General features: G+C 73.1%; 29 protein-coding genes and 2 pseudogenes. 15 read left to right on the top strand and 16 right to left on the bottom strand.

Annotation, left to right across the window (positions count from 1 at the left end; translation table 11 throughout):
* Both B082_RS36550 and B082_RS0124320 read right to left on the bottom strand, forming a co-directional pair.
* A pseudogene (locus B082_RS36550) lies at window positions 1-4097 on the bottom strand (non-ribosomal peptide synthetase); the annotation flags it as partial.
* Between the two features lie 225 nt (window positions 4098-4322).
* Complete coding sequence (locus tag B082_RS0124320) at window positions 4323-5657, bottom strand: helix-turn-helix domain-containing protein (protein WP_018554406.1); 1335 nt, start codon at window positions 5655-5657, stop codon at window positions 4323-4325.
* A 349-nt stretch (window positions 5658-6006) separates the two neighbouring features.
* Here B082_RS0124320 and B082_RS0124315 point away from each other — a divergent pair, with 349 nt between their 5' ends.
* Complete coding sequence (locus B082_RS0124315) at window positions 6007-6198, top strand: hypothetical protein (RefSeq protein WP_018554405.1); 192 nt, start codon at window positions 6007-6009, stop codon at window positions 6196-6198.
* Window positions 6199-6215: 17 nt separating this feature from the next.
* Here B082_RS0124315 and B082_RS0124310 read toward each other — a convergent pair whose 3' ends face one another.
* Window positions 6216-9326 (bottom strand): AfsR/SARP family transcriptional regulator, encoded by a 3111-nt coding sequence (locus tag B082_RS0124310; RefSeq protein WP_324608504.1) that lies wholly within the window; start codon window positions 9324-9326, stop codon window positions 6216-6218.
* Between the two features lie 195 nt (window positions 9327-9521).
* Here B082_RS0124310 and B082_RS0124305 point away from each other — a divergent pair, with 195 nt between their 5' ends.
* From B082_RS0124305 to B082_RS0124290, 4 genes are all read left to right on the top strand, one after another.
* Window positions 9522-9911, top strand: coding sequence for a nuclear transport factor 2 family protein (locus tag B082_RS0124305; RefSeq protein WP_018554403.1), 390 nt, complete (start codon window positions 9522-9524; stop codon window positions 9909-9911).
* A 60-nt stretch (window positions 9912-9971) separates the two neighbouring features.
* Complete coding sequence (locus B082_RS0124300) at window positions 9972-10451, top strand: hypothetical protein (RefSeq protein WP_018554402.1); 480 nt, start codon at window positions 9972-9974, stop codon at window positions 10449-10451.
* 758 nt (window positions 10452-11209) lie between these two features.
* Window positions 11210-11839 (top strand): toxin, encoded by a 630-nt coding sequence (locus B082_RS36545; RefSeq protein ID WP_158688898.1) that lies wholly within the window; start codon window positions 11210-11212, stop codon window positions 11837-11839.
* Between the two features lie 4 nt (window positions 11840-11843).
* Window positions 11844-13043, top strand: a complete 1200-nt coding sequence (locus tag B082_RS0124290; protein WP_018554400.1) for an MAB_1171c family putative transporter — start codon at window positions 11844-11846, stop codon at window positions 13041-13043.
* On the opposite strand, the gene B082_RS36540 is transcribed toward B082_RS0124290, so the two are convergent.
* The 3 genes from B082_RS36540 to B082_RS0124275 form a co-directional block, all read right to left on the bottom strand.
* The gene (locus B082_RS36540; RefSeq protein ID WP_063831067.1) at window positions 13016-13495 is read right to left on the bottom strand and encodes a hypothetical protein; all 480 of its coding nucleotides are present in this window, start codon (window positions 13493-13495) and stop codon (window positions 13016-13018) included. The genes B082_RS0124290 and B082_RS36540 overlap by 28 nt on opposite strands.
* Window positions 13496-13588: 93 nt before the next feature.
* Complete coding sequence (locus B082_RS0124280; RefSeq protein WP_018554398.1) at window positions 13589-14962, bottom strand: MATE family efflux transporter; 1374 nt, start codon at window positions 14960-14962, stop codon at window positions 13589-13591.
* Window positions 14946-15932 (bottom strand): zinc-binding dehydrogenase, encoded by a 987-nt coding sequence (locus tag B082_RS0124275; RefSeq protein WP_037710808.1) that lies wholly within the window; start codon window positions 15930-15932, stop codon window positions 14946-14948. Before B082_RS0124275 ends, B082_RS0124280 begins: the two co-directional genes overlap by 17 nt.
* 109 nt (window positions 15933-16041) lie before the next feature.
* Here B082_RS0124275 and B082_RS0124270 point away from each other — a divergent pair, with 109 nt between their 5' ends.
* Window positions 16042-16656 carry a PadR family transcriptional regulator gene (locus B082_RS0124270; RefSeq protein WP_018554396.1) on the top strand — a complete coding sequence of 205 codons (615 nt, stop codon included), beginning with the start codon at window positions 16042-16044 and terminating at the stop codon, window positions 16654-16656.
* A gap of 19 nt (window positions 16657-16675) precedes the next feature.
* Here the strand turns inward: B082_RS0124270 and B082_RS0124265 are convergent, their stop codons facing one another.
* The 8 genes from B082_RS0124265 to B082_RS0124230 all read right to left on the bottom strand — a co-directional run bounded on the left by B082_RS0124265 (window position 16676) and on the right by B082_RS0124230 (window position 24980).
* Window positions 16676-18067, bottom strand: a complete 1392-nt coding sequence (locus tag B082_RS0124265) for an amino acid permease (RefSeq protein ID WP_018554395.1) — start codon at window positions 18065-18067, stop codon at window positions 16676-16678.
* 22 nt (window positions 18068-18089) lie between these two features.
* A complete protein-coding gene (locus tag B082_RS0124260) occupies window positions 18090-19373 on the bottom strand; it encodes an ATP-grasp domain-containing protein (protein ID WP_018554394.1) in 1284 nt (427 codons plus the stop codon).
* Window positions 19374-19428: 55 nt separating this feature from the next.
* Window positions 19429-20124 carry a hypothetical protein gene (locus B082_RS0124255; protein WP_018554393.1) on the bottom strand — a complete coding sequence of 232 codons (696 nt, stop codon included), beginning with the start codon at window positions 20122-20124 and terminating at the stop codon, window positions 19429-19431.
* Window positions 20121-20399, bottom strand: coding sequence for a hypothetical protein (locus B082_RS0124250; RefSeq protein ID WP_018554392.1), 279 nt, complete (start codon window positions 20397-20399; stop codon window positions 20121-20123). The genes B082_RS0124255 and B082_RS0124250 overlap by 4 nt, the downstream gene beginning before the upstream one ends.
* Window positions 20396-22132 carry a carbamoyltransferase gene (locus B082_RS0124245; protein WP_018554391.1) on the bottom strand — a complete coding sequence of 579 codons (1737 nt, stop codon included), beginning with the start codon at window positions 22130-22132 and terminating at the stop codon, window positions 20396-20398. Before B082_RS0124245 ends, B082_RS0124250 begins: the two co-directional genes overlap by 4 nt.
* Before the next feature lie 30 nt (window positions 22133-22162).
* Window positions 22163-22903, bottom strand: a complete 741-nt coding sequence (locus B082_RS0124240) for an SDR family NAD(P)-dependent oxidoreductase (protein ID WP_026250148.1) — start codon at window positions 22901-22903, stop codon at window positions 22163-22165.
* Window positions 22900-24198 (bottom strand): aldehyde dehydrogenase family protein, encoded by a 1299-nt coding sequence (locus B082_RS0124235; protein ID WP_018554389.1) that lies wholly within the window; start codon window positions 24196-24198, stop codon window positions 22900-22902. Before B082_RS0124235 ends, B082_RS0124240 begins: the two co-directional genes overlap by 4 nt.
* A 116-nt stretch (window positions 24199-24314) precedes the next feature.
* Window positions 24315-24980, bottom strand: coding sequence for a cyclase family protein (locus B082_RS0124230; RefSeq protein WP_202454005.1), 666 nt, complete (start codon window positions 24978-24980; stop codon window positions 24315-24317).
* A 188-nt stretch (window positions 24981-25168) separates the two neighbouring features.
* Between B082_RS0124230 and aroF the strand changes: the two genes are divergently transcribed.
* The 9 genes from aroF (at window position 25169) to B082_RS0124185 (ending at window position 43340) form a co-directional block, all read left to right on the top strand.
* A complete protein-coding gene (gene aroF, locus B082_RS0124225) occupies window positions 25169-26224 on the top strand; it encodes a 3-deoxy-7-phosphoheptulonate synthase (RefSeq protein WP_018554387.1) in 1056 nt (351 codons plus the stop codon).
* A 22-nt stretch (window positions 26225-26246) separates the two neighbouring features.
* The gene (locus B082_RS0124220; protein WP_018554386.1) at window positions 26247-27344 is read left to right on the top strand and encodes a hypothetical protein; all 1098 of its coding nucleotides are present in this window, start codon (window positions 26247-26249) and stop codon (window positions 27342-27344) included.
* A gap of 1 nt (window position 27345) precedes the next feature.
* Window positions 27346-28839 carry an isochorismate synthase gene (locus B082_RS37505; RefSeq protein ID WP_018554385.1) on the top strand — a complete coding sequence of 498 codons (1494 nt, stop codon included), beginning with the start codon at window positions 27346-27348 and terminating at the stop codon, window positions 28837-28839.
* 30 nt (window positions 28840-28869) lie between these two features.
* On the top strand, window positions 28870-29928 hold the full coding sequence (locus B082_RS0124210; RefSeq protein WP_018554384.1) for a zinc-binding dehydrogenase: 1059 nt from the start codon (window positions 28870-28872) through the stop codon (window positions 29926-29928).
* A 213-nt stretch (window positions 29929-30141) separates the two neighbouring features.
* Complete coding sequence (locus tag B082_RS36530; protein ID WP_018554383.1) at window positions 30142-31002, top strand: DUF4132 domain-containing protein; 861 nt, start codon at window positions 30142-30144, stop codon at window positions 31000-31002.
* Window positions 30999-36161: a hypothetical protein gene (locus B082_RS0124200; RefSeq protein ID WP_018554382.1), complete on the top strand. Its 5163-nt coding sequence runs from the start codon at window positions 30999-31001 to the stop codon at window positions 36159-36161. Before B082_RS36530 ends, B082_RS0124200 begins: the two co-directional genes overlap by 4 nt.
* Window positions 36158-37381, top strand: coding sequence for an AAA family ATPase (locus B082_RS0124195; protein WP_018554381.1), 1224 nt, complete (start codon window positions 36158-36160; stop codon window positions 37379-37381). Before B082_RS0124200 ends, B082_RS0124195 begins: the two co-directional genes overlap by 4 nt.
* A 233-nt stretch (window positions 37382-37614) precedes the next feature.
* The gene (locus B082_RS0124190; RefSeq protein ID WP_051094679.1) at window positions 37615-41472 is read left to right on the top strand and encodes a vWA domain-containing protein; all 3858 of its coding nucleotides are present in this window, start codon (window positions 37615-37617) and stop codon (window positions 41470-41472) included.
* Entirely contained in the window at window positions 41469-43340 is a 1872-nt protein-coding gene (locus tag B082_RS0124185; RefSeq protein WP_018554379.1) for a hypothetical protein, read from the top strand. Before B082_RS0124190 ends, B082_RS0124185 begins: the two co-directional genes overlap by 4 nt.
* A 58-nt stretch (window positions 43341-43398) precedes the next feature.
* Here the strand turns inward: B082_RS0124185 and B082_RS36525 are convergent, their stop codons facing one another.
* Both B082_RS36525 and B082_RS38215 read right to left on the bottom strand, forming a co-directional pair.
* Window positions 43399-44526: a DUF2776 family protein gene (locus B082_RS36525; RefSeq protein WP_018554378.1), complete on the bottom strand. Its 1128-nt coding sequence runs from the start codon at window positions 44524-44526 to the stop codon at window positions 43399-43401.
* Window positions 44527-44860: 334 nt separating this feature from the next.
* Window positions 44861-45144 (bottom strand): annotated as a pseudogene (locus B082_RS38215) (transposase); the annotation flags it as partial.

Below are 45144 nucleotides of genomic sequence, written 5' to 3'. Positions count from 1 at the left end.
GTGCGCAGGACGAGGGTGTTGACGAAGAAGCCGACGAGGTCGCGGAGTGCTTCGTCGGTGCGGCCGGCGACGGGGGAGCCGATGGCCAGGTCCGTGCCGGCTCCGAGTCGGGTGAGGGCGGCGGCGAGCGCGGCGTGCACGACCATGAACGGGGTGCACCCCTCGGCGCGGGCCAGTGCGCCGATCTGCTCGAACAGGTCGTCACCCAGGGCGACATCGAGCGCACCGCCCCGGTGCGAGGCCCGCTCCGGACGGGGCCGGTCCGAGTTGAGCGCGTGCTCCTCCGGCAGCCCGTCCAGGGTCCGGTCCCAGAAGGCCAGTTCGTGCGACAGGACACTGTCCGCGTCGTCGGCCGAGCCCAACACACGCTCCTGCCACACCGCGTAGTCCGCGTACCGCACCGACAAGGGCTCCAGCACCTGGCCCTCGGCGCCCGCGAGCCGTGCCTCGTAGGCGCGGGCGAGGTCCGTGAAGTACGCGTTGCCGGAGTGGCCGTCCGTGGCGATGTGGTGCAGCACGAGCACCAGGTGGTGTGTCGCCTCGTCCAGCCGGAACAGCGTGACGCTGAGGGGGAGTTCGGTCCGGAGGTCGAAGACGTGGCGACCGGCCTCGGCCATCGCGCCGTCCAGCGCTTCCGGCGTCACCTCGCGGCGCTCGACCACCACCCGGGCTTGCGCCGCGGGGAGGATGAGCTGTCGCGGCTCGCCGTCCACCGTCTCGAACAGGGTGCGCAGGGGTGCATGCCGCTCGACCACGTCGTTGAGCGCCGCCTCCAGGGCATCGACGTCCAGCGCACCCTCCAGACGCACCGCCATCGGCACGTTGTAGGCGGTGCTGCCGCCCTCCATATCCGCCAGCAGCCACAGTCGGCGCTGGGCGAACGACACCGGGGCCGGTCCCTCGTCGGGCCCCTCGCCCGCGGTTGGCGGAGGCAGTGCGGGCAGGCCCTTCTCCGTGCCGACCTTCTCCGCGAGCCGCGCCACCGTCGGGTTCTGGAAGACGTCCCGGATCGTCAGCCGGACGCCCAGAGCCTGCGCTATCCGGTTGGTGAGGCGGGCGGCAAGGATGGAATGCCCGCCGTGGTGGAAGAAGTCGTCGTCGATCGACAGGTCCGTGGGCGAGCCGAGCGTGCTGGTGAAGAGGCCGGCCAGGGTCTCTTCCAGCAGGGTGCGCGGGGCACGACCGCCCGCCGAGACCGCGACCGGCTCGGGCAGCGACCGCTTGTCGGTCTTCCCGTTGGGCAGGAGGGGGAGCCGGTCGAGCGGGGTGAGGTAGGCGGGGACCAGGTGCTCGGGGAGGCGGTCCACGAGGTGGCGGCGCACATCCTCCATGGCGACGGCACCACTGCTGACCACATAGGCGGACAGTTGGTCGTGGTGCTTGGTGACGACGGCCTGCGTGATGCGGGGATGGCTGAGGAGGGCGGTTTCCACTTCGGCGGGTTCGATGCGGAAGCCGCGGATTTTGACTTGGCTGTCGGCTCGGCCTTCGTAGTGGAGGTGGCCGTTGTGGTCGAAGTGGGCGAGGTCTCCGGTGCGGTAGAGGCGGGTGCCTGTGGGGCCGTGGGGGTTGGGGATGAAGTGGGTGGCGGTGAGGTCGGGTCGGTTGAGGTAGCCGTGGGCGAGTCCGTCGCCGGCGATGTANAGCTCGCCGGTGGTGCCGGGNGGGCAGAGGNGGAGGGNGGTGTCGAGTACGTAGAGGGGCTTGTTGACNAGNGGNGAGCCGATGGGGATGACGGGGTGGGGTGCGTCGGAGGGTTCGATGGTGTGGGTGGTGGCGTAGATCATGGCNTCGGCGGGGCCGTATCCGTTGATGACCCTGATNCCNGGCCAGGTGTTCATGAGCTTGTGTACGTGGGCGGGNGANGCGGCCTCGCCGACGGTGTANGCGGTNNTGACCGATGCGAAGGTCTCGGGGTGCTCGTCGGTGAGGTAGTTGAAGAGGCTGGCCGACANNAGCAGNGTNGTNACCNNNTGCCNNNGCNNGAGNTCNGCGATNAGNGCNGGNTCNGGCTTCTGNCCNGGNTGNAGNACNNCNCNNCCGCCGTGCAGCAANGGNCCCCAGAANTCGAGGCTGAAGGCGTCCCAGGAGACGGGTGANGACTGGAGGAACACCTCGTCCGGGCTCGTCGGGAGGTAGGTCTGCCCGACGAGGGTGGATACGAGGGTGCGGTGCGAGGAGACGATGCCCTTGGGCCGGCCGGTGGACCCGGAGGTGAACATCACGCACGCGAGGTCGTCGCCCTGNATGGNGATCCCGAGGTTGTCGGGGGACTGGCCCGAGAACTCCTCGGGCCCTTGGACGCATACCTCCCACGGCCCCTCAAGGCGTTCCGCGAGTGCGGTGCGGGTGACGAGGTGGCTGATCGCGGCCTCGGTGGCGGCGGAGCGGAGGCGTTCGTCCGGGAAGTCGGGGTCCAGGAGNACGTGTCCGGCGCCGGTCTTCAGTACGGCGATGAGCGCGGTGGCGAAGGNGGCGTTGCGCTCCAGCAGAATCCCCGCGAGGTCGCCCCGNCCGAGGCCGCGTGAACGCAGGTGCCTGGCCCAGCGGTTGGCNGTCGCGTTCANNTCCNNGTACGTGANNCNNCGNTCNCCGTCGANNAGNGCGACNGCNTCCGGNNAGCGGGCCACCTGTGCCTCGAACCGGTCGACGAGCGAGACGTCGTCCCGGTCGGCCACGGCACCCGCCCACGGCCCGAGCAGCAGCTCCCGCTCGTCCGCCGACAGCACGTCCAACTCGGCGATCCTGCGATCGGCCGGCTCGCCCCGCTCCTCGGACGGGGCGAGGGCAGCCGTGAGGAAGCGGGCGAAGCGGTCCTGGTGGGCGGCCGTGGCTTCGGCGTCGACGCCCTCGACCGGGGTGTCGAAGTCGATCCGCAGACCCTCCGCCGCGCCCAGGTCGTACACCGCGACGTTGAGGTCGTCCACCGGGCCGTTGGTCACGTTGTGATTGATGCTGGGGCTGCCGCACACCGTCATGTCGGCGTTGAAGCCCATGATGTTGAGCACAGGACCGGTCAGCCTGCGGGTACCGGTGAGGGCGCCGGCGTCCCGCCGCAGGTCCTCGTAGCGCGTCAGCTGATGGCGCAGACCGTGCTTGACCTCGGCCGACACCGCCCGTACCAGCGTGTGCAGGGTCTCCCCGGCGCCCACCCGCAGCCGCAGCGGTACGACGTTCGAGGTCATGCCCGGCGTGCTGCGGGCGGCCTTCGTGGTCCGGCCCGTCACCGGCAGCGCGAGCATCAGCTCGTCCTGTGCCGTGACCCGGTGCACGTACACCGTGAACAGGGCGACCATCAGCACCGGCCACGACACCCGCTCCGAGCGTGCGACGGCACGCAGCCGGTCCGCGTCCGCCGCGGGCACCAGGACCGTGCGCCGGGAGAACGGCAGGACGCCCCGCGACGGAGCCGCCCGGCCGGTGCCCCGGATCAGGCTGTCCGGCGGCTGTGGGGCCCCGGCCAAGTGCTCGTGCCAGGCGGCCCGGTCGGCGGTGGCCTCCTCGGAGCTGCGCCAGGCGGCGTCCTCGGCGTGGAGGTCGGCCAGCCGGCCGAACGGCGTATCGCCCCACGGCTCCCCGGCGACCGCCTTCTCGTACAGCTCGACCAGCCGCTTCAGCAGCAACGAGAAGGTCACGCCGTCGGCCAGCAGGTGGTGGAAGGCGTAGAAGTAGAAGTACCGGTCCTCCGCCAGCTTGATCAGCTTGCAACGGACCGGGGACTCATGGGCCAGGTCGAAGGCGGTGCCCGCCGCCACGCCCACCAGGTCCCAGGCAGCGCGCTCCGGGTCGTCCTCGGCGCTCACATCGGTGAAGGAGAGGGTACGGGCGCCCGGCTCGCCGTCGATCACATGCCACACGGTCTCGCCGTCGTCCTCGATGCAGCGGGTGCGCATCACGTCCGCTTCCTCGACGAGGCGGCGCCAGGCGGCAGCCATCAGCTCCGGGTCGACCGGGCCGAGGATGTCCCGGCACTCGGCGATGTTGTACTTCCGGCCGGTGGGGTCCAGGGTGTGGGCCGTCCAGATGTCGCGCTGGGCCTCCGAGAGCGGCAACCGCAAGGCGGCCGGAGCGGGTGCGACGGTTGCGTCGGACGGCATGGGGTCTCCTGTGTGGGTCGCGGCGGGGATGGGCTGGTCCTGGAAGCGCGGAGCCGGGAACGGCGGGCAGTACGGGGGCCGGCGGGCCGGTCGGGAAGGGCCGGACCGGGCCGGCCTCGCCCTGACGTCCGTACCGGGCCGGCAGTGCCATACAACCGCCGGAGCCGGGTGCCGAGCGGCAGTTGTTCCGGCGGTAGGGCCAGCAGTTCGGCGCGGCTGCGGCAGTCAGACGGCAGCCGCGGCGCCGGCCGACGCGCGCACCACGCACAGGACGCGGAACCCCGAGCGCCCGCCGTCCGAACTGGACCGGACCACCCCGCTGACCAGGAGATCGCGGATCAGCCGGCCGCACTCCGGCAGCGTGCGCCCGGTCAGCCGGACGACGTCCTGGAGCAGGAACTCCCCGTCGCCCACCCGGCACAGGTCACCGACGAGCGTCCGGTACGCGGCGGGCAGCGCGGCGAGGGTGCGCCCGACGCGCTCCTGGAGGCGGGAGCCGTCCGGGCCCCCGGCGAGATGGTCGAGCAGCGGGGCCGGATCGGAGTCCACGATGTTGCGCAGGGTGGACAGGTCGCAGACGGTCAGCCAGGAGGCGGCCGCACCGAGCGCGGCCGGGTGGCCGTCGAGGCGGTGGCAGATCCAGACGACATCGGCGAGCGTCCGCTCGTCCGGCACGATGTCGGGGCGGACCCGGCGCAGCTGGCTGAGGAAGAACCGGACGGCCGCCGCGTCCGTGTGCCCGGCGGCCGGTGCGGGCGCGTGCAGCGGGGAGAGCAGGAAGAGGCGTTCCCCGGGCACGTTCCACGGCCGCTCCCCGGTGAGCAGCAGGCGCAGGCCCGGGAAGGCGCGCAGCAGACCGCTCAGCCGGCCGAAGTCGAGGACGCCGGTGTCGACGCCGTCGAGGACGAGCACGCTGCCCTGCCCGCCGATCGCCCCCAGGACATCCGCCAGTTCGGGCAGCAGATCCCCGGCGTCACCGTCACCGCGCAGGAACCGCGCGCACCCGTCGGCCAGCCTGGGGAGCAGGTCGTCCTCGGTCCGGAGGCAGCCGGCGGCGGCCCCGTCACCGGAGTGCCACAGCACGGGCAGCCCGGCTTCGTGCAGGCGGGCCGCCGCCTCCAGGGCGAGCCGGGTCTTGCCGACGCCGCTCAGCCCGACGACGGTGATCAGCCGCTCCGCGCCCGACCCCAGCTCCTCCACCACCACACCGGTCTCCGCCTCCCGGCCCACCAGCGGGTACAGCGGCACGGGCGGCGCCGCCCGCTCCACAGACAGGCGCCGGACGTCACCGCCCGCCCGCTGCCCCCGTCGCGCGGCCTCCTCCAGCGCGGTGCGCGACCGGGGGCCGAGCCTCAGCGCGTCGGCGATCAGCCGCACCGTGTCGGTTCTCGGCCGCTGCGCCTTTCCCTTCTCCAGGTCCCGGATGGCGCGCACGCTGATGGTGGACAGGTCCGCCAGCTCCCGCTGGGTCAGGCCGATCCGGAGGCGGTGACCGCGTATCAGGGAGCCGAGAGTGGCGGAGGTGGCGGGGGTGTGCTGCGGGGGGTGGCTGAGCGTCATGGAAGGACTCCTGCTCGTCGGGGATAGGCACCCCGGAAGCGGCTGCGGGCCGGGGCGCTGTGAGGGAGACGGCTGTCGTGCCTTGCTTCTGCCGGGCATCCTCCACACGCGGCCTATCCGGGGAGCATCGCGGGACCAACGCCGTCCGGGCCGGTCCGCCCCGCCCCGGGATAGCGGCGGGGCGCGTACGAGCGGCGGCGCACCGCCCGGACGGACGGGCGCGCGCCGCTGGTGATAGGGGCGGGGGTCCGTGATAGCGGGGGGATAAGGCCGGGACCGGTGCGGTGAATCCCGCCATTCCTAACGTGGTGTCCAGAAGGAAACGGAACACCGACGAGAGGACAGTCCGATGACGAAGAACACCACCGCCCGCAACGCCCTCCGCGCCGCCTTCGCCACCGCCGCGGTCGTGATCGTGACCGGAATCGGCGTCCAGGCCGGCTGGGCCGACGACGCGTCGGGCACCGGCACCCAGCCGGCCACGACCAGCACCCCCACCCCCGGCGCCACCGACTCCACCGACAACAACCCCTGGGACTGACGCCCCCGGCACTCGCCTCAGCCGGTGCCGAGCAGCCGCCGAGTCTCCGCCAGTTCACGCTTCATGCCCCGGTTCGCGAACACTTCGAGCGCGGGAGCCAGCAGTTCCCGGGAACGCCCCGGTTCATCCTGTAGCAGCCGGGCCAGATCCAGGCGGGCCAGCGCGCCACCGCCGAAATCCATGATCTGCTCCCGGGCCGCCACAGCACGGTCGAAGAAGTACCTGGCCCGGTCGGGCCGCCCCATCAGCGCGAAGGCATGGCCCAGATCGCGCAGCAGATGGCCCTCGCCGATCACATCGCCGGAGTCCCGGCACAGCTCAAGGACCTCCGTGAACGTCAGCACCGCGAGATCGAGTTCGTCCCGCTCCAGCAGCAGCTGACCCACCCTGCGCAGGGTCCGGGCCCTGCCCCCCAGGTAGCCGACCCCGTCGTATATCTCCAGCGCCTCGTCCAGCTGGACCTGCGCCGCGTCCGTCTCACCCCGGCGCATCCGTATGTGGGCGCTCTGCGTGAGCACGATCGCCCGCCCCACCACGTCACCGGCCCGGTCGAAGTCGGCCAGCGACCGTTCGTACAGATCCAGGGCCGTGTCGTCCTCACCGTTCGTCCGCGCGATGAGCGCCATGTCCCGGCGGCACAGCGCCTCGCCCTGCGGCTCGTCCAGCGCCTGGAAGACGTCGAGCGCCGAACTCAGCGCCTGACGCGCCATGTCGAACTCGTTGCGGCTCATGTACAGCGAGCCGAGCGAAGCACGCACGGCGGCGGTGCCCCGCAGATTGCCGGCCTTGCGCACCGCGGCCAGCGCCCGCACATGGGTCTGTTCCCACAGGTCGTAGTGGCCCCGCACCTCGAACAGGGTGACCAGGGTCGTCGCCAGATTCCAGCTGACGTCGTGCAGCCCCTCGTCGGCGGCGTGCTCCACCATCGCGCACAGGGCGGCCTGCTCCGCGTCGAACCAGGCCAGCGGGTCGGTGAGCAGCTCCTCGGTGCAGGACGGGGGCGGCGCCCAGCGCGGGGCGTCGCCGTGCAGCACGGTGAAGTCGCCGCCGTACACCTTGCGATGGGCCTCCTGAGCGAGATACATCCAGCCGCCCGCCATGCGCGTGAGCGCGTCCCGGCGTTCCTCCGGGGCGTCGTGCGCGGCCAGTTGCTCGCGGGCGTAGACGCGGATGATCTCGTGGAACTGGTACCGGTAGCCGCCGCTGCGCTCCACCCCGACGACATCCAGCATCTGCATGTCGACCAGCGGCTCCATCAGGTCCGACGGCACCGGCCGGTCGTCGTCCAGCAGAGCGCCGGCCAGCCAGCCGGGCAGCGTCGGCGTCCGCGACATGCTCAGCATCCGCAGCAGCCCACGATCCTCCGGCGCCAGACCGTTGTACGTGAGCGAGAGGCTGGCCCGCATCGTCATCTCGCCGTGCGCCAGCTCGTCCAGCCGGTGCCGCTCGTTGGCCAGCCTGTGCACCATCGACGCGAGCGTCCAGTGCGGGCGGGCGGCGAGCCGGGCGGCCACGATGCGCAGGGCCAGCGGCAGCCGCCCGACCGTACGGACCAGGGCCTCGGCAGCCGCCGCCTCACCCTCCACCCGTTCCTGCCCGACGATCCTGGACAGCAGTTTCAGCGCCCGCTCCTCGTCCAGGACGTCCAGCTCGACCCGGTGCGCGCCCGGGAGAGCGGTCAGCCTGGCCCGGCTGGTGACCAGGACGGCGCAGTCCCGGCTGCCCGGGAGCAGCGGCTGCACCTGGCTCTCGGTGGCGGCGTCGTCCAGGACCACCAGGAGGCGGCGCGAGGCGAGCCGGGTCCGGTACATCTCCGCCCGCTCGTCCAGCGAGTCCGGGATCAGCTGGCCCGGGATGCCCAGGGCCCGCAGGAAGCGGCCCAGCACTTCCAGGGTGGTGGCCGGGGTGCCGGTGCCGCGCAGGTCGCAGTAGAGCTGACCGTCGGGGAACCCCGTCTCGGCGAGCCGGTGCGCGATGTTCACGGCGAGTGTCGACTTGCCGGTGCCCGGCTTGCCGGTGATCACGGCGAGTCCGACCGCCTTGCGGTCCCGGCCGCTGGTCAACGCCTTCTCCAGTGCGGCGATCTGGGCCTCGTCCGCGACGAAGTCGGAGGTGGCAGCGGGGAGTTGCTGGGGCCGGGCATCGTGCGACGGCGCGTCGGACCGGCCGGGTGCGGTGTCCTGGCCGGCGGCGGGGGAGCGCTGCTCCGGGGCGGGGCCGCCGGTCTCGTCCCGGTCCGTGGCGTGCTCGGCGCCGGGCGCCACCCGCTCCTCGCCCCGCGCCCGCCCGGCCGCGGGGGCTGGGGCGGTCTCCGTCCTCTCCGCGCGGGGCCGGGGTGCCCGGACCGGCGGGGGCAGCTCACCGGCGAGGATGGCCGCTTCGAGCCCGCGCAACTCCCTGCCCGGCGCCAGCCCCAGTTCCTGGTCGAGGATCCGGCGCCCGGTGCGGAACACCTCCAGCGCCTCCGCCTGCCGCCCCGACCAGTACAGGGCGCACATCAGCTGGCCGCGCAGCCGTTCCCGCAACGGGTTCTCGTGGGTGAGGAGCTGGAGCTCACCCACGAGCCGGTCGTGCCGTCCTAGCTCCAGTTCCAACTGCATGCGCAGTTCGACGGCGCCCAGCCGCTCCTCGTCCAGCTGGCGGGCCTTGTTGGCGAGCGGGCCGCTCACCAGACCGGTCAGCGAGTCGCCCTGCCACAGGGCCACCGCCGATTTCAGCAGCGCCACCGCCTTCTCCGCCTCGCCCTCGTCACGCTGCCGCCGCGCCATCGCGACCAGACCGGTGAACAGCAGCGAGTCGACGTCCCCGGTGTCGACGTGGAGCACGTAACCCGGCGGCCGGGTCGAGATCGAGACCGTGCTGTCCGCACCGGCCAGCAGCTTCCGGAGCCGGGAGACACATATCTGCACCTGCGTGCGCGCGGTCTCCGGAGGGTTGTCCTCCCAGATGAGGTCCACCAGGTAGCTCGTGCCGACCACCCGGTTCGCCTCCAGCAGCAGGGCGGCCAGGATCACTTCCTGCCGCCCCGGCGGCACCCGCAGCGGCCCGTCCTTGCCCCGCACCTGGAGCGGACCCAGCAACTGGAAGGGGGGACGTGCCGTGTTGGGGGCGTCCTGGACCGTGTGCATCGTGCCCTCGGCCACCGAGACCCCCAGCTCGTAAGCGCGTTGATACTCCGGGATCAACTTGCCCAAAGTTTTCACAACCCCCATGTGTCTGTCCATCCTGCCTGCCCAGCGTGGTCGCTCAGCGAATAGCGCCGCGATAAGCGGGGGTTGGCGGGCTGCGGAAGAGTGCGTCGCGAAGGAGAAAGGAGGCGTCCCATGCACACCGACGCCTGGACGAGTACAGGCCCGAACACGGTGAGCGACCTGGTCACCGCCGCCGGCACCGACCACGTCCGCCTCGTCTACGACTACCTCGACGCGGGCGACCTCGACGCGTGCGGATCGCTGCTGCACGACCACGTCGAGCTGAAACTGCCGGGCGCCCCCACCGCCCGCGGCCGCACCGCGGTCCTGCGCGCCCACCGCGACCACAACGGCCCCCGCACCCGCCACGAGATCGACCGTGTCGTCGCCCACGACCGCAGCGTCGTCGCCGCCGGCCGCCGCATCACCCCGGGCGCCTGCCTGCGTTTCGTGGACCTCTTCCACATCGCCGAGGACGGCATGGTGAAGTCCTGCACGCGCTACTACCACACGGAGCCGTAACGGCCCGGTGCCGGACGGTGACGGACGGCGGGGTTCCCCCGGCGGGTAGCCTCCGGCGACATGAGCATTGAGATCGATGTGACGGTGGCCTACCCGGACAACGACGAGGTGGAGCGGGTGCTCGGGCTGGCCGAGGCGGTCGGCGAGCCCGTCACGGTGACATTCCGGTGGGAGGGGCACCGGCAGCCGGAACACGCGGTGCTGGTGCCCGCGGCCACGCTGGCGCGCTGGGAGCATTGGGCCCCCACCGCCTACCCGTCGAGAGACACCGGGGGCGAGAGCGAGGACCGGGACGCGGGGGAGCAGCCGGAACTGGCCCATCCCAGGGAGTTCGGCGCGTTCACCCTCTTCCGCCGTCGCGCTGGAGGGCGTACGGCGGTCGCCCGCAACGGCGTGGTGGTCGCCGAGTTGCTGTGCCCCGGAGAAGCGCGATGGCTCAAGGAGAAGGCACTCCATGTTCGCCAAGGCTTCATGGACCCGAAGCAGAAGGCGGCGTTCGAGGAGTTCCTCGCCCGGCAGCCATCCATCGGGGAACGGTGACCTGCTTGCCAAGGCACCGGGCGCCGTCCCGGCCCCGCGCATATTCGGCCACGGCGGGTGCGGCGGTTCCCTATCGCGGGGAAAGCGCCTTCTCCCCATACCATCCGTTGATTGTTCGGTTTTCATAGACTGTGGACCGGCAGTCGGCCGGTGGAGGTGAGCACAGGGGGCTATCGCGCCATTCTCCGGCGATTTCACGTTAAGCGGAGGGCGGGGCGGAACCAGCGGTTTCCGAAGTGCGGCATCGCTGTCACCGCAGTTCCCAGCGAAAAGGATCATTGGCGATTTTCGGCCAACCGGTTACATGGATCTGGTCGTTTGGGGCATCGTTTGAGGCGAGCTGGTTCGCATTGACTGCCGTGTGCGGCAGCTGCGGGCAACGTGACCGGGGCACATGCGTCGCGCCATAGAGGGGATGGCCATGAAGGAGCGAGCGCGAAAGGTGGCGCATGAGGTCTCGGCCTCATTGAGCACGCCTGGGCGGGTCGAAGGCTGTCGGTGCCCCGCGCCCCGGCCGGAGAGCTGTGCGGTCGTTCCCTTCGTGAACTCCCCCTGTCCCCGCCGCGCCTGACACCGCCCGACCTTCGCGCGCACTCCTCCTCCGGGGCCACCGGAGGAACACGTGCGCCCCCGGCCCGCCGTTCCGGGCCGGCGAGGGATGATCCCGCACCGAATCACTCAAGGAGCCGAGGCCGCCCCCCGGCCCGGAACACTCCGCGATCCGGGGTTGCCCCGTCCTCCGGGCGCACGTTCCACACGTGACCATTCGAGCGGAAGTTGACCGAGACTCAATGAACACGCCGGCGAAGAGCGAGTCCCCCGAACCTTCTGCCGTCCCCTCGAAACGCTACTTCAGAAAGCTCAGGCGGCAGTGCAGTGCCCGGCTGGCGGATTTGGACGTCCCCGACGGCGACCGGAACGTACTCACCCTGAGGGACCGGCTGTCCGAGAGGCGCGGCAGGCCCATCCACCTCGTACCGATGGCCATCCCACGGAATTCGGTGAACGGCATGTGGCTGGCAACCGGCGCCGCGGATTTTGTCATCTACGCCGCCTCCGCGAGCCGCTCGCACCAGGAACACATCATCGCTCACGAACTCGGCCACATCATGTGCGACCACCAGTCCTTGTCGAACACCGACGACGACATTCTCACCAAGCTCTTCCCGGACATATCGCCGGCAGTGGTCAGGCGGGTCCTGCAACGCAACAAGTACTCCGACAGGAACGAGCAGGAGGCGGAGATGATCGCCTCCCTGTATTGCGCCCGCATCGGCTCACAAGGAGAAAGCCCCGCCCCTCTCCCCACCCACGGCGACGTCATCGGCCGGCTCCGGATGGCGGTGTCCGGCGACTACCACCCCGAACGCGCCCCCATGGGGCTCTGAGCCGATGGACCTGCTGTTCCAATGGCTCTCCTGGGCGTGCGCCATCAGCAACCTGATCGCCTTCTGCTACAAAGCCCCCGCGTTGCGCAAGAACGCGCAACGGGCCGCCCTGGTCGCGCTGTGCACCTATTTCTTCTTCAACGGTCTCTCCTACTGGGTCGACCTGGAGGTATTCCGCGGACCGCTCATCGAGTTCTTCGGCTACCCCAACATCACGATCATCATCGTCCAGGTGTCGGTGATCGTCCTGACCGCGGCCCAGCAGATCTCCGTCGTCCACCTGACCCTGCCGCCCGAGCAGGCGAAGCGGGTGGCGAGACGGCAGGTGACCGGCTTCGCCGTCGCCCTCGCCGTGCTCATCGCCCTGTTCGTGGCGGTGCTCCCCGGCAAGGTGGCGTCGGCGCAGGAGACCGTGTACCTGAACATCCAGGACGCGGACTACGCCCTCTACATGTCCTACTACCTGGCCATCTGCGCGGTCGGGCGGTACCAGTCCGTCGTGTTCGCCGCCCGCTACGCCCGAGCCATCCAGGAGTTCTGGCTGCGTCTCGGCATGCGCCTGGTGGCCGGCGGCTCCGCGCTCATCCTGGTCTACTGCGCGGTCCGCTACTGGCAGATCCTCGCCGTACACACGCCCTTCGTGAGCACGGGCCCCTGGAAGTTCCTCTTCTGGCTCATCGCCGACACGGGCACCCTGCTCCAGGTGCTCGGCTGGACCATCCCCTCCTGGGGGCCCAGGCTCAGCCCGGCCTGGCTCGGGAACTACCGCGCCTACCGCGGGCTCGCGCCCCTGTGGCACGCCGTCACCCGGGCGGCTCCCGAAGTCACGCTGGAGCCGACCCGTCACCGCCTGCTCGACTGGATACCGCCCCGCGATCTCGAATTCCGCCTGTACCGGCGGGTGATCGAGATCCGGGACGGACAGCTGCTGCTCGCCGGCCTGGCCGATCCCATCGCCGTCCACCGGCTCGAACAGGCCCGGCGGTCGGAGCACGAGGCGATGTTCGAGGCCGCCGTGCTCAGATCCGCGGTGGCCGGGGCCGCCGGACGTACGGCGCACGACGGGTCGCAGTCGAGCCGCCGCACGTCCGACATCAGCCTGCCGCAGGAGATATCCCAGCTCACCCGGGTCTCCAGGGCCTACCGTCTGCTCGGCAGCGCACAGCGCCCGAGGACTCAGGGGCGGCGCGGCTTCTCCGGCTGATCCCGCGGGGCGTCGGTGTCGACCAGTCCTTCGAGCTTGCGCAACTGGTCGATCATGTTGGACACCGCCTGTCGGCTGGACTCGGAGAGCCCGGTCGAGCGCAGCGCGATGTTCTGCGCGTCGGAGTCCTTGAGGGCGTCGAGCAGGGCCAGTTGCTCGTCCACCTTCGCCGACTCCTCGTCGCTGAGGAAGTAGGCGGCGTTCACTCCGCAGTAGTGGGCGAGGGCTTCGAGATGACGCATCGTCGGGTTCGTCTTGCGGCCCGTGCGCAGCTGCCAGACGTAGGTCGCGCTGATCGTCTTCTCGCCGGCGGCGATGTTGATCGCCGTCGCCACCTCCTCGTTGGAGGGGGCCTTCTGGCCCGCGGGCGCCGTCATGCGCAGCAGGCGCTCCAGTTTCTCGGCAAGGCGCCCCCCTTGCTCTCCCGCGTTCTGCTCGGGCTCATCGCTCATGATCGGCCGGCCTCCCTCCCCATAAGATCTTTCTCAGTTGTCAACTCTTACCAGACCAGTAGATCCCTGCCCATAGATCAAGCCGGTCAAGATTCAACCATTCTCGGCGAAGTACCGCCGGAACAGCGCATAGGACATAGCGTACTGCGCCCCGGTCCCGACGATCATCGACAGCCAGACGCCCTCCACGCCGAGCACGGACCACGAGCTCAGGGCGAAGGCGAGTGGGATCTGCACCACCGCTCCCAGGAGGGTCACCCAGAACAGCGCCCGTGAACGCCCTCCACCTGTGAAGACTCCGCCGAGGCCCACCACCCCGGCCAGGAGCAGCAGATAGGGGAACAGGTACCAGAAAAGAACTCCACCGGAGTCCACGACTCCTGGAGCGTCACTGAAGAGACCCATGAGGAAACGTCCACCGACGGCGAGCAGGAACCCCGCCCCGGCACCGACGAGGGTGGCGAGCACGGCGCTCTGCCGCCCGATCATGGATTCGGCGGACTCGCCCGCTCCCCGGGTGCGGGCGGTGAGGATGCTGCCCGCCTGGCGCACGGCGTAGAAGGCCATGGTGACGAAGAACAGCACCTTGAACCCGATGCCGTACGCCGCCAGCGGGTCCTCGCCGAAGCGGGCCACGATGCCGACCAGGGTCATGCTGATCCCCATGCGCAGGACGAAGTCCCCGGAGGCCGGCAGGCCGATGTTGAGCAGCCGCCGCAGCGCGCCCCACAGCCGGAGGCCCGTCGGTTCCGCGTCGCCGACGTCCGTGAGCCGCCTGCGCCGCAGGATCGTCAGACTGACGCACAGGGCGATGGCGCGGCCCAGGAGCATGCCGAGCGCGGCACCCCGCACGCCCAGGTGCGGCAGCGGCCCGACTCCGTAGATCAGCAGGGGGTCGAGGACGAGGATGAGGGCGTTGGCCAGGATCGCCGTCCGCATGGGGGTTCTGGTGTCGCCGGTGCCCTTGAAGACGCCGTCCACGACGTTCTGCGCGAAGAAGACGGCGATCCCGGGGAACGAGATGGCGAAGAACTGCACGGTGAGCCGGAGGACGTCGCCCTCGCCGCCGACGAGCAGGCGCGCGATGGGCTCACGCAGGAGGAAGCCGCCCACGGCCACGACGGGGGTGATGACGAGCCACAGCACCCGCACCGCGCCCATGATCACGGGCACCTCGGCGCGCCGCTTCGCCCCGATCGCGTCGGCGATCATCACGGTCGCCCCGACGTTGGCCATGAGGATGACGCCGAGGAGCACGTTCTCCAGGGTGGTGGCGACGGCCACCGCGCCCACGGCGGCCTCGCCGAGCCGGGACACCCAGATCGTGTCGATGACTCCGGCCACCACGCCCGAGAGCAGTTCGAGGTAGACGGGGATGCCGAGGCCCAGCAGCGACCAGCGGGTCGCGGCGGGGGAGAGGACGGCCGACCGCGCGGACGCGGTCCGGATGTCAGGTGTGGTGGACAACTGCCACAACCTTTCCCGTGGCGCGGTTGGCTTCCATGTGACGGTGTGCCGCCACGAGTTCCTCCAGCGGGAAGACCCGGTCGATCCCGACCCGGCAGGCGCCCGACTCGATCCGGCGGACGATGCCGTCGAACGCGTCGCGCGCCCGGTCGCCGTGGTTGATCTCGCTGCTGGAGTAGGTGGTCAGGGTGGCGCCGGAGGGAATGTCCTCCAGCGGTTCGAACCCGGGGATGGTCCAGGTGTCCGAGAGGATGCCCGTGTTGCACACGCGGCCCCGGGGAGCCAGCGCCTTCAGTGAGTCGAGCACGGCCGTGCCTCCGACGAGGTCGACGATCCGGTCCGCGCCGTCGCTCCACACGGAGCGGACGGCGTCACCGATGCCGTTCCCGGTGTCGAGGAGCACGTGGTCGGCCCCGTGCTCCCGCAGCAGTGCCCGTTTGCCGGGGTCGCGGGTGGTGGCGGCGATCTCCACGCCGCCGCCCGCCGCCAGGGCGAGCGCCGCCATTCCCACGGAGGAGGTGGCGGCACGGATCACGAGGCGGTGTCCCGGCCGCAGATCCAGCGTGTCGAGGGTGCCCCACGCGGTCAGCCAGGACTCCGGGAGCGCCGCCAGGGTGGTCCAGGGCAGCTCGGTCTTCACGGGGATCAGCTGGGCCGTGGGGAGCAGGGCGAACTCGGCGTAGCTGCCGTCGAACCGCCTGCCCATGCCGCCCATGGCGGCGGCCACCACCGTGCCGGCCGGCAGCCGGGGGTCCGTCGAGCGCTCGACGGTGCCCACGCACTCGATGCCCAGGATCCGCGGGAGCCTGACATCCGGGGAGGCTCCGCGGCGGGTGAAGAGCTCGGAGCGGTTCAGCCCGAAGGCCCGCACGCGGACGAGGGTCCAGCCCTCGCGGGCTTCGGGCGTCGGGACGTCGCGCGGGCGCAGGGCCTCCGGCCCGCCCGGACGCTCCAGTCTCATCGCGCGCATGTCCACCTCGCCTTCCGCCGGGGCCGGCCATCGTTCCGTGCCGAGATGCTACCTCTAATAGAGTGGGTCGAGAAGAGATAGTCTGGAAACAGACGCTGACAGGAGGGCCGTGCTGACACTTTCCATCCTCGGGTTCCTGGCCGAACGGCCCATGCACGCCTACGAACTCCGGCAACACCTGTCCGACCTGATCGGGCACAACCGGCCGGTGAGCGACGGCGCGCTCTACCCCGCGCTCAACCGGCTCAGGCAGGCCGGACATCTGGAGCGGCAGGCCGAACCCGGCAGCGGGGCGCCGGTGCGCCAGGTCCTCCACATCACCGGGAGCGGCAGGGCGGAGCTGCTGCGCAGGCTCTCCGATCCCCGGAGCACCGAGATCACCGACGGCGGCTCGTTCTTCACCCTGCTGGCCTTTCTCAGCCGGCTGCCCGACCGTGAGCGGCAGCGGGCCGTGCTGCAACGGCGGCTGGACTTCCTCTCCGAGCCGGCCAGCTTCTTCAGTCACTCCGGAGCCCCCGCACGGATCAAGGACGTGGACGACCGCTTCCGCAAGGGCATGCTGATCATGGCCAGGGCCGCACGGCAGACCGAGCGCACCTGGCTGGAGGAGACCCTGCGGGAGCTCTCCGACGAGGACGGCACCGACGAGAACGGCGCCGAGAACGACGGCACCGGCCCGGTCGGCGCCGAGCAGGACGGCGCCGACCGGGCCCCGGAGGGGTGAGGCCCGGCCACCCGTCGCCTCATCCCCGTCGCCGCTGCCTCAGTACGCCGATGGCGAGCACCACCGCGGTCAGCACCCCGGTCCCGATCACCTGGGGCCGGGAGGCGTCGTCGACGACCAGCAGCACCAGGACGGCGGCCATCGCGACCAGCGAGAGGATCGTCAGCCCGGGAAAGCCCCACATCCGCAGCTTCAGCCGCTCCGGTGCCTCGCGTTCCAGCTGGGCGCGCAGCCGAAGCTGCGACACCGCGACCGCGATCCACACGACCAGGGCTATCGCGCCGACCGCGTTCAGCATCCACAGGAACACGCTGTCGGGCCACCGGATGTTCAGCAGGACCGACACGAAGCCGAACGTGACCGACACCAGCACGGCCCGGCGGGGCACCCCGGAGGGTGAGAGGGCGCGCAACGCCTTCGGGGCCTCGCCCCGCTCCGCCAGCGAGTACACCATGCGGGAGGCCGCGTAGAGGTTGGCGTTGAGGGCGGACAGCAGCGCCGCGAGCAGGACGACGTTCATCACCTGGGCGGCCGCCGGCAGCCCGATGTGCTCCAGGACCGCGACGAACGGACTCGCCCCGACCTTGCTGTCGTTCCACGGCAGCACCAGGACGATCACCGCGACCGATCCCACGTAGAAGACCAGCAGCCGCCACACCACGCTGCGCATCGCGCTGCTCAGCCCGCGCGCCGGGTCCTCGGACTCGGCCGCGGCCAGCGTGACGATCTCCATCCCGCCGAAGGCGAAGACCACCGCCAGCAGCCCCGACAGGACACCGTCCCAGCCCCTGGGCAGGAAGCCGCCGTGCGCCGTCAGGTTGTCCAGGCCGATCGCACCCTCGCCCGGGAGCGCCCCGGCCACCGCGAGCGCGCCCAGGACGAGGAAGGCGACGATCGCCACCACCTTCAGGACCGCGAACCAGAACTCGAACTCCCCGAACATCCGGACGGCAGCCAGGTTGCTGACGGTCAGTCCGGCCATGAAGACGAGCACCCAGACCCACGTCGCCACCCCGGGCACCCACCCATGGACGATGACCGCGGCGCCGGTCGCCTCGATGGCCAGCACCACCGAGATCAGGGCCCAGTAGAGCCAGCCCACCGTGAAACCGGCCCAGCTTCCGAGCGCCCGCTCGGCATGGGCCGAGAACGACCCCGAGGCGGGCAGGGCGACGGACATCTCGCCCATCATGCGCATCACCAGGACCGCCAGCAGCCCGGCGGCCAGGAAGCTGATGAGCACACCCGGCCCGGCGAGGGCGATCCCCGCGCCGGACCCCACGAACAGGCCGGCGCCGATCGCTCCGCCGAGGCCGATCATGGTCAGATGCCTGGTGCCCAGCCCGCCCGGCCGCCGGGACGGCGGGGCGTCGGCTGCGGTGGCGGGCCTGTTCTTCGTCGGACTCGACATGACTGTGTCCCTGTCCCTGCGATCAGTTGACGTAGACGGGCTTGAGCAGTTGGTCGGCCGACTCCAGCGCCGACAGGACGTCCTCGCGCCGCTCGCCGCGGGCGAGGACGAGGACGAAGCAGGAGACGGGGTTCTCCGGGTACTTGATCACCACGTGGTCGCCCGGGGCCGCCATCCACCGCAGCGCCACGACCCCGGGAAGCGCCTCGGCCTCCGCGACGCCCTCGAAGCCCGCCAGCTCCCCGGTGCGGTCGGCGAGCACGGGAGTGAACCCGGCCGGCGTCGGGTTCTCCTTGCCGGTGAAGTCCACGGGCTCGCCCAGCACGGCACGCAGGTACTCCCGCGGCCCCCACACACCGGTGGACTCCCGGATCGACTCCTGGACGAAGGCGTTGGTGCCGCCCAGCCGGCCGTTTACCTCGATGATCTTCGGACCGGACGGGGTGAGCCGCAGCTCCACGTGCGCGCCCCCCACCGTCGCGCCCAGCGCCCTCAGCGCGTCCACGGCCGTGGTGATCAGCGCCTTCTGGTCCACCTCCGGCAGCTGGGACGGCGTGGCGTACGCGCCCTCGATGAAGTGCGGCTCGGCGAAGGGGTAGGGCTTGTCGTGGATGGCCAGCAGCCGGTACTCACCACCGCCGTAGACGAAGTCCAGCGCGAATTCGTCGCCCCGCACGTACTCCTGGACCAGCACCCCCTCGGCGTCCGGATAGGCGTAGACCCGCGCCACGTTCGGCACCGAGTACCCGCCCTCGTCGAACGAGTCGCGTCCGTAGATCCCGCTGATGTTGTCGAAGGCGGCCTTCAGCTCCGCCTCGTCGGCCACCTTGGTCACCCCCTGACTCGCGCCGCTGGCCTGCGGCTTGAGCACCAGCGGGTAGGACAGCTCCCCGGCCACCGCGAGGGCCTCGGCCCGCGTCCGCACCACACGGGTGGCCGGAGTGGGCACCCTTGCCTCCTCCAGCCGGCGGCCCGTCTCGTACTTGTCCCGCATCGCCCGCACGGCCTCCTGCGAGTTGCCGGGCAGGCCCAGCTCGGCGGCGACCCGCGCGGCGACATGGAGCGAGCCCTCGTGGAACGTGGCCACGGCGTCGATCCGGCCGCCGCCGGCCAAGTGGCCGCGCACCGCCGCGAGTACGGCCTCCTCGTCGAACTCGTCCACGGGCAGGTGGACGTCGTAGAGACCGCCGTCGGCCGGCGGCACGGCGTTGGCGAGGACGACCCGCAGACCCAGCGCGCGCGGGGTGGACAGCAGATCGGGATTGGCCGACGACGCGATGAGCAGCAGCGTCCGGGACTCGGACATGGTTTCCTCCGTTGTTGTTGAGACCCGTGAGGTTGTTGACACTCTGGTGCTCCGGTCAGGAGCGGCGCGCGCGGACACGCAGCGCCCCGGGCAGCGGATCGAGGGCACGGCGGCACGCGGCGGCGTCCTCCCCGACCGCGAGACCGAGCGCCAGCGGGTCGCCCGCCCCGGACCCGGCGGGGGGCCGGGCCGGCTCCCCGGGGCGGGCGAGGATTTCCGTCCCCCAGACACCCGCGGGCAGGGCCGGGACGTCGAACTCGACGCTCGCCGGCGCGATGTCCCGCGCCGGATAGAGGAGCCGGGCACCGGCCGCGCACCGCCGGCGCGGCGCGAGATCCGGTACGCCGCCACCGGCGAGCACCGCACGGGCACGGTCCAGGTCCGTGCCCGTGGCCAGCTCCCCGGCCCGCAGGACGAGCGCCCCTTCCCGCACCCGTGCGATCCGTACGCCCTGGAGCTCCCCGCCCTTCAGCCGCAGGACCGACGCGGTGATCCCGCGGCCGGGCACCGTACCGCCGTGCATGGCGCGGACGAGCCCGGACACGTCCGGCCGGCGGAGCAGCGGGTCGGACGCCTCGACCACGTAACCGCGGAACGGATCGCGCCCGCCGGCGTGCTCGGGGTGTGCGACGAACACGGGGGAGACCCGCCCGTCGCACACCACCGAGACGACCAGGACCAAGGGGCGCTCGTCGTTCTCCGGCCACTGCTCCCCGCCCGCGGGCAGCAGCGCGGGCCACCGCCCGCTCATGGCGAGCCGACCCCCTGCATCCGGCGGCGGTCCTCCAGCGTCCGTACGGACACCGTGGCCGCCACCACGGAGGCCCTCATCGCCCCGAGGGCCTCCCGTGCCAGCTCCAGCGGCGCGCCCTCACCGGACCCCTCCCTGACCGCCTCCGCGGCGACCGCGATCATCTGGGCTCCCTCGACGGCGGCGACGATGGCCGAGTCCAGGGCGTCGCCGCTGTCGGTCACCTCACGGAGCTCGGCCAGCAGACCACCGAGCAACTGCGCCGTCGCCGTCATGCCAGCGGCCGCCTGCTCGGGTGCCGCTCGGGCAGCTCGCGGCCGGGCTTCGTCAGGAGGAGGTCCCCGATGTAGAGGTGGTCCAGCTCGGTGTTGAGGAACGTGCGCACCGCGTCCCGGGGCGTCTCCACGATGGGCTCCCCGGCGTCGTTGTACGAGGTGTTGAGCACCAGCGGCACCCCGGTCAGCTCACCGAAGCGGGAGATCAGCTCGTGGTAACGGGCGTTGACATCGGCCTCCACGGTCTGGACGCGCGCGGTCCCGTCCACGTGGGTGATGGCCGGCACCGTCTCGCGGCGCTGTTCCAGGACGTCGGGGACGAGCAGCATGAACGGGCTGTCGCCCCGCATGTCGAACCACTCGGCCGCCTCCTCGTGGAGCACCGAGGGAGCGAACGGGCGGAAGACCTCACGGTGCTTGACGACCTGGTTGAGGTAGTCGCGGGAGTCCGGGTGACGGGGGTCGGCGAGCATGCTGCGGTGGCCGAGCGCCCGGGGCCCGATCTCGGAGCCGCCCTGGAACCAGCCGATCAGCCGGTGCCCGGCCAGCAGTTCCGCGACCTCGGCGACGGTCGCCGTCCGCGATTCGAGGCGGTCGCCCTGCTCCCGTACCGCCTGCTCGATCTCCTCGGCGGAGTAGGAGCGGCCGGTGGAGCCGGAGCGCAGCGCGTGCCGCTCGGTGCCGCCGCCGATCGCGTAGTACCCGTAGTAGGCGGCGCCGATGGCGTTGCCCGCGTCACCGGCCGGCGGGAGGATGTAGACGTCGTCGAAGGGGCCCTCGGCGGAGATGCGCTGGTTGGCGACGGAGTTGAGGGCGACGCCGCCGGTGATGCAGAGCTTGCTGCGGCCGGTCACCTCGTGGGCGTACCTGGCCAGCTGGAGCACGGCCTCCTCGGTCTCCTGCTGGATCTTGTACGCCACGTCCTTGGCGAACTGCGAGTCCCAGGAGTCCTTCGCGGAGGCGTCGTAGCCGTTGCCGTCGGAGGCGAGCCAGCTCTCCCAGGCCCGCTCCAGGTCCTCGACCCGCGCGGAGACGTTGCCGCCCTTGACGGTGAGCAGCGGGGCCCAGTCGGGGCGCGGCCGGCCGTAGGGGGCCAGGCCCATGGTCTTGCCGGCCTCGGTGTAGCCGCCGCAGCCGAAGTCGCCGAACGTGGGGTGTCCCCAGCGGGTGACGAAGCCGAGCCTGGCGGAGAAGAAGCTGTAGAAGAGGCCGAGCCCGACCTCGCTCCAGTCCTCCGGGAAGGTCTCGGCGTGCACGGCGCGCAGGCCGGTGCCCTCGCCGTCGAAGATGGTGTGCTTCTCGATCCGGCCGGTGCCGGGCACCTTGCTGCCCACCCCGTCGATGACGAGGACGGCCGCGTCCTCGAAGGGCGAGGCCAGGTAGCCGGCGTAGGCGTGGCTCAGGTGGTGCGACGGCATCGGCAGGCTGTGGATCTTGCTCTTGTCCCGGATGGGCAGCTCGCGCAGGATGCGGTCCTCGGCGCCGTCGCTCAGCGGGCGGTTGCCGACGACGATGTCGATGTCGTCGATGCCGATGCCCTCGGCGTCCAGGCAGTAGGTGATGGACTTCATCGGGAGGACCTTCGAGAGCTTCTCGAAGTGACCGTGGATGATGAACCCCTCGGAGTGCTTGAAGCGGTCCAGCCGCTCCTCCTCCACTGCGACGACGACGCGCCCGTCCTTGACCAGGCAGGCGGCACGGTCATGACTCAGGTTGATGCCCAGTACGTACATGTCACGGTCTCCGTATCGTTGGTGGTCCGGTCAGACGAAGTGGCGGCCGGCGTCGACGACGAGCGTCTGTCCGGTGACGGCGGTCCCGGACGCCAGCAGGAACGCGGCGGTGTCGGCGATCTCCCGGGGGTCGACCAGGCGCCGCAACGCGGTGGTGCCGATGATGGAGTCGAGGGCCTCGGCGGGCAGGGACGACGTCATCGCGGAGTCGACCGGCCCGGGGGCGAGTGCGTTGACCCGGACGCCGTGGCGGCCGAGATCGCGTGCGGCGCTGCGGGTGAGGCCGATGAGCCCGGCCTTGCCCGCCGCGTAGGCGGGCCCGAAGGCGCCGCCGGTGAGCGCGGCGACGCTGGAGATGTTCAGCACCGCGCCCGAACGGGCCCTCAGCGCGGGCAGGAACAGCTGGATCAGCCGGAACGGCGCGGTGAGATTGAGCCGGAGGCTCTGCTCCCACTCGTCCGGTGCGATCGCGTCGAACGCCTGGGGACGGGCGCCCCCCGCGTTGTTCACCAGGCCGTCCAGGTGCTCCCAGCGACTGCCCACGGCGTCGGCGAGACGCTCCGCGCCGTCCGGGAGGGTGAGGTCGGCCGCGACCGTGAAGACCTCGCGTCCGGCCTCCTTGCCCGCGAGGACCAGCGGCTCGACGGCCGCGGAACCGGTGCGGTACTGAAGGGCCAGGTCGGCGCCCAGATCGAAGAACCGGTGGGCCATCGCGCGGCCGAGGTCACCGGATGCCCCGGTGATCAGCACACGTTTTCCCTGAAGGGTCATTCCTGCTCTCCGTCTACGGGCACGGCGTAGCCGCGCACTTCGTTGAGGAACTGTCCGATGTATCCGTCGTGCGGCAGGTACGGGTCCCGCCACCAGCCCGGGACGCGGCCGTGGACGACCGTCCGGATCGTGGGGTCGTCCAGGGCGGCGTCCACCAGCCGGGCGTCCTCGGTGAGCAGCGTCAGGGCCAGGGACCCGGCGAGCGGCGCGATGCCGTCGCCCGGCCGCCAGGGCGCGACCCAGACGCACGGGAACGGGAATTCCGCGGCCAGGGCCGGGTGGTCCGGCCGGTCCACCGCCACCACGGCGGGCCGCAGCGCGGCGCCCTCGCCGTCCACGACGGGTGTGGTCTCCGCCCCGTAGTGCCGCCCCGCCAGATCCGGCGCACCCCCGGCCGCCTTCGCGACGGCCGCCCGCAGCGCGTGGGCCTCGGCGGCCGGGCGTACGGGGAGCGCGGCGTCGGCGTGGGTGACGGGCAGCACGGGGAGGGCGGCCAGCCGTCCGGCCAGGGCCTCGGCCAGGGCCCGGTGGTCGCCCGAGGTGAGGACGGCGGTGGTGTTGGTGCAGCGGACGCCGCCGTCGCCGGCGGTCTCCGCGACCAGGTGGTCCAGGAGGGCGTCGTCCACCGGGCCGTCGACAAGGATCTTGCTGCGGCCCGGACCGCGGACCAGCACCCGGTCGTTGCCCCGCAGCCGGGCCACGGTGCTCTCGCCGCCGTAGACGAGCCCGAGATCGGCCGCTTCGGTCAGCGAGTCGGCCGCCGCGTGGGGGCCCGCCAGCAGGCTGATCCGGCCGGGTTCGAGTCCCGCGTCCAGCAGGGCGTGCACCAGCCGCTGCGGGGTGAAGGGGTCCCGTGCCCCCGGCCGGACCGCGACGCTGTAGCCCAGGGCCAGCGCCTGGAGCCAGGCGATATGGGTGCCCGGGTGGTTGCTGGGGGCCACGACGCCGAGCACCCGCCCGCGCCGCGACCAGCGGGACCGGCCCGAATCCCCGGCATCCGCGGGGCGTTGGCGCGCCACCACGTCCCCGAGGACGGCCGCGTCCTGCTCCAGGCGGACCAGCGTGTGCCGGGCGGCCCGTACGGGGACGCCGGAGGCGAGCGCCTGGGCCTCGGCGTACTCCTCGGGGCCGAGCCCGGCGAGGGTGTCCTTGGCGAACCGGCGCCCCGCTTCGGCCAGTACGGCCGCCGACTCCCGCGCCGACGGGGCGCCGGCGGTCGCCCGCATGCGCTTGACGGTCAGCCGGGTCAGGAGCGCGGGCGCTTCGTGGACGGTGGCGAGCGGTGCGCCCGTCACGGCCCGCAGGGCACGCGTTTCCCGGGACGGACTCTCTTCTCCTTGGCGGATCAGGGGAATTGACTGCACTGGTGGTCGTCTCCTCCGGTGGACGTCGTGCGTTCCGGGGTCCGGGGTCAGGCCGGCCAGCCCTCGAAGACCACCGCCCGCACCGGAGACGCCTCGACGCCCTCGATCTTCAGCGGGAGGGCGACGAGCTGGCCGACCGGGCCTTCGAGCTGGTCGAGGTTCTGGATGTTCTCCAGGATCGGGATTCCGGCACCGAGCAGGCGGCGGTGGACCTGGCCGCTGCGGTCGTCGGGGCGCTCGGTGATGCAGTCCATCCCGACCAGGACGGCGCCGTTGTCGATCGCCCAGTCCGCGCCCGAGACGGTGAGGTAGGGCGGCTTGTCCCAGTAGTCCTCGCGGCCGAGGTAGCGGTTGGGGTGGTCGGTGCGGATCAGCAGCCGGTCGCCGCGCTGCCACACGCCGTGCAGCGCCTTCTCCAGGTCCTCGCCGGTGACCGGGTCGAGGTCGCGCTTGTACGAGAGGTCGGCGACACAGACCCGGCCGACGAACGTGTCCAGCGGCACTTCGCCGATCTTCTCGCGGTCCTCGAAGAAGTGGTAACCGGACTCCACGTGCGAGCCGTTGTGCGGAAATATCTGCAGGTCGGAGAAGGTGCGCCCGCCCGCGGCCGGGTCGGTCTCGGGGGTCATGGCCCGGCGTACGGAGAACTTCGGGTACCACGCCGCGTCGTACGCGGGCATTCCCTCGTACCACCCCTGGCTGATGTCGGTCATCTTCACGGCACGCCTCCACGGTCTCGGGTCGATCGCTCGGTTCCCGCTCGGCGCGTTTCGCACCGGGCAGAGCGATTGGAGCATCATTAATCTGAGTTGACAACCCTTATTGACAATCATGGAGTGCGCGGAGAGGATCGGCCCGATCGACAGAGCCCCCGCGCACCACTGCCCCAGGGAAGGCACTCATGATCGTCGTAATGAGCCCGCAGGCGACTCACGAGCAGACAGAGCTCGCGAGCGCCCTACTCAGGGAGAACGGGCTGACACCCGTTCCCGCGAAGGCCGCCGGCGCCACGCTCCTGGTATCCGAAGGCACCGGATCGCCCGAACTCTCCGCTTCCGTCGAGCGGTCGGCCGGCGTGGAGCGCGTGGTGGTCGTGCCCGGAGCCCAGCGCCTCACCAGCCGCACCTACCACCCGGAGGACACCCGGGTGACGGCCGGCGGGCCGGACGGCTCCACGCTCGGCGGCCCCGGATTCCTGGTCGTCGCCGGCCCGTGCGCCGTGGAAACCCCGCAGCAGATGTCAACTGTGGTGGATGTCGTGGCCGAGGCCGGTGCGGGCATGCTCCGCGGCGGCGCCTTCAAGCCCCGGACCTCCCCCTACAGCTTCCAGGGGCTCGGCGTCTCGGGGCTGGCCCTGCTGGCGGAGCAGCGCATGCGGACCGGGCTGCCGGTGGTCACCGAGGTCGTCGCCCCCGCGGACGTGGAACGCGTCGCCGAGGAGAGCGACATGCTCCAGATCGGCACCCGCAACATGCAGAACTTCGCCCTGCTCCGCGAGGCCGGCGCCTCCGGGCGCCCGGTGCTCCTCAAGCGCGGCATGGCCGCCACGATCGAGGAGTGGCTGCTCGCCGCCGAGTACCTGATGCAGATGGGCAACGGCGACGTGGTGCTCTGCGAGCGCGGCATCCGCTCCTTCGAACGCAGCACCCGCTTCACCCTGGACCTCAGCGCCGTGGCCGAGGCGAAACGGCTCACCCACCTGCCGGTCATCGTCGACCCGAGCCACAGCACCGGTCAGCCCCACCTCGTCGGGCCCATGTCCCTCGCCGCCGCCGCCTGCGGCGCCGACGGCCTGCTGATCGACGTCCACACCAACGCGCGCGGGGCCCTGTGCGACGGGGCCCAGGCCCTGGACGCGCCCCAGTTCACCGAACTGATGGACCGCCTGCGGCCGGTGGTGGAGGCGGTCGGACGCACCCTCGCACGGCCCCGTTCCCGCTCCCTCGCCCAGGTCTGACACCCGCCGGAGGCGCATCACCATGTCCAGCGCAGCGACCGACCTCTTCCGCAGCGGCCTACCGGCACAGGACTTCGTGCGGGCCGCCATGGAGTGGCACTTCAGCCCGGCCACCGGCTCACCGTTCTGGGTCAAGCGGGCCGCGCGGCTCCCCTTCGACCCACGGAAGGACATCAACACCTGGGAGGACCTGGACCTCTTCCCCGATGTGAGCGAGGAGTGGCGGGACGTCTCCGTCGACGAACTCGTACCGTCCGGCATCGACCGCGGTGCCGAGGACTTCCAGGTCTTCGACTCCGGGGGCACCACGGGACGCCCCAAGCGCATCGTCGAATCCCGCTCCCGGCGCCAGGGCGTCGACTGGGTCAGCGAGGTACTGGACGACCACGGCGTCCCGGGCGAGGGCGGCGGCCACTGGCTGCACATCGGCCCGACCGGGCCGCACATCGTGGGCCGTTCCATCGGACTGCTCGCCCACAAGCGGCAGACCTTCTGCCACTACATCGACTTCGACCCCCGCTGGGTCAAGCGGGCCGCCAAGGAGGGCCGGACGGACGACGTCGTCCGCTACGTCGGACACGTACTGGAACAGGCCCGGGACATCCTGACCACCCAGCCGGTGTCCGTGCTCTTCGCCACCCCTCCGGTCCTGGAGGCCATCGCCGCCCGGGACGACCTCCTGGACCTGGTGCAGCAGCGCGTCCGGGGCATCATCTGGGCCGGCACCAGCATCGGCCCGGAGACCCTGCGCACCCTGGAGGACGAGCTGTTCCCGGACGCGGCCGTCGTCGGCCTGTACGGGAACACCATGATGGGCATCGCCCCGCAGCGCCCGCGCACCCCCGAGGACGCGGACGAACAGTGCGTCTTCATCCCGTACGAGCCCTACAGCCGGGTGCGGCTCGTGGACCCCGAGGCCCCCACCACCGAGGTCGCCTACGGCGAACGCGGGCAGGCGCGGATCAGCCTGCTCTCCCGTGACCTGTTCCTGCCCTGGACCCTGGAGCGCGACTACGCGCTGCGGATCCGGCCGAACGGGGCCTACCCGCAGGACGGCGTCGCCGACGTACGGCCGCTGCCCACGGCCGGTGCGGCGCCCGTCGTGGAAGGGGTGTACTGAGATGGCGACCGACGCCTCCCTGCTGTATCTCGCCGCCCTTCCCGAAGCGGACAGATCCGCCCTCGACCTCGCCTCCAGCCAGGACCTGCTGGGCGTCTGCCGGCGGGCCGTAGACGCCGCCCGGCTGCGCGGGCGTCCCGTGCTGACCAGCTGGGCGATGCCGGTCCCGTACACCGACGCGCTCGACGTGTGGCGCCGCTCCCGGCGCGTGGCGGACCGCGCGATGCTCTGGCGGTCGGCCTGGGACAGCACCTTCCTCGTCGCCGCGGGCACCGCCCACGACCTCTCCGCGGACGGTGAGGACCGCATCGGGGCCGTACGCGCCGCCTGGGCCGAGCTGGCCGACGGCGCGGTGACGGGCGGCGGGCCCACCGCCGCACTCCCCACCGGACAAGGTCCGTTGCTGGTCGGCGGAGTGGCCTTCGCCCCGGCGGCCGGCGCCTCGCGGCCCCCGTTCCCCGACGCCCTGATGTGGGTTCCGTCCGTCCAGATACGCGGCACCGCCGCCACCACCGGCCGGGGCGCGCCCCTGGGAGAACTGCGGCTCAACGCCGTCGTGGACCGCGACAGCGACCCGGTGCGGGTCTCGCGGGACCTGCTGGACCTGGCCGAGCGGTGCCTGTCGCCGATGCCGGCCGCACCGGACGGGCCCGTGACCCCGCCCCTCCTGCGCGAGTCGGCCGAACTGCCGCCCGCCGACGACTGGAAGAGCCTGGTGGGCCGGGCGGTGCGCCGGATGCGCGAAGGCGCCTTCGAGAAGGTGGTGCTCGCCCGCGAGGTGCGGTACGTCGCCGACCGGAGCTTCGACGTGCCCGCGGCGGTGGACCGGCTCGGCCGGGCCTACCCGGAGGCCACCCTGTTCGCCGTGCGCGACAGCGGCTTCGAGTTCGTCGGGGCCACCCCCGAGTACCTGGTACGCCTGACCGGCGGCACCGTCCACACACTCGGCCTGGCCGGGACCACACCGCGCGGTGCCACGCCGGAGGAGGACGCCGCGTACGAGAGGGACCTCACCGGCAGCGCGAAGATCCTGCACGAGCACGACGTCGTGGTGCGGATGCTCCGCGAGGCGCTGACGACGGACTGCGCGGACCTCACGGTGGCGCCGTCACCCACGGTCCTCAAGCTGGCCAACGTCCAGCACCTGTCGACCCCGGTCCAGGGCAAGCTGGCCGAGGACGCCCCCGGGATCCTGGAGTTCGCCGAGCGGCTGCACCCCACACCCGCGCTCGGCGGACACCCGCGGGCCGCCTCCCTCGACTGGCTCGCGAAGAACGAGGGACTGGACCGCGGCTGGTACGCGGGCGGCGTCGGCTGGAGCGACACCTCGGGCCAGGGCGAATTCGCCGTGGCCATCCGCTCGGCACTGGTCCACGGCAACGTCGCCTCGCTGTACGCGGGTTGCGGCATCGTCGCCGACTCGGACCCTGAGGAGGAGTACCTGGAGACCTGCGCGAAGCTCCGGCCGATGCTCCACGCACTCGGCCTCGCGTGACACCACCACGAAACCAGGAGAAGGCTGCCCATGCTCGCTGCCGTTTACCACGGGCAAAAAGACATCCGGGTCCAGCAGTGGCGTGACCCGGCGCCCCCGGAAGCTCACGAGATCCAGCTGGAGATCGTACGGGCCAGCATCTGCGGCACGGACGTGGACGAGTACGTATCGGGCCCCCACCTCGTCCCCATGAAGGCGCCCCACCCGGCCAGTGGCCACATCGGCCCGCTGGCCCTCGGGCACGAGATGGTCGGGCGGGTGGCGGCGGTGGGGGCCGAGGTCTCCGGCTTCCGGACCGGGGACCTCGTGGTGCCGGGCTCCGGGGTCTCCTGCGGGAACTGCCGGCTGTGCCTCGCCGGCCGGACCAACCTCTGCGACGGCTACTACACCGTGGGGCTGCACGTGGACGGCGGCCTCGCCGAGCGCGTGAACGTCCCGGCCCGGATCAGCCGGTCCGTCGGTGACTGCCCGGCGGACGTCGCCATCATGGCGCAGCCGCTGGCGGTCGCCCTGCACGCGGCCCGGGGGACCGGGGCCGAACCCGGTACGAGCCTGGCGGTCATCGGCCTCGGCGGGATCGGCTCGCTGGTCGTCGCCGCCTGCACCGCACGGGGTGTGGACACCATCGGGGTCGACGTCTCGGCCGGCCGGCTGGAGGTCGCCGGGCGCCTGGGGGCCTCACACCTGATCGACGCGTCCGACGAGGACGCCGCCGCCGCGATCCGCCGCGCGACGGAGGGCCGGGGCGCCGACGTCGTGGTCGAGACGTCGGGCACGCCGCAGGGGCTCGAAGCCGCCATGCGGGCGGTGAGCCGCGGCGGGCACATCCGGCTGGTCGGCCTGCACCGCGACCCCTCGCCGCTGGACCTGACCCGCCTGGTGCTCGACGAGATCCGGATCTCCACGTCCAAGGTCCACATCTGCGACCAGGACCTCCCCGACGCACTCGCGCTGCTCGGGGAACACCCGGCCATCGCGCACGAGGCCGTGGACGCGGTCATCGGACTGGAGGACATCGTGCCGGCGGGCTTCCAGCGCCTGGCCGCCCAGGAGGCCGCGGGCAAGATCGTGGTGTGCTCCGGCGCGTGACCACCGCTCACCAGGGCGGGGACGGGGCATCCCGTCCCCGCCCTTGCCGGTGTCCGGGGGCGCGGGCGGGCCCGGGGAAGCGGAGGCGGCCGGCCTCGTTGTCACTGGGGGCGCTTAGAGTCTCTCCCACTCGTCACGGTGCGTCGCCGTCGACGGGTTTCATCAGCGTGCCGCCGTATCGGCGGACGTCCTGGACAACGGGGAGAACAGCGCATGGGGTGGGTTCCTGCGGGCGACTACGAGGTCGCCCTCGATGCGGGCAAAGTGGTCTGCCGCAACGGGAAGGGCCGGCGGCTGAAGTCCGTCCCGGCCAAGTTGAAGGACGACCCGGCGGTCGTCGGGCTCAGGCAGCTGACCGAGTGGCTCGACCGGCACGAGAGCCGGTGCCTGACCGACGTCGAGCAGTGGATGGTGCGTTCGCTGCCCGTCCCCACCGCCGTGCTCGCCCGGGTCTGGCCCGACCCGGCGTGGCAGGCGGCCCTGCGGGACGTCGTGGTCACCGGCGCGGGCGGCGGCGTCGCCGGATTCCTGCGCGACGTCGACCCCGACCGCGGTCTCGGCCTCGTCGACCTGGACGGCGACACGGTCCGCATCACCCCGGACGTCGTCAGCGTGCCCCACCCCGTCCTCCTCGACGACCTGGACGACCTGCGCGAGTTCGCGGTCGAACTCGGGGTGAGCCAGAAGGTGGAGCAGCTGTTCCGCGAGGTGTGGCGCCGCCCGGCGGGCCTCGCCCCCGACACCAGCTCGGTGGACACCTACGCCGGCGGCACGTTCAAGGAGATGCGCTTCCTGCACGGCCGCGTCACCCAGCTCGGATACCGCTCGCGCGGCGGTTACGCGGTCTGCCCCGTAGTGGAGGACGGCGCCACCGTCGAGGCGCGCATCTGGATCGGCGAGCACGACGGATACGGCGGGTACGACACCGAGACGGGCTCGCTGGGCTGGACCGACCCCACGGGGCGCGCGCTGACGGCGGCCGAACTCGGCCCCGTCGCGTGGTCCGAGGGCATGCGCATGGCGGCGGCGCTCTACGCCGGCCGCGACGTGGAGGACGAGGAGCGGGCGGCATGAGCATCACGACGACGAACACCGAAGCGAACACGACGGCGGCGGGCGCGGCATCCCTCCCCGCCCAGGCCGGGGGCGAAGGCGGCCGTAACCGGATCTCGGAGGCCCGCGCGGCGGCCCTGCTGGACGCCGGCGCGATCCTCCCCGCCGGCACCACCGACCGGGACGACGCCGACGCGCTGACCGCCCGTACCTACACCCACACCGCCCTGGGCGACCGCCCGCTGGTCCGGCTCGTGCCCGGCACGCTCGGCGAGGCCGAGGACCTGGCCCTGGAGTTCCTCGGGCTGACCCGCAGCGCCGAGGCCCCCGTCGTGGGCCAGGTGCGCCGCGAGACGCTGGGCTTCCCGGCCTGGGCACTGGTCAACGACCCGGCCAACGGGCACCACGCCCTGGCCCTGGTCAAGGACATCGAGCGGCTGGGCCGGCAGGCCAGGACCCGCGCGGGAGCGGCCAAGGAGGGCTTCGACGCACTCGGCACCACGCTCGGGCGGGCCGTTCCCCACTTCCTCCCCACCTACTACGAGCAGGTGGCACGCCTCTTCCTCCAGGCCGAGAACACCACCTACGCGGCTTCGTTCTTCGGCAAGGCCCGCGAGGCCGAGCGGGTGCACGGCCTGGTCGTGGACGAGGACCGGCAGCGCGCGGTCTTCCTGGAGTTCGCCTTCGCCGGCGCCCTGACCGTCAAGGCGCTCCGGCAGTACGTGCGGGACCTGGTGGCCCGGCTCGAACCGGCCGACGCCTGGGCGCAGTTCCGCCGACTGCTCGTCGAGCGCTGCGCGGCCGGCATGCCGCCGTACGCGGCGCTGCCGCAGGACGTGCGCGCACTGATCAAGGGCGCCGGGCTGGACCGCGAGGCCGCCGAGAGCGAGCTGGTGGCCGACCTGATCGGCTCCCCGGGCGTCGTCCGCGCCCCCGCCTCCTTCTGGACCGCCTACCGCCCCGCGCTCATCGCCCTCGCCCGGAGGGACGAGGCCGTGCGCGCCCGGCTCCTCGGCTTCTTCCCGGACACCTTCGGCGAGAGCGGCCGGGACACGGACGGCGAACTCGGCTGGCTCGCGCTGCTGGCGGAGTCCGGCGCCGAGGACCTGCTGACCGCCCTCCCCGACACCTCCGGCAACGCCCCGGCCGACCTGTCCGTCTCCCCGGCGGACTGGCTGGCCCGCTGGGAGGCACACCGCCGGCGCAACCGGGCCACCCCGGGCCGCAGCCCGCAGACCCTCGAACTGGCCGCCCGGATGGCGGACCGGCTGCGCGCAGACGGGCGCCCCGTCGAGCTGTTCCAGGGCCGCTGGCAGCGCACCGGAGACCTGGACCTGATCGACCTCTGCCTGGCCTCCGGCGTCCCCGTCGCCGTGCCGGACGCCCACGACACGGCCACCTCCAGGTCCTTCGGCCTCCCGGTCGGCCCGTGGCTCACCGACACCGCGCCCGGCGCGCGGGACCTCACCGCGCTCGCCGCACAGCCGGTACTCCGCGCCCTCCTGCGGCGGAACATCGGCGACCTCGGCACCGGACGCGGCCAGCGCCTGGGCGACACCGGCATGGCGACGCTGGCGGCGCACCCGGTGCTCTCCGTACTCCTGCGGGAATGGCTGACCGCCCACGCCCAGGAGTACGTGGCGGCGCGCGGGCTCCCCGCGCTGCGCACCGCCCTGCACAAGCTCTCGGCGTTCGGCACCGTGATCGCGGACGTCGCCCCGGAAGCCGTGCGCCTCCTCGAAGACCATGAGGTCGTGCCGCTGCTCGCCTCCACCCTGCGCACCGGCGTCTTCGACGAACTGGGCTGGCCCGCGCTCGACGAGACGTACGCCGAACTGGCCGCCGAGACCGCGACGCGCCCCCGGTCGGAGGGCGTCGGCGTCACCGGAGCCTGGCCCGCGCTGATCCTGAGCACGCGCGAACGGGCCGTCGTCGTCGGCCCGGAAGGCGTGCTGCTGCGCCACACACTGCGGCTGCCCGCCACCGTCGACCACTGGCGGACGACCGCCTTCCGTTACGTCGACGGCGAGTTGCTGGTCATCTGGTGGGAGGACGGCACACAGCGCGGCTACTGGTCGCACCGTCCCGCCGAGGTGTTCACCGTCGGCGGCGAGCAGATCTCCCGCTGGGGCGGCTCCTCGGACGAGGTCTGCCTGCCGCTGCCCGGCGGCGGCCGCGCCACGGGCGGCAAGGCCCTGCACGCGGGCGACACCACCCTCCCGCCGCAGCGCGCCGTGATCTCCGACGGCACCGGTCACTGGCGGGAAGGACACCAGGGCAGCCGGCAGGTGTGGCTGGAGTACGACCCCGTCGGCGGCTCGCACGGCCGCGCGTCCCTCCCCGCGTTCCTCCGCTCCGGTGTGCGGGACGGCGCCCGGCTGCTCACCGAGCACTGCCAGGTGCTGCCCCTCCAGCCCGGTCTGGAGGACACCCCGTTCGGCACGGACGGCACGGTCCTCGGCCGCTGGGTCCGGCAGACGGTCACCGAGCCCGGCACGGCCGCCCCGGCCGACGGGCACCGGATCGCCGCCGGTACCCCCGACGGCCACACGGTCACCCTGCCCTGCCCGCTGCCCGGCGGCGGATTCCAGGTGCCGCTCGGCGCCCTCACCCTGCCCGGCGGTTCCCGGCCGGTCATGGCCCTCAACCACCGGTACGTCGAAGCGTATCCGGCGGACACGGACGGCACCGGCGGCAGCCTCTGGGACGTCAACCCGGGAACCTCCGGCGGGGAGGACGCGATGGGCACCCGCTACGTACCTCCCCTCGCCTACTGGCACGCCCTGCGCCCGAGGGACGAGCGGGGCTCCGAGGCCCTGCGGAACCTGACGGACGACCGGGCCGAGGAACTGTTCAACGAGGTCGTCGACGCCGTCGCCCGGCACCTGGACGCGTACCGGGCGGTCGAGGAGTACACCGGGCCCTCGGCGCAGGAGCTGAGCCAGGAAGCCGTCGCGCGGGTGCTGCCCGAGGTGACCGACGCACGGCTCCTCGCGGGCGTCACCGGGCTCGTCCGGAACGCGGTGGACCGGGCCGTCGCGACCGTCCGGTACCTGGAACCGCCCGAGCCCGCACAGCCGGCCACCCCCCGGAACACCGCACGCACGCGGGGCATGTTCCACGAATACGAGCCCGAGCACGGGGACGACACGACCCTGCGGAACGCCTCGGCCTGGAGCTTCGAGCGGATGCGCGGCGGCTGGTGGGGGGCCGGGAGGCAGTGGACCGCGATCCGGCAGATCCTCGCCGTCAACCACGTCCTCGGCGGCGAGCCGGCGTTCGGCCCGCCCGTACCGTCCAAGGTCCCCTTCAACCCCGGGGACGGCTGGCAGCGGGACGAGTACACCGTGCCCGACACCTCCGCGCTCTGGACCTCCCTGCTCGACAAGCTGCCCCAACTCGCCTACCGGGCCGCCTCCGCGACCACCTCACCCGAGCACCGCGCCGGGCTCCTGCTGCTGCTGGAAGCCTTCGCCGTCGGCCCGCTGGCCGAACCGGCGGGGACGGTCCGGCAGGTGGAGCTCATCGAGCCGCTGCTGCCCGGAGGGACGCACCGGCCGGGACGCCCCGAGGCGGTGCACCGCCTCGGCCAGGTGCTGCGCAGGGGCGCCCGCACCGTCGTGGTCATCGCCGACCGCGGCCGCAACACCCGGGACGACGCGGCATGCTGGCTCGCCCTGGACCACGACCCGACCGGCGCCTTCGATCCCGTCCCGGGCTTCACCCTGGACCACGAGTACGTCTACCGGCAGGGCATCGACCGCGACCGGCTCACCAGGCTCACCGCCCTGGTACGGGAGCAGGGCCCGGCCCCCTGGCGCCCGGAGGCCGCCGAGGCGTTCCACACGGCCACCGGAATCGGCCCCCTCCAGTCCGCCGCCCTGCTGTCGGCGGCCGTCGAGGAGCCGGGCGCCGACGCGCTCGCGCTGCTCGGGGCGAAGACACGCGCCTTCGACGCGGCTCAGGCCAGGCTGAACGCCCTGCCCCGCGAGGACCGGCACGCCCTGGTGCGCGCCCTGCTGCCCGCCGACCCCGCCGAGCTGTGGTCCACGGGCCCCGACATCGCGTCCGCGGCAGGGGTCTGGCAGGAGCGCCTGGGCTCCCTCGCCCGCGTCCCCGAGGAGCTGGACCTCGACCTTTCGGGCACCAACGCCGGCGACGTCGACCTCATCCTCAACACGGGCTCCCGTGGCTGGCTCTCCCACGGCACCCGTCTCCAGGACGGCACCGGACGGCCGGGGCTGTACCAGGTGGGCGCACGCGGGATCGTCTCCGCGGCCCTGACCGCCCTGCGCACCCTCGCCTACACGCTGCCGTACGGGCACCCCCTGCGGGCACACCTGCCCGTCGGGCTCGCGGCCCTGCGCGGCCGCCTCGCCGACCCGGACCTGCTCCTGGACCTCGGTTCGCTCTGGACTGACACGGGCGGACCGGTCGGCCCCGCGATCCGGGCCGCGCACGGGCTCCCCGAGGCAGGGGGCGGCGAAGCCGACGGACTGGTCAGGGCCGGTGAGGCGCTGCTCCTGGCTGCCCCCCGAGGCAGCAACGAGAAGGTACTGATCCGCCCTGCCGCACTGACGGGGCCCCACGACCCGGCGTTCGGCCTCATCGAGGGATGCGCCGGCCATCACAGCGTCGACGATGTTCTTGCCCTGCGCGCCCTGCTGAGCGAGGAGACCGGAGCGCTGGCCTCGTCGGGCGTCCCCGACGGCTCCCCCTGCCACCCGGCCCAGGACCCGGCGCGATCGGTGCCGGACCTGGTGGCCGAGGCCGCCGAAACCCTCGGCCTGAGCGCGGACGCCGCCACCCTCTACCTGATGCTGCTCGCCCTGCCCGACCCGACGGACCGCAACTGCGCCCGCTGGACCGAGTGGAAGCCGGCCCGGACCAAGAAGGCGCGGGCGGAACTCGCCGCAACGGACCTCGTCCTGGAAGCGAAGCGGTCCCGCGCCGGCCGCACCCTGTTCCTCCCCTGCGGCTGGCTCGAACGCGGCGCCCCCGGACTGCCGCTGGAGACCTGGAAGGAACGCCTGTACCCCGTGTCCGGGGACACCCGGACCCTGCCTCACCTCCCCGTGCCCGAGCTGTTCGCAGCCGCCTGGGCACGGGTCCGCGGCGGCGACGCCCCCGCGTTCGAAGAACTGGACACCCGCGCAACCCGGAAGGGCCGCCGCCGATGACGGACAACACCATGACCACCACGGACAGCACCACCACGGGCACAGTCCCCGGCCGGACGATGGCGCCCGGCCGGGAGCACCGCCAGATCACCCTGCCCGAGGACCGGTACGCCGCCGAACTGGCCTTCCTCGCCGCCCACGACTCCGGGCCCCGGCCGCCGGGCTGGCTGCTCACCCCGCGCGCCGTCGTCACCTTCGTGATGGGCAGCGCGGGTGAGGCGCTGAGCCTGCCGAAGGGCGCCGTACCCGCGGCCGGGGTGCCGCGCCGCCTGGTGATCGAGCAGAAGTTCGTCGGCGAGCGCGCCCTCGTCGAACGATGCGTGGTCACCCTTGCCGGAGAGCGCGGTCTCCTCCTCGTCGGTGAACCGGGCACCGCCAAGTCCATGCTCTCCGAGCTGCTGTCGGCGGCCGTCTGCGGCACCAGCGCGCTCACCGTTCAGGGCACCGCGGGCACCACCGAGGACCAGCTCAAGTACGGCTGGAACTACGCGCTGCTCCTCGCCCAGGGCCCCACCGAACAGGCCCTGGTGCCCTCCCCGGTGCTCACCGCCATGACCCGGGGAGCCGTGGCCCGCGTCGAGGAGGTCACCCGCTGTCTGCCCGAGGTCCAGGACGCCCTGGTGTCCCTGCTCTCGGAGCGGCGGATCGCGGTTCCCGAACTGGCGGGCGGCGAGAGCGCGCAGATGCACGCGGCCCCCGGGTTCACCCTCATCGCCACCGCCAACCTGCGGGACAAGGGCGTCTCGGAGATGTCCGCCGCGCTGAAGCGGCGCTTCAACTTCGAGACCGTGGGCCCCATCGGCGACGTGGACGCCGAGACCGCGCTCGTCCGCCGCCAGTCGCGGGCGGCCGTCGAACGGGTGGGCGCCGCCTACCAGGTGGACGACGCGGTACTCGAAGCCCTCGTCACCGCCTTCCGGGACCTGCGCGAGGGGCGCTCCGTGGAGGGCTGGGAGGTCGAACGGCCCTCCACGGTGATGAGCACGGCGGAGGCGGTCTCCGTCGCGGGCTCCCTGGGCCTGGCCGCCGCCTACTTCCCCGGCGACCGGGACGTGCTCTCCCTCCTGCCCGGCCACATGCTCGGAGTCGTCCGCAAGGACGACCCCGCCGACGTGGCACGGCTGCTGGGGTACTGGGACGGTCCGGTACGCAGGCGCGCGGAGCAGGGGTCGGCCACCTGGCGCGCCCTGTGGGACCTGCGCACGGTGCTGGAGAACTGACGGTGACCGAGTCGACCACGCCCGAGCCGCGGCTCGTGTCCGAGACGTCGCCCACCGCGGCGGGGCCCCGGGCCGCCGCCGAGGCGTCGCCCACCGCCGCCGGACCGGCCGCCTCCCGGACGGGGGGCCCGGCCGCCGCGCCCGGGGGTGCCGGGCCCGCCGCGCCGGAGGGCGCCGGGTCCGCCGCGCCCGCCGCGCCGGAGGGTGCCGGGCCCGCCTCGCCGGAGGGTGCGGTGGCGGCCCTCGCGGCGACCGGGCCGGGGCTGCCGTTCCTGATCGGGGTGCGCCACCACGCGCCCTCGCTGGCCGCCGCCCTTCCGGCCCTGCTGGACGCGGCGGCGCCCGATGTCCTCCTCGTCGAACTGCCCGCCGAGTTCCAGCCCTGGCTGGGCTGGCTCGCCCACGAGGAGACCGAGGCGCCGGTGGCGCTGGCCGCCGTGCCCGGCTCGGGACCGGCAGGCGAACGGGGCCCCTCCTTCTACCCGTTCGCCGACTTCTCGCCCGAACTGGTCGCTCTGCGCTGGGCGGCGAGAAACGGGGTCCGGGCCGTGGCCTGCGATCTGCCACTGGCCGACCGGGCGTGGGCGGGAGCCGGTCCGGACACCCCTCCCCCCGCACTCGTGCCGGGGGAGGGGCACGGCCTGTCCGACGCGCTCCGCTCCCGGCTCACCGGCCGGGACGGCGACGACCTCTGGGACCGGCTGGTGGAGACCCTCGCCCCGGGCTCGACCCCCGAGGCGCTCCGCCGCGCCGCCCTGCTCACCGGCTGGGCGCTGCGCCACGAGGCGGAGGCACGGGACGGGGTGCGGGGCACGGACCTGGCACGCGAGGCATGCATGCGCGCCCACATCGCGGAGGCCTTGGCGAACGGCCGCCGCCCCGCCGTGGTGGTGGGGGCCTTCCACACCCCGGCGCTGCTGGGGCACGCGACTGGGGGACCCGTGTCCGAGGCGGCGGGGATGCCGGCGGCCGGTGATCCCGCCCCCGAGGGCCACGCGGACGGCGCTGCCGGGCTGGCGGAATACACGGTTTCCCTGGTCCCGTACACCTACGCGCTGCTCGACGCGCGGTCCGGCTACCCGGCGGGTATCCGCGATCCGGAGTGGCAGCACATCGTCCTGGAGGCCGCCGGGGACCCGGACGCGCTGCACGAGGCGCTGATCCGCACCGCGGTCCGTGTCTGCGCCGCCCTGCGCGAGCAGGGCCACCCCTACGGGCCGGCGGACGGGCGGGAGATCGTCCGGGTGGCCGGTGACCTGGCCCGCCTGCGCGATCTGCCCGCCCCCGGCCGCGGCGAACTCCTGGAAGCCGTACAGACGGTGCTGGGGCGCGGCGAGACCTACGGCACCGGCCGCGCGGTCGCTCAGGCACTCGAACGCGTACTGGTCGGAGCCCGTACCGGACGGCCCGCGTCCGCCGCCCCGCGCAGCGGACTGGGACCCGCCGTCGAGGCGGAGGCCGAGGCGCTCTCCCTCCCCGGCCCCGGGGACACGCACGAGAAGACGCCGCGCGACCTCCGGCTCGACCCGGCGCGCTCCGCCTTGGACCGGCGCCGCGAACTGCTGCTGCGCAGGCTGACGGTGTGCGGCATCCCCTACGCGCGGGAGCAGGAGGTGACCGGCGCGGCGGGCACGGAAGGACTCACGACGCGCTGGCAGGTGCGGTGGACGCCGGCGACGGCCGCGATGCTCACCGCGGCGGGGGCCCGTGGTGTCACCCCGGCCCAGGCGGCCGAGGGTGTGCTGCGGCAGCGGCACGGAGCCGAGCGGGCGGAGGGCGGCCCGACGGCCGCCCAGGTCGTCCACGGCCTCACCGAGGCCGCCCAGTGCGGGCTTCCCGCCCTGGCCGGCGAAAGGCTGACGGAACTGGCGGCCGTACTTCCCGCGAGCGGTACCCTTCCCGAGCTCCTCGCGGGGCTCGACCTGCTGGACCGGATCGACGCCGGCCATCTGACGGGCCCGGCCGCCCCCGACGGCCCACAGGACCCGGGCGCCGACGCCCCCGCCCGGTCCGCCCGCACCGCGCGGGCGGCCGAACTCCTGACCTCGGCGGCGGTCCGCCAGGTCGACGGCCTGACGGGTTCCGAGGAGCCCGCGGACGCCCGCGCGCTGCTCGAACTGTCCCAGCGAGCCGACCGGGTGGGCGGCATCCGGCTCACCGACGCCCTCGCCCGGCTCGCCGCAGACGGCACCCCGCTGATCGCGGCGGCCGCCGGAGCGGTCCGGGTGCTCACGGGCCACGAGGAGGCCGAGGCCTTCGGAGGGCGCGTCGCCTCCTGGGTCGACGGAGCCGCGGACAGCGCCTCCCGGGCCGCGCTCACCGCCCGCCTCACCGGCGTCCTGACCGTGGCGGGCCCCCTGCTGACCGTCGGCGTCGGAGCCCTGGACCCGTTGCTGCACCGGGTCGTCGAGCTGGACGACAACGCGTTCCTGGCCCGGCTGCCCGCCCTGCGCGGCGGCTTCGACACTCTGAGTCCGGCCGCCCGCGACCGGCTCCTCGACACCATCGAGGAGCGGCTGGGCGAACGGGTGGACACCCTCGACGCGGACGATCCGGCCGAGCAGGCCCGCCGCACGGCCGCCGACCTCGCGGCCCGAGACCTCCTCACCGGCCTCGGCCTGCCGGTCCCGCCCCCCGCGCATGACCCCGGCCGGTCTGCCCCGCCTCCCGCGCACGACCCCGGCCGGTCTGCCCCGCCTCCCGCGCTCGGTCTCGTCCCGCCACCCGCGCCCGCGCCCGACGACGGGTTCCCACCGCTGCCCGGCGACCGAGCCGCGAGGCACCCCCTCGACGTACCCGCCGCCGCACCCGCACCCGCAACCCTCACCGCGGCAGCAACTCCCAGCGAGGCCGAAACACCCAGCGAGGCCCCGGCCCCCACCCAGGCGCCGGCCCCCACCCAGGCCCCAGCCCACACGAAGGCCGAAACACCCAGCGAGGCCCCGGCTCCCACCGAGGCCGATCCCGTGCGGACCCTCGCGCCCGCCGACCGGTGGCGGCTCGTGCTCGGCCGGCGGCCCGACCGGCTGCCGTCCGGCGCCGGCCGCCTGGCGACCGCTCTGGACGAGCTCTACGGCGCGGGCCACGGCGAGGGTTCCCGTGGCGGCCTGCCGGGACCCGGTGGCGGTTACGGTTCGCGCGGCGGCCGGGAGCCTTCGTTCCCCGGCGTCCGCGAGTGGTCCGAGGAACTGGCCGCGCTGTTCGGCCCCGGTGTCCGTGAAGAAGTACTCGCCGCGGCGGCCGCGACCGGCCGGCCGGACGTTCTCACCGAGCTCGACCCGGCTGCCGCCACCCCCTCCGTGGAACTGCTCCGCACGGTCCTGCGGTACGCCGGCGGCCTGCCCGAGGCCCGCCTCGCCGCGCTCCGGCCGCTGGTCCGCCGCCTGGTCGACGAACTGACCCGGCAGCTCACCACCCGGCTGCGCCCCGCCCTCACGGGCACGATGCTGGCCCGGCCCACGCGCCGCCCCGGCGGCCGGCTGGACCTGCCGCGCACGCTGCGCGCCAACCTGGCAACCGCCCGCCGGACGGCCGACGGAACGGTCCAAGTGATCCCCGAGAAGCCGGTGTTCCGAGGCCGCGGCCGCCGGTCGGCCGACTGGCGCCTGATCCTGGTCACCGACGTCTCCGGGTCCATGGAAGCGTCCACGATCTGGTCGGCGCTGACCGCCTCCGTACTCGCCGGGGTGCCGACCCTGAGCACCCACTTCCTGGCGTTCTCCACGGAGGTCGTCGACCTCACCGGCCATGTGCACGATCCCCTCTCGCTCCTGCTGGAGGTGAGCGTGGGCGGGGGTACGCACATCGCCGCAGGTCTGCGGCACGCCCGCAGCCTGATCGAGGTGCCCAGCCGCACCCTCGTCGTCGTCATCAGCGACTTCGAGGAGGGCGCGCCGCTCGGCGGACTGCTCGCCGAGGTGCGGGCCCTGGTGACCGCCGGCTGCCACGTCCTGGGATGCGCGAGCCTCGACGACGCCGGCCGGCCCCGCTACTCGACGGGCGTCGCGGGGCAGCTCGTGGCCGCCGGCATGCCCGTGGCGGCGCTCAGCCCACTCGAACTGGCCCGCTGGATAGGGGAGAAGACCGCATGAACGCCGCCCAGCTGCCACCCGTCGCGCCGGAGGTCACGGCGACGCTGGTGGAGGACCTCTCGCCCCGGCTGCGCAAGCGGCTGGACGCGGCAGTCACCAAGCTCGGCGCCCGTCCGACGCACCGAGACGGGGACACGGTGACGATCGCGGTCGACGACGAGACCGAGCTGCGCCTGCACGCCCCGGGCGGCACGGTGGCGACGGTGGACGCCATCACCTGTGGCTGTCTCCTCGCCCCGGCGTGCGTCCACCGCGCGGCTGCCGCCTGCGCCGCCCCCACGGCCGACCCGGCACCGGACCCGGAGAAGGACCCGGAGAAGGACCCGGACGCGGAGACGGTGCCGAAGGCGGCACCGGACCCGGCCGACCAGCTCACCGCGGCGCCCCCCGACCCCGCCGCCGAGTCCGCCTCCGACCCGGTCGCCGACCCCGTCGCCGAGTCCACCCCCGCCTCCCCGCCCGAGGCGGCGAGCCCGCCCGAGCGTGCCGCGGCCGACGCTCTGTGGTCGGCGGGCGCGGCCGTGCTGGAGGCCGGCGTGGACGGGGCCGGTGCCGTCACGCAGTCGGTCCTCCTCCGCGCCGCGCACACGGCCAGGCTCCGGAACCTGCCGCGCCCCGCGGGCGCCGCGCTCTCCGTCGTCACGCTGCTGCGCGCGGCCCGCTCGGGGGACCCCTCCTACCGCACCGCCGACCTCGTCACGGCTCTGGCCGAACTCCTGGGCACCGCCCACCGGGTGGGGACAGCGGCCGGTGCGGAGCTGGCCGCCGTCCGAGGCCGCGCGCGCCGCCCGTACAGCCCGGAGGGCTCACTGCGTCTGTACGGCCTGTTCACCGAGCCCGTGGTCACCGACTCGGGGCACGGCGGTGTCCGCACCTGGGTCGCCGCACCCGACGGGCGTCTCTGCACGGTCGGTGACGTGGCCCCCGGCGGCGCCGGGCGCGCCCTGGGCGTGGCCGACCGGGCCGTGCGTCTGGGGGACAGCGCGCTCACCCACCGGGAGCTGGGCCGGGCCGGCCTGGCGGTCTCGGGCGCGACGGTCTCCCCGGACGGCAGGCTGGGTGCCGGGAAGGGCGTCAAGGCCGTAACCGCCCGGGGTGCGGCGTGGACGGAGCCTCCGCTCGCCGCCCTGTGGGAGACACCGCCGTCCGAACAGGCGGCCCGCGCCCTGCGGTCCACCTCCCGCTACGCGGACACGGGTGGCGGCGGCAGCGACCTGCTCTTCCTGGAGGTCGAACTCCTCGGCGCGGTCAGGGAGCCGGACGGCGTCTGCCTGCTCGCGCTGTGCGGGGGCGGCGTCCCCGTCCGCCTGGCCGTCGCCGATGACGACCCGGCGCTGGCCCACCGCGACAACCTGATGCTGCTGGCCACGGCGCCGGGGACCCGGCTGCGGATCATCGGCCGCCTGGTGCCCGCTCCCCACCCCCGGCTCACCCTCCTCGCCTGCTCGCACCCGGCGGGCGAGGGCACGGTCGACCTCGGCCTGGACCGCCTGCGCCGAGCGGACCTCCCGGACCCGGCAGCCCCCGTACACCTCGCCCCGGCGCAGCCCGGGGACTGGGGCGCGTACTCACCGCTGCACCTCCTGGAGCGCCGGATCGACCAGACCGTCCCGGCGGGCCGCGCCGCCCTAGGCATGCTCGGTGACGTCACCGCCGAGGCCGCCCGCCTCCGCCGCGCGGGCCTTCCCACGGCCGCCGGACTCCTCACCGCCCTGTGCGCATCGGCGGCCCGGCGCGACCGCGACCACTTCGGCCGCCTCCTCCCCGCCGACACCGACGGATTCGCCACCAACTGGCTCACCGCGGCCCGCTACTCGGCCGCCGTGGCCGAGTCACTGTGCGCGGCGGCCTGGGAACCGAGGCGGTAGGCGCCGACGCACGGCCGGGCGGGCCCGGGGCGGCGGTGAGCGGACCCGGGACGATCCATCAGGACGGGACCCGGCCGCTGTCGTCGGGAGGACGAGTTCCGCCGGCCTTGCTCGCGGGCCCGTCGCTGTCGCCGCCGCTCGTCCCGCTCTCGAGGATGGAGACGATCGAGAACAGCGAGAAGCAGATGCCTCCGAGTCCGACCAGGACCCGCGCGGCGACGACCACCGCGGGGTCGGCGGACTCGAAGAGGAACGTGGACAGGAACAGGCAGAGCAGGGCCGTGCCCACCGGGATCAGTGGCACGCGGTTGGCCAGCGGAGCCGTCCGCCGCCAGACAAGGGCCAGCAGCAGCACCTTGCTCAGGATGCTCCAGCAGATCAGTCCGAGACCGATCAGGACATAGGCGCAGGCGAGCTGGGCGGGCCGGGTGTGTACAGCGATGACGATCAGCCCCCATACGATCCCGATCGCGCCGAGCGCGGCGGCCGCGGCGGGCCAGAGGACACGGTCGCGCGGGGCGTAGGTGTTCTGGATCTGCCGCAGAATACTGGCCACCAGGCCGATCAGGCAGGTACAGACGAGTGCCAGCCCGACCATCACGTGCCCGGCGGTGAAGCGCCCGTTCGGTAGTCCGCCGCCCCCGCCCGCCAGCAGGACAATGGCCCATGCCCAGGTGACCAGGGACGCCAGGGCCGGGAGCGCCAGCAGCGTGCGCACGGTGAGAGGGGCGAAGGGGGCCGGTGAGAGGGGCGGTGACCCCTCGGGCAGCGCGGAGTTCTTGGTGATCTGTACGAACCTGGTGGAGGCAGTGGCCACGGACGAGACGCAGACGCAGATCATCCCGACCCCGAGGACCACATGCCCGGCGACGAAATCGGGGGGCGGCCGCGGTGTCTCCGTCAGGAGGGACAGCCCGTAGCCGATGGTGACCCCGCTGACCGCGAAGCCGAAGACCGGGTACATGATCCGGTCCAGAGCCGTGTAGCGGTCGATGAGCTGTCTGATGATCGTGGCCGCGGTGGCGAAGAGGCACAGACAGATCGCGGACAGGAAGACCAGCACCAGACCGGCGACGCGTGCGCTCGGTCCGGACGCGTGGGCGAGGACGTAACCGCCCAGGGCGGCCGAAACGGCACCCATGAGGACGGGGATGGCCCGGAACAGGACGCTGATCCTGTAATTCATCAAGCCTCCTGGGAATGGGATCTCAGACCATCGTCGGGCCGCGTTCGTCGGGCTGCCACCGGGGCGGACGAAGGGGCCTCCAGGGGCTTCGTCCGTACGATGCTCGGGCGTCCTGCCTGACGTACCCCGCCGTCAACGGCGTGCCGGATCACCCACTGGCCGAGTGGACCGGGCACACCGACGTGGGGACGACGAGGAAGCGGTACGTGAAGCCGGACGTGAAGGACCCGCTTCCGGCGCCGGAGGTATTGGGGGGAGGACTCGCGCAGGCGCGTGAAGATCGTGACGGACAAAGGTGTGAACCCGTCCGAGGACAAGACCGAATCACTGCAATACCGCTTCGGGGTGCGTGTTCGCCGTGGATCGAGGTCCCGGACTGCCGGGTGGTGGGTGCGAGTCCGGCGTAGGAGGCGAGGTGGGCGGCGGTGGGGAAGCTGGTGCCGTCGCCGACGGTGACCAGCAGGACGGCGGCGGTCCTGACGCCGACGCCGGGCATCGACGTCAGGACCGAGGAAAGAGGGTGGGCCTCCAGAAGCGTGTTGATCTGGGTTTCCATCGCCCGTCGCTGGGTGTGGACGGAGGCCAGGGACGCGGCCAGGGAGGGGATGACGATGTCCA

It is taken from the genome of Streptomyces sp. ATexAB-D23, from assembly GCF_000373645.1.
Taxonomy (GTDB): domain Bacteria; phylum Actinomycetota; class Actinomycetes; order Streptomycetales; family Streptomycetaceae; genus Streptomyces; species Streptomyces castrisilvae.
Note: the sequence above shows the minus strand (reverse complement) of the source record. Positions and strands in the feature narration are given on the sequence as shown.

Excerpts from the sequence above, each read along its gene's own strand:
- B082_RS0124320 (WP_018554406.1), bottom strand. The coding sequence starts at position 5,657 with ATGACGCTCAGCCACCCCCCGCAGCACACCCCCGCCACCTCCGCCACT.
- B082_RS0124315 (WP_018554405.1), top strand. The coding sequence starts at position 6,007 with ATGACGAAGAACACCACCGCCCGCAACGCCCTCCGCGCCGCCTTCGCC.
- B082_RS0124310 (WP_324608504.1), bottom strand. The coding sequence starts at position 9,326 with ATGCACACGGTCCAGGACGCCCCCAACACGGCACGTCCCCCCTTCCAG.
- B082_RS0124305 (WP_018554403.1), top strand. The coding sequence starts at position 9,522 with ATGCACACCGACGCCTGGACGAGTACAGGCCCGAACACGGTGAGCGAC.
- B082_RS0124300 (WP_018554402.1), top strand. The coding sequence starts at position 9,972 with ATGAGCATTGAGATCGATGTGACGGTGGCCTACCCGGACAACGACGAG.
- B082_RS0124290 (WP_018554400.1), top strand. The coding sequence starts at position 11,844 with ATGGACCTGCTGTTCCAATGGCTCTCCTGGGCGTGCGCCATCAGCAAC.
- B082_RS36540 (WP_063831067.1), bottom strand. The coding sequence starts at position 13,495 with ATGAGCGATGAGCCCGAGCAGAACGCGGGAGAGCAAGGGGGGCGCCTT.
- B082_RS0124275 (WP_037710808.1), bottom strand. The coding sequence starts at position 15,932 with ATGCGCGCGATGAGACTGGAGCGTCCGGGCGGGCCGGAGGCCCTGCGC.
- B082_RS0124265 (WP_018554395.1), bottom strand. The coding sequence starts at position 18,067 with ATGTCGAGTCCGACGAAGAACAGGCCCGCCACCGCAGCCGACGCCCCG.
- B082_RS0124260 (WP_018554394.1), bottom strand. The coding sequence starts at position 19,373 with ATGTCCGAGTCCCGGACGCTGCTGCTCATCGCGTCGTCGGCCAATCCC.
- B082_RS0124255 (WP_018554393.1), bottom strand. The coding sequence starts at position 20,124 with ATGAGCGGGCGGTGGCCCGCGCTGCTGCCCGCGGGCGGGGAGCAGTGG.
- B082_RS0124250 (WP_018554392.1), bottom strand. The coding sequence starts at position 20,399 with ATGACGGCGACGGCGCAGTTGCTCGGTGGTCTGCTGGCCGAGCTCCGT.
- B082_RS0124245 (WP_018554391.1), bottom strand. The coding sequence starts at position 22,132 with ATGTACGTACTGGGCATCAACCTGAGTCATGACCGTGCCGCCTGCCTG.
- B082_RS0124240 (WP_026250148.1), bottom strand. The coding sequence starts at position 22,903 with ATGACCCTTCAGGGAAAACGTGTGCTGATCACCGGGGCATCCGGTGAC.
- B082_RS0124230 (WP_202454005.1), bottom strand. The coding sequence starts at position 24,980 with ATGACCGACATCAGCCAGGGGTGGTACGAGGGAATGCCCGCGTACGAC.
- aroF (WP_018554387.1), top strand. The coding sequence starts at position 25,169 with ATGATCGTCGTAATGAGCCCGCAGGCGACTCACGAGCAGACAGAGCTC.
- B082_RS0124220 (WP_018554386.1), top strand. The coding sequence starts at position 26,247 with ATGTCCAGCGCAGCGACCGACCTCTTCCGCAGCGGCCTACCGGCACAG.
- B082_RS37505 (WP_018554385.1), top strand. The coding sequence starts at position 27,346 with ATGGCGACCGACGCCTCCCTGCTGTATCTCGCCGCCCTTCCCGAAGCG.
- B082_RS0124210 (WP_018554384.1), top strand. The coding sequence starts at position 28,870 with ATGCTCGCTGCCGTTTACCACGGGCAAAAAGACATCCGGGTCCAGCAG.
- B082_RS36530 (WP_018554383.1), top strand. The coding sequence starts at position 30,142 with ATGGGGTGGGTTCCTGCGGGCGACTACGAGGTCGCCCTCGATGCGGGC.
- B082_RS0124200 (WP_018554382.1), top strand. The coding sequence starts at position 30,999 with ATGAGCATCACGACGACGAACACCGAAGCGAACACGACGGCGGCGGGC.
- B082_RS0124195 (WP_018554381.1), top strand. The coding sequence starts at position 36,158 with ATGACGGACAACACCATGACCACCACGGACAGCACCACCACGGGCACA.
- B082_RS0124185 (WP_018554379.1), top strand. The coding sequence starts at position 41,469 with ATGAACGCCGCCCAGCTGCCACCCGTCGCGCCGGAGGTCACGGCGACG.
- B082_RS36525 (WP_018554378.1), bottom strand. The coding sequence starts at position 44,526 with ATGAATTACAGGATCAGCGTCCTGTTCCGGGCCATCCCCGTCCTCATG.